Here is a 57,671-nt window from a genome sequence, read left to right as displayed (position 1 = left end):
AATAACATCATCGTAGGTAAAAGTTTTTGTCATATTGCGGGGTACGTTGGCTGAATTGCTTGCGCAAATTAATCAACGCGTAACGCATCCGACCCAATGCCGTATTAATACTCACACCTGTGGCGTCCGCAATTTCCTGAAAACTCATGTCCTCATAGTGGCGCATGATCAGAACCTGCTTCTGCACATCCGGTAGCCGTTGGATCATTTCCCTCAGCTGCTCGTGCGTTTCTTGACGAATCTGAATCGATTCCACGGAATCTTCCGAGAAATCCAGGGTATTAAATACACTGCTTCCATCTTCGAACACTACATTGGGGTAGCGTTTATCGCGTCTGAAATAATCAATGGCTAGGTTGTGTGCGATCCGTATAATCCATGGTAAAAACTTACCTTCGTCATTATATCTACCCGACTTAATTGTATCGACTGCCTTAATGAATGTATCCTGCAACAAATCTTCGGCTACATATTGGTCCTTGACAATCAGATAAATAGTCGTATAAATTCGTGACTTATGGCGCTGAACAAGCTTTTCAAAAGCTTTCTCATTACCACGAATATACAATGTTACCAACTCACTGTCGCTAACTTGGACTTTCTCCATTTTACTATTCGATTTAGTTAACGTAGAGCAGTTCGTCTATATTGTTTCTCCTTTCTGGATAAGTGTGAAAATAATGTTTTTATCGCTATTTTGAATTATATTAATCAAAGAAATAGATTTGGTAAATGATTTGCAAATGTTTGATCCGCTTTTTTTTAAAAATTATTTCTGATTAACAGATGTTAACAACTAATTACCAGTAGTGTAGAATTATTCCACAATCATTTTAACACTATACTTATTAAGACAAATAATTGAACTTATCGAATAATATACGATTTCACTCCTGATTTCAGATCATTTTTGAAGTAATCAAAATAAAAAATATAAATTGAATTTTTCCGGTTTCACCGGAGCCAGTAAGCTTTCAAGTATTATGAAATATAAGCATCTTTTTTTTGACCTTGATCACACGCTCTGGGATTTTGAACGTAACAGTTCCGAATCCTTAGAAGATATTTTTTACAAATCTGATTTAACAAGCCACGGTGTACCTTCCCTGGAGCTTTTTGTGCAGTCATTTTTGCGTATTAACACCGAGCTTTGGGATGCTTTTGACCGTGGCAAACTTCACCATTCCTATATACGTGCCAACCGGTTTAAAATGGTTTTTGAAGAACTGGGTGTTGCCTGCCCCGAAAATCATGAAGAAATAGGAGAAATTTATCTACAAACCCTTCCCGGGAAAAAGCACCTTTTGGAAGGTGCTTTGGAGTTACTGGATTATGTTTCGGCCAAAGGTTATAACCTGCATATTGTCACAAACGGCTTCAATGATATCCAGGCCAAAAAAATCACAAGCTCCGGGATCAGCAGTTATTTTGAAAATGTTGTCACTTTTGAAAATGCTAATGCGAAAAAACCTGACCCGAAGATTTTCGCGTATGCGCTGGAAGTTTCCAGCGCATCTCCGGAAGAAAGCATTATGATTGGCGATAACTGGGTTGCGGATATCCTGGGGGCAAAACAATTTGGCCTCGATACGGTTTATGTAAATCCCGCCGGCCTGAAATTTGAAGAAACACCCACCTATGACATCCGCCGGCTGGCCGAGTTAAAACTGATTTTCTAGCATTTTTCTATGCTCAATAGCTAAAAAGCAACGGGTTCAGTGCCCCATCCGCATTGGATCCCACTGTTTTTGAAGAAAGCCAGGTCTCCCAATCTGCCTGCTGATAGCTATTTCGAGGCTTCGTAATTTGCTGGTCTTGATCCATATAAATCATCGTCATCACTTTTCTTGGGCTACCCGAAACATTGGCTCCTGCACGGTGGAATAACCAGCCTGCGTGAAAACTGACCTCGCCGAGATCAAAAGGTGTTTCATTCACATTGAACTGTTTCAGCTGAGCCGTCATCAACGCCTCACTTTCGTCACTGATTTCCAGATCGCGTCCAATTTCAACCGTATGACTTTTTTCTGCAAAAGCCAGCGGCCCCATTTCCATAGACGTTTTTTGAAGCGGGATCCAGACCGTAACCGTTTTCACCGACGACAACGGCCAGTAAAACTGATCCGCATGCCATGGCGTTATTCCGCCTGAAGATTCTTTATAAAGTGCCTGGTCGTGGTATAATCTAACGCCCTGAACCTGCATTAAGTCTGTTGCAATTTTTGCCAGACGCTTAGAAAATACAAATTCTCTAGCCTCTTCATTTTCACACCACAAATTCATGATCTGTAAAAACGCACGCTCATAAGTCGTACGCTCTTCCATCGGCTTGGTGAGTTTGTTTAGTTTAAAAACAAGATCTGTAATGAGCTCCCCGTAATAACTTAAAACATCGGCGCTTAAAACATCTTTTAACTTAACATAGCCAAATTCATTATAAAACGTGATCGCTTCCGGCGTTAAATCATACGACTCAGCGAGTTCTTCTTCGAAATACTTTTTATTTAAAACAGTCATGGGCCAGTTCAGATTCTTTTTATTAAAAAAGCAAGTCCCTGCAAAAAACTACCCGATTTAATCTTCTTCGTAGAAATCAACTTTCTTTTCACGGAGAAAGTTTTTGATCACATCCACATGCACGCACTGACCCACATTGAGAAAGGGATAATTGGAAACCCGTTTGCGGCGCCCTTCGGTAATCACCTCCCTGTTGACCTGATCAAAACCCAGGTGGAGGTGTCTGGTGGCACTTTGCATGCCGTATATGAGACCGTTTCGGTCAAAAAGTGGCCCTCCGCTCTGGCCCCGTAAGCCGGGTGTACTCATTTCAATACTCACGGTACCATTACTTTCGCCGATGTGGCGGGTTATAATACCATCAATTGGAAAACTGGGGGTATTAACACGGCCTTCTTTGACCCACTCGATATCATTGGTAGCCTTGTTCAGCTGATAATTTGTGAATTCCGGAAAAGGATAGCCAAGGCGACAAAGATATCTCCCCTGCTTAATCTGCCTGCTGTCTTTCAAAAAATGAGCAAAACCCTGATACAATTTCACACCATAATCCCGAAAACGAACAATGGCCAAATCCTGGGTCGGATGTAAATGAATCGTTAAGCTTTTGTAGACATCAACACAGTTAATAAAATTCGAAAGCACACGGATCGGTGTTTCTGCATTGATCTTATACTTGGCTTCCAGAAACTGCCGCTGTGTTTCATAGCCGGGATCGCGCTCAAATCGCCGTAGCTCACCCTTAAATTTGAGATAATTTTCGTAGATCTGATTGGCGTGGAGAATTTGCCGGGCCACATGGCGACAGGTGACAGCAAAACCGTTTTCATTAACAAAAAACAACGTACCCGTACCCGGGATTATATCGGTTCCTCCGTAATAACGTGCAATAAAATGAATGGGACGGGTAAATTGATCTACCCTTTCAATGGCTTCAACAAACATACAAGTAGAATAAAAAGAGGAATTTACTGGCGCTGGATTGGAATAATCGCCTCTGTTTGATCCCAGCTTAATATCATATTGGTGCCGTTCGGCTGATCCTGAAAATATATTTTAAACAATTCTTCGACCTTGGGATTAATACGGATGGAAACATTGCTTTTGAGGAAATTCTGTCCGTCATTGTAGTTGGTACCCCATTGCCCTGTCTCGCTGTTTAAAATAACTGTCCAGGCTGATTGCCCCGGTATCGTCCACAAAGAATAGGAGCCAGGTTTAACCGGTTTTCCTGCAAAACTTATGCCTTCTCCAATTTTTATGACCGTGGCTTCATTCGCACCCGTCCTCCATACCTTACCATAAGGAACCAGCGCCTTATCCTGTTCCCGGCCAAAAACATACCTTCCCTTTTTTCCAGGCTGACTGTAATTCACATCGATATCAATCCCTTTTTCATGATACGATGCGACAGACGAAGGACTAAATGATTTGGTATACATGCGCAGTAAAATAAAACCAGCAAGCATAACGGCAATAACGATTGAAAGGATCAGGAGAGTTTTCTTCATAGGAGTTTAAGGGCAAACGATGCGATAAAAAGTATAACTTACCGACAAGCGAATATAATAGTAGGTATCTTTTTTAGAAGGATCTCCCTGCTCAAGCTGAACGGTAGATTTCGGATCTCCCCCTAAATTGTCGTAATAATCGCTAAATGTCTTGCGCGTACCATACTCAAGACCGATATTCCAGGGTCTGCGTATCTGATATTTGATACCTACGCCGTAGGGAATCACCAGTGAGCTTGTTTTATAGCTGTCCGTAACCACATCCGGCTTAAATTTCGAAATGCCCATCCCCCCGAAAACATAGGGAGTCCAGTTTAAAGCAAATCTTTTTTCCTGATAATCAAGGAAATTGTACTCAGCCACGGCGCTCGCCTCAGTGATCCTCGTACGAAAAGACATATTCCGTACTTTTTGAAAAGGGTCTTTGCTGTACTGGTCCGCAGCACCAATCAAACCGGCTGCAAGCTCTGCGCGAAGCGACAGTGCCTGATTGGGATTATATCTAAAGAACAGGCTTCCCGCCGGTTTGAAAAACCGGAATTTAAATGAAGGGGAGATATCTCCTTTGTAATTAAATACGCCCAGTCCGCCTCCTACTTCAATTTTTTGCGCCTGCACAATAGTCATTGCTGCTGTTACCACAGCAGTACAAATGAGCAATTTCCGAAGTAAAAAAACCAGTTTTAAATTTTTCAACGTATACAATTTATTTCAGGGGAGGGCATTTAACCTGCGACGGGATAATGTAATTGAGGTGTATCATACCGATTAAATAGGAATCATTCTGCGTAGGAGAATTCCCTCTTCCACTCCCCGCAGAACCATAATTTTGACCTTGCAATACTGCGAAGGGGTCCTCACCCGGTGATGCACCATAAATTGCCTGAACATACTCAGACAAACCAGGTCTGCGGTCCTTCCCCTTTCTCACCGCCAACGGCTCCTGAGATCTGTTAGCCATGCGCAGGGCCAAAGGATTATCTGCAAACGCAGCAGGGTCAGCATAATTCCCGGCCACATCATCCAGATAATCTGTGAAGGTAAAGCGAAAACCCAGCTCAGCTCCGATGTCAAATCGGTCATTAATTTTGTAACGCAACCCAAAACCAACTGGTATGGCCATCTGTATAAGGGAATATGGTTTTGCATAATTTGGTCTTCCCTGACCTTCGGTACCTAATGCCTGCAATTTTACCCAATCACCGCTTTCTGCATCCTTTGCCTTAGGATTATGCGCAACGGCTGCAATTCCGGCAAATAAATAAGTCCCAAACTGTGGGCGACGGTCATAACTTCTGTTATCCGGAGTTAACTTAAAAATCCCAATCAGCGCAAATTCCTTCAGATCATTGCGAAAACTCAGGTTTCTGGGAAACCGTAGGTTTGTAGGATCTTTCTCATTCATTTTAAAATCATCCCCGGCAATTCTGGCGTAGGTAAAAGAAGCACGCGCAGCCAACCGTGGTGTAAAATGCCTCGTATAATTTCCAGCCACACTCCATCGCATCATCCCAAATGTTGATTTGAGAGGAGTGCCCAAGCCACCCATGTCGCCGTAATAGTTTGCAGTACCAACCCCCAAACCCGCGGAAGAGTAGGGTATAAAAGTCCCCCTTTTTACCTGTGCCTCAGTGGTGTGATTTATTACCAACAAGCCCAGCACTATAAAAAATACCAGCTTTTTGCTTATCGGTCTCATTAGAAAATTTTTAATCATTTTAGATCAATTTTTTTGCAAAAATAGAATAGTTGTCGGTTTTCTTCAGGATATATCTCCATTTCAACGTATTTCTCATAATTTTATTTGTGTTGCATCGATAATTTAAATCATCATATTTTCCACTTTTCCCCAATTGATACTTTGGCAACTGATAAAAGTAACTTTCTTTCGTATTATATAAACGACATATCTTCTAAGAAACCGCAAAATTTAGTATTATTGTACAATTGAAATTAAGATCTTCTCCAGATGATTACCAGTAAAAACCTGCATTTCTCTTATTCTTCTCAAAAACAATTCAGCTTTCCCGATATAAGTTGTAGTGATAAAGAGGCCCTTCTTATTCTGGGACAATCCGGCCGTGGAAAAACGACTTTTTTACATTTGCTGGCGCTTTTACTACAACCCGATTCCGGAAATATTCATATTGCCGGGAAAGAATTATCAAGCCTGTCATCAGTAGAAAGAACGAATATCAGAGCAAAAAATTTGGGTATCATTTACCAGCGGGCCCATTTTGTCAGCGCTTTATCGGTTTTGGATAATATTTTATTATCAAGTTATCTGGCCGGCAACAAACAGGACAAGGAAAAGGCGGGTTATCTGGCCGAACAGCTGGGGTTTGCAGATCACCTTCACAAGAAAACTACACAGCTAAGTCAGGGTGAACAGCAGCGGGTGAGCATTGCCAGGGCGCTGATGAATAACCCAAATGTCATTTTAGCCGACGAGCCAACTTCCAGCCTGGATGATAACAATTGTCAGAAGGTAATTGAATTATTAAAAAAACAATCTTTTTCAATTGGTGCAAGTCTGGTGGTGGTAACCCACGACCAGCGCCTGAAGGATGAATTTCCTAACCAGGTATTTCTGTAATATCTGTCTGAATCCGACCCATTGGTTTACGTTGAGTAAACTTCAACTTATAAGCATTAAATCCTAATGAACCTTCTCAAAATCAGTTTAGCAAACCTTAAAGAGAAAAAATTAAATAGCTTCCTGAGTGCCATGCTGCTTACACTGGGCATCGGGATGATCTCTTTGCTCTTGCTTTTGAACAAACAACTGGACGAACAATTCCGCAGAAATATCAAAGGAATTGACATGGTTGTAGGTGCAAAGGGAAGTCCCCTGCAGCTCATTCTGTCCAGTATTTATCAGATCGATGCCCCAACGGGAAACGTTCCTTTATCTGAGGTAAATGCATTAAAACGCAATCCGTTTATCAAAAACGTTATCCCCTTGTCGATGGGTGACAATTATCATGGATTTCGGATCGTAGGCACCACGACGAAATACGTCGATCATTTTCAGGCGAAAATAGGACAGGGGAGCTTATTCGAGAAACCCATGGACGTGGTGCTCGGAAGCAAGGCCGCCAAAAATTCAGCGTTAAAAATCGGCGATACCTTTGCCAGTTCACATGGGCTGGATACCGACGGCGATGCACACCATGACAAAAAATATAAGGTTGTAGGGATTTTTGAACCCACAGGCGCTGTTGTCGATCAGCTGATACTAACAAATCTCGAAAGTGTCTGGGAAATTCATGCGCATGCCGAAGCGCCGGCAACCGGGGTCAAGGAAAATGATCCTGCCCACGAAGAAGATATGGCTGAGCCGCATCACGAAGATGAAAAACAGGTTACCAGCGCGCTGATACAGTTTAGAAACCCTATGGGACTCCTCACCATTCCCCGCCAGGTTAATGAAAATACATCTATGCAGGCTGCTTTGCCAAGTATCGAGATCAATAGACTATTTTCACTTCTGGGCGTCGGGATCGACACGTTACGGGCATTGGCGCTCGTGATTATTATCATTGCAGGTGTCAGTGTTTTTATTTCGCTCTACAATTCACTCAAAGAACGGAAGTACGAAATGGCGCTGATGCTCTCCATGGGTGCAACCCGAACAAAATTATTTCTGATGCTTTTAATGGAAGGTTTATTTCTGGCTGTTACGGGATATCTGGCGGGAATTATTTTAAGCCGGGTCGGCCTCTGGCTTTTCGGCAGGGCAGCGGAGCAGGATTTCCATTATTCGATCCGGGAGTTTACCGTACTGCCCGAAGAAATATATCTCCTGGCCGGTGCGTTGATGCTTGGATTGCTCGCCGCTGCCTTACCATCTTTGGGCATTTACCGCTTGAATATCTCGCGGACATTGGCAGAGGAATGATATTAATTGTAATTTTGTTATCCAACCTGAATCCTTTTTTGCACTAATCATAAAAACATTATGAAATCAGTACGTTTCATAGCGGCTTCCTTGCTTCTGACAACTTTGTTTGCTTTTAGTCCTTCAACCGTGCCTGTGAAACTGACATGGGAAACGTTGCGTGATGTTACTTTCAAGAAGAAATGGTACGCGGAAGAATCGATCTATATGCTGCATCCAACCTTCGGGCCGAGTATCCAGAAGCTAAAAAACCAGCCCGTAACCATTACCGGGTACATTCTGCCGGTCGATCTCGAGGCGAACTTGTACGTACTGTCGGCGTTCCCGTTCAGCGCATGTTTTTTCTGTGGAGGTGCTGGGCCTGAAACCGTTATGACCTTGAATTTCAAAAAGAATAACCGCAAGTTTAAAACGGATGAACGCCTGACTTTTCAGGGAACTTTGCAGCTCAATGCGGATGATATTTACAAAATGAATTATATCCTGGATGGTGCTGAAATTGTGGACTAACCAGAATTAAATGCCCAATAACCGCCAGATACCGGAGATAAAAAACAGAACCAATCCAACCGGTGTCAGCACTTTCCAGCCCAGATACATCAGCTGATCCACACGCAGACGTGGGAGCGTCCAACGCGCCCACATCTGGACTAAAATGCCGAGAACAGCTTTTCCGATCAACCAAAACGCACCGGAAAGGTATCCCAGGAAAGTTCCCGGTGCACCGCTGGTCCAGTCCGCCAGACGTAACGGGCCAATATTGGGAAAAGGTGTGTTCCAGCTGCCCAGAAAAAGAATCGCCCCAAGCAATGAAACCAGCAGCATCATCCCGTATTCCGATAGCATAAACAACGCCCATCTCATCCCTGAATATTCGGTGTGAAACCCGGCCACGAGCTCAGATTCCCCCTCCGGCAAATCAAATGGGGCGCGGTTGCATTCAGCAAGGGAGGCGATAAAAAAGACAACGTAGGCAATTATTAAAAATGGGTTCCGGATAATATTCCAGGATAAAAACCCACCTACGGCCGTCACGTCAATACCGAATCGTTTCATCCCAAACAGATAAACGGTATCGGCTGAATAAATCCCCTGCTGAAAACTTATCACCTGTAAATCAAGCGTTTGCGTCAACATCACGACACACAGTATCGACAATCCCAACGGAACTTCATAGGAAATAATTTGTGCAACGGCACGCATGGCACCATACAGCGCAAACTTATTGTTAGAACCCCACCCAGCCATCAATAGCCCAATGACGTCCACCGAAACGATCGTCAGCAAAAAGAAAACACCCACGGCAGCACCCGAACCACCCAGATCCGGCGCGAGGGGAACCACAGCAAAACCAGTAAAGACAGAGACAAAAATAACGATTGGCGCCATCAAAAACAGCCTTCTGTCGGCCGCCTTGGGCACAATATCTTCCTTTTGAAGGAGTTTAAACAAATCAGCAAATAACTGTAACAGACCCCATTTCCCTACTTCCATAGGCCCTAAACGGTCCTGAATAAAAGCAGAAACCTTACGTTCAAGATACACCCCGATCACGACAAAGCCGGGCACTAACAGGAGGAAGATGATTAGGGTTACAGGCATTAATTCAGTTGAAAATTGAAAACGACCGCCGCGCGGTTATGGTTCTGAGCACTGCAGATGACTTTCAGCAGGATTTTGGCTCACTACTGACAAAAGTAAGCAAAAAACTTACTCCTCATCATCCTTTTCGCCTTTATAACCGGAAGCTTGCAGCAGATTTCCAGCGTTATCATTTTTCATCAGCTGTGGCAGCGAAACCTCCGGGTTTTCTGCCATGTAACGGCTCACAATACGCCAGCCCAGCCAACGGCCAATTCCGCCCGGCACTTCATTGCCAATTTCAGTAGTAAAAGGACGCTCTCCGATAAATTTTTGCTTCTTCAGATCCATGTTTTCATATAGAAGTTTATTGGAAACGAAAAACGACCAGATATCCTGCTGGCTGTTATAAGTCCGTATCAAACTTTCCTCCGAATACCCCAGAATAAGGCTGTCAGGCGTATCCGGCATCACCTGTTTCACAAATTCATACCCTTTTCCATACCCAATCATATCCGCCAGCAATGTTCTGTCCGAAGCGTTGACGTGGTTATATTTATTTGACATGAAAAAGATGATGGACGGAACGATGTATTCCTTTTGATAACGTCTCAGCTGGTAACCATAAACATCCGGCCGAAAACGTGCTTTCGGCCCGCCAAAATAATCCAAGCCGATAACAATCAGTGAATCACTGATATACAAATCATTTCCGGAAAATCCTGTCACCATAAATTTTACTTCCGGTGCCTTAAAATCCGGATAGTATCTGGCGATCTGCTGAAAAGATTTTTTTAACGGATTGATAATGGAGGCGTTCCTATCCCCAATAATCAAGTCGAGCTGCATCTTGAACGCACGAAAATCCTTATTTTGCAGGATCTGGAAAAGATGCGCTGCCAGTTGCGGCTTTTCTACCGGCGCATCCGTAAAATACCAATCGGACAGATAGGAATGTTTATTCAAAAAACTTTGTACTTCCTGAGCGGATTTGCAGGCAAAAAGGGAGTCATCCAGATTTTCAGAAGAAACATGAACCTGAATTAAATCCGTATCAGAAGACGCTGCTTCTTTTTTCGAATCCGTTTTACAGGCGGATAAACCAAGTGCAAAAAAGCCAATAACAATTAACGTGCGTATATAAAACATCCGGCGGAAACGAATAATCATGATGGATAAAGATACAAAAATAGAAAAAAAAAGGATAAGCATTCTGGGTTGCGGCTGGCTCGGATTTCCCTTAGCTCAACGTTTGATCGGGGATGATATTTCATCGCAGGTGAAGGGGAGCACGACCTCAGCTGATAAAATAGAACAATTCAAGGCGGCAGGAATTGATGGATTTCTGTTCCATCTCAATCCGGAATTGTCGGGAGAGCCTACTCAGATAACCTCTTTTTTTGATACAGATGTTCTCGTCATTGCTATCCCGCCAAGACTTTCTAAAAACGAAGCCGATTTTCATCCCAGACAAATTCAATCTGTCGTTGACATTATAGAAACGTCACCGGTTAAGGAGATTATCTACGTCAGCTCCACCAGCATTTACCCGGATTTAAACAGAATTGTAACGGAGAATGATGTAAAAACCCCGGAGCAATCCGCTTCACCGGCGATGGTGGAGGCTGAAAATCTGTTGATCGCGCTGCGCGGTAAAAAAACTGTTTCAATTCTGCGGCATGGCGGATTATTGGGTTACAACCGCATTCCCGGAAAATATGTCAAAGGGCAAAAAGATTTAACCACGGGATCAATCCCTGTCAACTATATCCATCGGGACGATGCTGCCGGTATCATTGTCAAAATGATTAAAGAGGGGATTGTGAACGAAACATTCAACATTGTCGCCCCGCAACACCCGACCAGGCGTGAAATTTATGAAAAGTCATGCGTGCAATTTGGCTGGGAAGTCCCAACATTTGTTACACCTGAAATAACTCCCGCTTTTAAAACCATTTCAGCATCAAAGCTATCGTCATTTTATACCTATGACTTCAGGTTCCCGGATCCGCTGGAATTTCATTACGAAGCATAACAGCAAGGAAGCATAACAGCAAGAATGCCCGTGGGATTTCTCTCACGGGCATTCTTGTTATTTCTATTAGCATTTCTCTTCTTATTGCATTCCTAAAAGTTCGGTCAGTTTTGCTTCCAGGGCCGGACCACGCAGATTTTTAGCAATCACTTTTCCATCTTTGTCCAACAGATAGGTCGCCGGAATGGCACTTACACCATACGTTTGTGCTACGACCGAGTTCCAGAATTTAAGATCCGAACCATGCAGCCAGGTCAGGTTATCCTTTTTAATGGCGGCTTTCCAGGCATTCGCTTCTTTATCCAATGAAACACCATAAATAGAGAATCCTTTGTCTTTAAACTTGTCGTACATCCGCACGACATTTGGGTTTTCCTGACGACAAGGACCACACCAAGACGCCCAAAAATCAATAAGCACGAATTTCCCTCTTAAAGAAGAAAGCGTTACCGGTTTTCCTTCCGGATCATTCAACGTAAAATCAGGTGCTACATCACCGATTGAAATACCTTTGATGCGTTTAATCTGACCGATAAATGCTTCGGCAAGCTTTGGCTTAGGTTTTACATTTTCAAATTTCTGCACAACACCTTCCAGCAATGCAAGATCAACCTCTGGATTTAAAAAGTTATTGGCCGTAAAAATAGCCACCAGCGAAGTTCCCATTTCCGGAATCATTGCCTTTATTTTATCCAAATGTTCCGCTTCTGCTTTTTTATAGGCAACCTGTATTTCCTGAATCTTTTTGGTGTCTTTTTTAGCCTCTGCATTCGCATAAGCCTCGTTCCACACAGCGACTTTGGCACCCATGGTCTGATTCAGTTCCAGCAGTTTCGCGTAATATTCCATATTTTTGGAACCACTGATTTCCGCTTTTCCAGGATTGCCCTTACTGTCTTTATCAAAACCGTCCGCAACAAGGTTAAATGTTTCACCACCTTCAGAAAGCAAGACAATTTTCTGACGATCGGCTACATTCAGCATGTAAAAACTTCCGCCGTCCTTTTCTGTCGACTTAATAGAAAACGTCCCGTCCGCCGCCAGTTTGGCAGAATCCAGCTTCAGAGAAGTACCCGTCATCAGCGACTGGGAAAGAATCACTTTTTCTCCCGCAGAACCATTTTTTATTTTACCATTGATCGTAAAAGGTTTAGGAGAAATTTGTTCCTGCGCCATGGCAGACAAACCCGTTACAGCCAATCCTAAAATAAAAAAGCCAGTTTTAATGCATTTTTTCATAGTTGCTTCGCAAATATCTCCTAATTAAAAATTGGTTTAAAGTTTTTCCGCCAGCAGTTGGTTTACCATTTTAGGATCGGCAGCTCCATTGGATTTTTTCATAATTTCACCTACAAAAAGTCCAAGCAACCCTTTTTTCCCTTTACGGTAAGCAGCCACTTTATCCGGCATTGAGGCAATAACCTGATCTACCAACGTTTCCAGTTCATTTGTATTGCTATTCTGAATCCAGTTATTTGTGGTAGCGATCTCTTTAGGAGACCGTGTCGGCTCGTTTAATAAAATCGGGAATATTTTTTGTGTCGCAACCGAGTTGCTGATCACATTCGTTTCGGTAAGCTCGATCAATTCCGCCAATGTCTGCGCTGAAACCGGGAATGCTTCAATATTGCCGTCGTGGTCATTAACATACGACTTTACAGAACCCATCAGCCAGTTTGAGGCCGCTTTATAGGCCGAAGTTTTCGCACAGACATCTTCAAAATACTGCGCTATTTCCCGCGTATCCGTCAAAACCAGCGCATCATACACGGGAATACCGTATACTTTGGTAAACTTTTCACGCAGGGCCTGCGGCAGGGCAGGCATCGCCGCGGTGATCTGGCTTAACCACGCTTCCGAGATCACAACCGGGCTCAGATCCGGGTCCGGAAAATACCGGTAATCATTCATCGTTTCCTTTACACGCATCCCATAAGTCTGTCCACTTTCAACGTCGAACATTCTCGTTTCCTGCTGAATGGTTTCACCGGATTCCAGCATGGAAATTTGTCGGCGCGTTTCAAAAGTTATGGCCCGCATCATGTTTCTGATCGAGTTCATATTTTTGATTTCAACCTTGGTACCCAGTTTCGTTTCACCTTTTTTCCGAAGTGAAACGTTCACATCACAACGCAGCGAACCTTCTTCCATATTTCCATCGCTGATGTGCAGATAACGCACCAAACGACGGACTTCTGTTACAAATGCACCTGTTTCTTCGGCCGATCTCAGGTCTGGTTCCGATACCATTTCCACCAGTGGCGTACCTGCGCGGTTATAGTCCAGCTGGGTGTCCGTGTCACTTCCGTCATGAACCGATTTCCCCGCATCTTCTTCCAAATGGATGTGATGAAAGCGAATGAATTTTTCATACATTTTACCATCATGGCCCTTCACAGAGATCGTAACACCGCCATTTTCACAAATCGGCTTTTTATCCTGAGAAATCTGATATCCCTTTGGAAGATCCGGATAAAAATAATTTTTCCGGTCAAAAATGGTGCGTCTGCTGATGGAGCAGCCACAGGCCAGTCCCATGCGTACAGCATATTCCACCGCTTTTTTATTCAGTTTGGGCAACGTACCCGGCAAAGCCAGCGTCAGCGGCCCTATATTGGTATTTGGTTCAGCACCAAAACGATTGAGATCCTGAGCAAATAATTTCGACTCGGTTAATAATTGGCAATGCACTTCAAGGCCAATTACAGTTTCATAAGAGGCAATAAGTTCTTCGGTCACGTCCGATGGATTGATGATGCTTTCAGTCATATTGGTTACAAATTCTTCAGCAAAGATACAAAAACGGGTCGTCCAGCATATGAACGACCCGTTTTTTATATAATAAACTCCTTGATTTAAAACTTACAGCGAGTTGATCCAGGTGGCGATCACAACAATATCTGCCTTGGGAACATGCGCCATTGGTGCCATAGGAGGGTAACCAGGCCAGTGCTCTGGCTTCGGAGCGTGAACCAGTTCCACGATCTGATCTACCGAATATTTCTTTTTTGAAACCTCAGCATAAGCAGGTCCGATTACTTTGTCATAAGGATTATGACAAGCAAGACAGGCATGCTTATTAAGCAAAGCGGATACTTCGGCCGGTACTGCCTTACGTGCAGGTTTTGCAGCAGGTGCAGCAGCGGTAGAATCTGTTGCCGGTGCAGGTGCTGCTGTGTCGGTAGCAGGCTTAGCTTCCGTAGAAGATTGTACAGGAGTATTTCTTTTTTCAGCCTGAAGTACCGTAAGCGCAGTTTCCTCACGCGCCTTACTTCCGGAACCATAGAAGTTGTCATACTTAGCTTTATCCTCTTTGGAGGAACAGCCGATCCAAATTGATGCAGCTATGGCAATTATTGCCAGAGAAGTACATTTTTTAAGTGCCATTTTTTTAAACAAATTTAAAGTAATTCCGCCCGATTATCGATTTTCACCTCTAATCACTACACGAAGAAAGCAAGTTTGTGTTAGATTTTCCTACTGCCTGATATAAATCATAAAATTAGCAAAATTTAATATTGAATTTAAGTAACTGAATTATAGACTTTTATGCAATTTAACCAAACCACAAATTCTTCAAATTTATTATTTATCTAAATTTTATTTGAAATATGTTTTTTAAATAATATGAAATCTTCTTACTTTTGCAGTCCTATTTGTAAAACGATGTAAAGTAATGGCTAAGAAAGGTAATAGAGTACAGGTTATATTGGAATGCACCGAGCAAAAAGAATCAGGTGTACCAGGAATGTCACGTTACGTAACGACAAAAAATCGGAAGAATACGCCTAGCCGTATGGAATTGAGAAAATTCAATTCTTTCCTGAGACGTTATACTCTTCACAAAGAGATTAAGTAATTACTTTCCATGTTGATTAACCGCAAGGTTAATGATATGTCGTAATTACAATAGCATTTAATATTTACAATAACATATTAACTATATACAGACATGGCAAAGAAAGTAGTTGCTACCCTGAAAAAAGAAGGCGGTAAATCATTTGCCAAAGTGATTAAAGCCGTTAAGTCTCCAAAAACAGGAGCCTGGACCTTCAAAGAAGAAATGGTACCCGTAGAAGGTGTACAAAATGCTTTGAAAAACTAAGGTATAAACCCCTGATGTTTCCGAAGCTTTTAATATAGATTGCCCGAAAAGTCCCACGAGGGACTTTTTTGTTTTATTTTTGGGTTGTAAAACTATGCATGCGGTTGAAATATAACGCCTCGCGCATACTAACAATTCTCGATTTTAACCTATACATCTGACTATGAGTTTATTTGGGTTTTTTTCAAAAGAAAAAAAGGAGACTTTGGACAAAGGTCTTGAAAAAACCAAAGATAGTTTCTTCGGCAAATTATCCCGTGCTCTCGTTGGGAAAACCACGATTGACGAGGACGTGCTGGACGAACTGGAAGATATTCTTGTAAGCTCTGATGTAGGCGTTGAGACAACCGTAAAAATTATCAAGCGTATTGAAGCGCGTGTCGCGCGTGACAAATATGCAAATGCCAGTGAGCTTGACGTAATTCTGCGTGAAGAAATTGCTGCACTTTTAACCGAAAACAAATCGGTTGACGTAACAGACAGTTTTGAAACGGAACATTTGCCGAAGCCCTATGTCATCATGGTCGTGGGCGTTAATGGCGTTGGCAAAACAACGACGATCGGAAAACTGGCGCATCAGTTTCATACCAGAGGCCACAAAGTGGTTTTAGGGGCAGCAGATACTTTCAGAGCAGCAGCGGTTGAACAATTGAAACTTTGGGGCAAACGCGTGGATGTGCCTGTCATTGACCACGGTATGAACACAGATCCGTCTGCTGTTGCTTATGATGCGCTCAAACGCGGCATGGAAGTAAAGGCCGATGTGATCATTATCGATACCGCTGGCCGGCTTCACACGAAAGTGAATCTGATGAACGAGCTTTCGAAGATTAAGCGTGTGATGCAAAAAATTATCCCGGATGCTCCGCACGAGGTGCTTCTGGTGCTGGATGGCAGTACCGGACAAAACGCTGTTATCCAGGCCCGTGAATTTACAAAAGTTGCTGAAATCACTGCGCTTGCTATTACCAAACTCGATGGCACGGCCAAAGGCGGTGTGGTCATTGGTATTTCTGATGAGTTTAAAATTCCTATCAAATATATTGGGGTGGGAGAGAAAATGGAGGATTTGCAGGTTTTCGACCGCAGTGAATTCGTTGATTCTCTTTTCAAGAAAATCTGATTTTAACCATTCGTCCCGTTTAAAGCCGCTTCCTACATTTGCGGCTTTTTTCATAGGCAGCAAAGCCTTATTCTGAACTATCGTTCATTAAATGACGCTGTTGTTATGAACAAGACGGATTCATTGCTGCTTATATCTCGATTTAATTTACTGGCATCAGACCAAAAATATCAGAATCACCTATCAACCTGAGGAAAAAAATCGTTGAAATCGATTTCCCGGACAAAACTTATACCCTGCGAGATGGTGATATCAAGCATATTGAAATGATCACGAACGGGGCAAAAATGCAGTTTGGCTACTACATTTGTTCTCTTACCAATGAAGAGTCCTTTATTTTGACAGACCGCATGCCAGGAGCCCGGGCTATTCAGGAATACTTCAAAAAAATTCCGTTTAAGATGAGGCAAAAACGATTTCCTCTAATAAAATAGCATTATCAGTTAAATTTTCACGAACTTTGCACCCCGTTTGACCGTTCATTATCAACTACTTCACAGAATTTATTTCTGATTCCCGGTTGATTTCTGAAACACTATCCAATAAAAACTAACGGCTAAAAGCCGACGGCTGCTAGCTACATCCTATGAAAACCAAAGGAATACGTACCAATAAAGTCAATATCGTTACACTGGGCTGCTCAAAAAACCTGGTTGACTCAGAAGTTTTATATACCCAGTTAAAGGGTAACGGATTCGATGTAGCACACGAATCAAAAAAGGATAATTCCCAGATTGTTGTCATCAACACCTGCGGCTTTATCGACAATGCCAAAGAAGAATCCATCAACACAATCCTGCGTTACGCGGATGCAAAAGCAGCCGGTATTGTGGATAAAGTGTACGTGACGGGCTGTTTGTCGCACCGTTACAAAGACGAGCTTTCCGTAGAAATCCCAACCGTGGATGCATGGTTTGGCACCAATGAGCTTCCCCGTTTGCTCAAAACATTGAAGGCCGATTACAAACATGAGCTGGTTGGCGAGCGTTTGTTGACCACGCCTGCCCACTATGCTTATTTGAAAATTGCGGAAGGTTGCGACAGACCTTGCAGTTTTTGTGCTATTCCGATTATGCGGGGCGGACACGTTTCCCGTCCCATTGATGAATTGGTAAAAGAAGCAAAATCGCTCGCCAAGCGCGGCACGAAAGAACTTATTCTGATCGCTCAGGATCTGACTTATTACGGTCTGGATATTTATAAAAAAAGAAATTTATCCGATTTGATGGCTCAACTTTCCGATGTGGAAGGTATTGAGTGGATCAGGTTACAATATGCGTATCCGGCTGGTTTCCCGATGGACGTTCTGGATGTAATGCGTGAACGCAGCAATATCTGCAAGTATCTGGATATGCCTTTGCAATCAGGCTCATCGGAGATTTTGAAATCCATGCGCAGAGGTATCACACGTGAAAAAACCGAAGACCTCATCAACACCATTCGTGACAAAGTTCCTGGAATCGCTTTGCGTACGACACTGATTGTTGGCCATCCAGGAGAAACAGAGGCACTTTTTGACGAAACCTATGAGTTTGTTGAAAAAATGCGTTTCGACCGTTTGGGAGCTTTCCAATACTCTCATGAGGACAATACGCATTCCTTCTCGATGCCTGATGATATTCCGGCCGAGATCAAACAGGAACGTGCCGATGTGATCATGGAACTTCAGCAGGGCATTTCACATGAATTGAACCAGCAGAAAATCGGGAATACGTACAAAGTCCTTTTTGATCGCAAAGAAGGCGGACATTTCATTGGCCGTACTGAATTTGATTCACCGGAAGTGGATAACGAAGTGCTGATTCCGGCAAGTCAGTATGTTCGTCTGGGTGATTTTGCCAATGTCAAAATCAACGCCGCAGAAGAGTTTGATTTGTATGGAGATGTGGTGGAGTAACAAACGAATCACTCTTGTTCAAAAGATCCGGAATCAAATAATTGCTGTAAATGAGCTTGCAGGATTTTCTTGTCAGGTAATTTGGTCTGATAATCCGCCACCAAAGTAGGGGATAAAGTACGACCCAAAGCATATTCGACAACCGTTTCATCTTTGCTTTTACACAACAAAATACCAATACTGGGATTCTCACAGGACTTTTTCATATCTCTGTCAAGTGCTTCCAGATAAAAATTGAGCTGGCCAAGATGTTCGGGTGAAAATTCGACCACTTTTAGCTCAATGGCTATCAAACAGCTTAGTGAGCGATTGTAAAATAAAAGATCTATAAAGAAATCATGGTTCCCTACTTGTAACCGATACTCTTCTCCTAAAAAGGCGAAGTCTTTACCAAATTCAAGTAAAAATGTACGGATGTTTGTAGCAATCAGACTTTTCAAGTCCTTTTCAAGGTGAACTTCCGGTAAATCCAGAAATTCTAACACATAACTATCTCGAAAGATACTTCCGATATCTTGTGGCAAAACTCTCATCGTTGATGAGAGTTTTGCGTTTCCGAGCATCGTCCTCTCAAACAGAGCGCTGTTCATCTGTCGTTCCAGTTCACGGGAAGAGTATCTCTCTTTTACACAAAGTCTTATATAAAACTCCTTTTCTTCAATGGTTTTGGTTTTGGAAAAAATCATTAAATGATTTGTCCATGTAATTTCTCTCAGCACTGCTGAGAGTTTTGGATAATTGTGATAGGTTTCATAAAATTGTTTCATCCGCCATAAATTTTTATCCGAAAAACCCGGTCCGCTGAACTCGGTCATCTGAAGGTAATTTGCGAACTGAACGACAACCGATTTCCCCCAACCTTGTTTCTCGATCTGTTGGCTCAAATATTCCCCTATTTGCCAATACAAATTGACAAGTTCGGCATTTACTGATCGGGCAAGTTTGATTTTAGTTTCCTTGATTAATTGCCCAAGGTATTCAAAATGCACGCTATCAATTTCCATGAAGTGTGTGACTATTAAATTGTTCTAGGTAAAAAACGCACAACATAAAGACGTTTTTTTTACAATTCTGTCACTTTAAAAAAGGGCAGGGACTAAAAACTCTGCCAGGAATCAATAATCCAAACCATTTCACTTTTTTGGCTTAGAAATTAAAGTATCCTATTTTTGTACCTTCAAACAAAAGATTAAATTTTAATCCCCCATGTTGCAACGCATTCAATCCATTTTCTTAGCCATTACAGTAATCGGAATGGGCATTTTCGTATCATTTCCGGTTTGGGACAAAATATCTGTTGGTGGAGAGCAGAAAGCCTCACTTACTGCATTAAAATTAACACACCAGATTAACGCCGTACAATCGGAAGTTGACTCGGTGCTTTACCTTTTAATTCTGGCAATTTTGATCGCTGCAGTCGCTGCATTTGCAATTATCAAATACCGTAACCGTGTTTTACAATCCGCGCTGTGCGCTGTTAACTCGATTCTGATGAGTACCACACTGGGGTTGGTTATTTACCTTACATTTTACAAAACGGCCAAGTTGTTTGACCCCCAAACACCTGGTAATTATACCATTGGGTTTTACGGGCTTGTCGCTGCGATGTTGGCCAATGTGGTTGCAAACCGCTTTATCCGCAAGGACGAACGTACGGTACAACAATCAAACAGATTGCGATAGAGAAGAAATCCTGAGTTTTAGCGGGTATCAAGCACCCGCCGGAGAAAAATTTAAGGTTTGGAAGCGAAATTCATTTTCAGTTTCCAAACCTTTTTTTATACCAAACCTTCCCGCAATAAGTCGTGCAGGTGAACGAAGCCTTTTACAATTTTTCCTTCCACAACAACGACGTGCGTTATGCTTTTCGACTGCATGATTTCAAGCGCCGTCACGGCAAAATCTTCCGGATCAACGCAAATCGGCGAAGGCGTCATGATGTCACAAGCCCGCAGATGCAGCAATGCTTCACCGGAATGCTGATTAAGCATACGGCGTAAATCGCCGTCGGTGATAATACCTGCCATTTGCCCATCCGCATCGTTTACGGCTGTCACACCCAGCCTTTTGGAGGTAATTTCCATAATAATCTGCTTCAAAGAGGCATTCACATCGACAATCGGCAGCGTGTTGTTCGGATAAATATCACACACTTTCAAATAAAGTCTTTTTCCCAATGCGCCTCCCGGGTGGTAACGGGCGAAATCCTGCCGCGTAAAACCGCGTGCCTCCAACAAACAGATCGCCAGGGCGTCACCCAGGGCCATGGCTACGGTTGTGCTCGTTGTTGGCGCTAAATTATGTTTATCAGCTTCGTTTGGCGCATAAGCATTTAAAATAAATTGCGAATGCTGTGCCAGATAAGAATCCCGGTTGCTCACCATCGCGATGATGGGAACACCGGTACGTTTTAACAACGGGACCAGTACTTTTATTTCGGGTGTATCGCCGCTTTTTGAAAGCACCAAAACAACATCATTATTCTGAATCATGCCCAAATCGCCATGAATTGCATCCGCCGCATGCATAAACAACGCCGGGGTTCCCGTAGAATTCAGCGTTGCCACAATCTTCTGCCCCACGATTGCGCTCTTACCAATCCCTGAAACCACAACTCTGCCGCCTGAATTTAAAATTGCATATACGCACTTTTCAAATTCGTCATCAATCCTTTCAACAAGATTCTGTAAAGCAATAGCTTCCTGCAGTATCACATCTTTTGCGATGGACTGAATATTTTTTATTAATTTCAAATCTGAATTACAGTTTTATTGAGAACTAATTCCAATTATTAAGATCAAAGGCAAAGATAGAGAACTTTGGGATATCCATTTTGTTGACAAAGTATGGTAAAGCAGGTTGATAATGTCGTTTTAGACACATTAAAAGAAAGACTCAAAGAAATATTTGGTTACAGTCAGTTTCGGGGAGAGCAAGAGGTAATAATTCAAAATATCCTTTTAGGCAAAAATACCTTCGTAATTATGCCAACAGGAGCAGGAAAATCACTTTGCTACCAGTTACCGGCACTTGTGACCGACGGGATGACGATCGTGATATCGCCACTTATCGCCCTTATGAAAAATCAGGTCGATCAATTGACCGCATTTGGGATCAACGCGCAATTCCTTAATTCTACGCTTACCAAATCGGAGATGACCCGTGTAAAAAACGACGCGCTCGATGGTAGCCTTAAGTTACTTTATATAGCACCGGAATCGCTGACAAAAGACGAAAATCTGGAATTTCTGAAAAGAGTTAAAATTTCTTTTGTCGCGATCGATGAAGCGCACTGTATTTCGGAATGGGGTCACGATTTTCGCCCTGAATACCGCCGTATCTATGGCATTATAGAAAATATCGGAAATCTCCCGATCATTGCCCTTACGGCAACTGCTACGCCCAAAGTTCAGCAGGATATTCGTAAAAATCTGCAAATGGAGGAGGCCGAAACATTCAAGTCTTCCTTCAACCGCAAGAATCTTTACTACGAGATCCGTGCCAAAAAAGATACCAAGAAACAGCTTATCCGCTATGTCCGCAACAACAAGGGTAAGTCAGGTATCGTCTATTGCCTGAGCCGTAAAACCGTTGAGGAAATTGCTGAGCTGCTTTCTGTCAACGATGTAAAAGCACTTCCTTACCACGCCGGACTGGACAGCAATACCCGTATGGCCAACCAGGACGCATTTTTGAATGAAGAAGTGGACGTTATCGTTGCGACCATTGCCTTCGGGATGGGCATTGATAAGCCAGACGTACGTTTTGTAATTCACTACGATGTGCCAAAGTCACTGGAAGGATACTACCAGGAAACCGGCCGCGCGGGACGTGACGGACTGGAAGGTAACTGTCTGATGTTTTACAGCTATGATGATATTCAGAAGCTGGAAAAATTCAATAAGGACAAAACAGTTACCGAAAGGGATAATGCACGTCATTTACTGAACGAAATGGTGGCTTATTCCACGCTGGGTGTGTGCCGGAGAAGACAGCTGCTGAGCTATTTCGGAGAATATCTGGAGAAAGACTGTGGTTTCTGTGACAACTGTCTCAAACCAACCGAAAAGAGAAAAGTGCAGGAGGAAGTAGTCCTGGTACTTCGCGCTGTGCAGCTTACCGAGCAACGTTTTGACGGAGACCACATTACGGACCTGATCACGGCCACAGACAACCAGTATGTACGCAGTTACGAGCATGACAAACTGGACGTTTTCGGCAAAGGCCTGGAAATGAACGAATCCCGTGATTACTGGCTTTCGACAATCCGCCAATTGGTCATTTTAAATTATCTGGAAAAGGATATCGAAAACTACGGTATCATCAAGATCGGAGAAAAAGGCCTTAAATTTATCAACGATCCGTATCCTGTCACCCTATTCAAAGACCATAACTTCGATGAAGAAGAGGTAAAAGCAGAAGATGACGGCCAGGATTCCGGAAATGGCAACGGTAGTGCACACGCTTATGACGAAGCCCTTCTGGGGATGTTAAAGGCACTCCGGAAAAAAGTGGCTAAAGAAAAGGATTTACCGCCTTACGTAATTTTCCAGGATCCTTCACTGGAAGAAATGGCGACAACATATCCTACCACACAACAGGAAATGGCCCAGATCAACGGTGTTGGCATGGGTAAAGTGCAAAAATTCGGACGCCAGTTTATTGATCTCATCACCAGGTATGTGGATGAAAACGAGATCGAAACGGCGAAAGATGTTGTGATTAAGTCAACGGTTAATAAATCGAAGATTAAAATTTTTATCATTTCGCAGGTTGATAGAAAAGTAAGTCTTGATGAAATTGCCGACGTAAAAGATATGGCCCTGGGCGATATCATTGAAGAAGTCGAGCACATCTGTTACTCGGGAACCAAGTTAAATCTTGACTATTATATCAACCAGGTCATCGACCGGGAGAGACAGCAGGATATTTATGACTATTTCATGAGTGCTGAAACAGATAACATCGCAGCAGCATTAGACGAATTTTCCAATGATGATGTAAGTGAAGAGGAATTAAGACTAATGCGTATCAAGTTTTTATCGGAATTGGCAAACTAGTAATGGCTCAGGCAAGGATTTTGCCTGTTCGCTATATGGTTTACCAAAATTATTATTATCCAAGTTATGAATATACTTATATTGGGCTCAGGAGGCCGCGAACATGCTTTTGCCTGGAAAATTGCCCAAAGCCCTCTTTGTGACAGTTTGTTTGTAGCACCGGGAAACGCCGGTACAGCTGAGGTGGCAACAAACATTCCAATTTCTTATAATGATTTTGATGCGGTGGCCCAAGCCGTCCTTGAACATAACATTGAGCTTGTTATTGTTGGACCGGAAGAACCTTTGGTAAACGGGGTAGTTGATTATTTCGAAAGTCGCCCCGACCTGAGTAAAGTAAAGCTGATCGGCCCTAACAAAGCCGGTGCCCAGCTTGAAGGCAGCAAAGATTTCTCGAAGCAGTTTATGCAGAAATATGGCATTCCAACGGCGGCTTCAAGAACATTTACAGCAGAAACGCTGGAAACAGGCCTTGAATACCTTGAAACCCATTCTTTACCGATTGTTTTAAAAGCAGACGGGCTTGCAGCAGGTAAAGGGGTGATCATTGCCGAAAAACATAAGGAAGCGCAGGAGGCATTCACAGAAATGCTTGTTGACGGGAAATTTGGATCGGCAGGAAATAAAGTTGTTATTGAACAATTCTTAAAAGGAATAGAATTGTCGGTGTTTGTGCTTTGTGATGGAGAGAACTACAAAATCTTGCCTGAAGCGAAGGATTACAAGAGAATTGGTGAAAATGATACCGGGCTGAATACCGGTGGAATGGGCGCCGTTTCTCCCGTTGCATTCGCTGATGTCAATTTTTTAAGAAAAGTTGAAGAAAAAGTTGTGAAGCCAACACTTCACGGGTTAAAAAGCGAAGGAATTAAATATGTTGGATTCATATTCATCGGTTTGATGAATATCAAAGGCGAACCTTATGTCATTGAATACAATGTGCGTATGGGTGATCCGGAAACAGAAGTGGTTTTGCCACGTATCCAGTCCGACTTCCTGATACTGCTGGCCGCAACCGCCAAAGGTACCTTACAGGATATCGAGATGACTATTTCTCCGCAGGTCGCCGTCACTACTGTTTTGGTAGCGGGCGGATATCCGGGAGATTATGAAAAAGGGAAGGTAATTTCCGGAAAAGAAAAGGTTGAAGATGTGTTGCTGTTTCATGCAGGAACAACATTTAGTGCGAATACCGAAGTCGTTACGAATGGAGGCCGGGTGATGGTGTTAACAGGCGTTGCCAACTCACTCGAAAATGCCGTACATAAATCGCAGCGTGCTGCACAGGCAATTCAGTTTGAGGGAAAATATTTCAGACACGACATCGGTATGGATTTAATTCGTTATAACGCTTGATGAAGACGATTAACTATGGGATGTGGATCATGTGCATCCGGCGGATGCGGTACTAAAGAAGGATCGGCCGTCTCAGGATGTGGAAGCAATGGAACCTGTGGTACAGGTGGATGTAATAAAATGAACGTTTACGACTGGCTCAGCCACATGGATGTGCCTGCTAACCAGAAGTTTGACGTTGTAGAAGTAAAATTTAAAGGCGGACGCAAGGAATATTTCCGCAATATAAATCAACTGGATTTTGTCACCGGCGACTATGTCGTTTGTGAAATGGCATCAGGCCAGCATATTGGGACGGTGTCCCTGCAGGGCGAGCTTGTTCGCCTCCAGATGAAGCGTAAAGGCGTTGCAATCAGCGATGACATTCATGTCGTTTACCGGATTGCCAATGAAAAGGATTTGGATAAACATACGCAGGCAATGGCACGTGAAATGCCAACACTTTATCGTACACGGGAAATTATCCGTGAGATGAAACTGAATATGAAATTATCTGACGTTGAATTTCAGTCGGATAATACCAAAACGACCTTTTACTATTCGTCGGAAGAACGCGTTGATTTCCGGGAATTGATCAAATCCCTGGCGTCTGAATTTAAAGTACGGATTGAAATGAGGCAGATAAGCCTTCGTCAGGAAGCCAGCCGCTTGGGTGGGTTAGGCTCCTGTGGGCGTGAGTTATGCTGTTCAACCTGGCTTACCGACTTTAAAAATATTTCTACCTCAGCGGCACGTTATCAGAACCTTTCTCTGAATCCTGCAAAGCTTTCGGGCCAGTGCGGACGATTGAAATGCTGTCTGAACTACGAGCTTGAAACTTATATTGACGCGCTCCGGGACATTCCAACGATCGATGCGCCGCTTAAAACTAAAAAAGGAGTTGCCACGCTTCAGAAGACGGATATCTTCCGGAAGATCATGTGGTTCGGTTTCGAAAAAGATACAAACTGGTATCCGGTCGCAATCGATAAGGTTCTTGAAATTATCGAACTGAACAAGAAGGATGTTATCCCTGAATCGCTTGAAATCCTGACTCCCGAGCCTGAAAAGAAAGTGGAGAAAGGTGTTCAGTCGTTAAATAGTGATTTAGCCAATCTGGACAAAAAATATAGCGAAGAACAGAAAAAGAAGAAAAAGAAGAAAAGCAGGAACAATAAAAACCGTGGCCCCAAACCACAGCAATCCACAACACCTTCTTCTTCTACACCGCAATAAAAGAAAGAAAATAAGCTGCAAAAATGATATTTTGCAGCTTATTTTCTTTTGTTCCATATCCAATATTCCAAACACTTGAAAAATCACGTACTCCGTCTGGCTGAGCTCGCCAACAGGCCATCCAGGCGCATCATAGGACTGATGTCCGGCACATCGCTGGACGGACTCGATGTTGCTCTTTGTCATGTTCAGGGAAGCGGCCCGGAAACTGTTTTGACCGTTGAACATTTTGCGACAGTCCCTTTTACCGAAGATTTTCGGGACAATATCCGTGAGATCTTTGCAAAGAGACAAATTGACTTTCAGCATTTGTGTATCTTAAACCCACTGATCGGTATTGCGCATGGTAAAATGATTTTGGATTGTCTGAAGCAATGGAACATTCCGGCCGGAGAAATCGATCTGATCGCCAGCCATGGACAAACCGTTTTCCACGCCCCTAAAAAGCAGCACAACTTCTCTGACTTCCCTAATTCGACCCTGCAAATCGGAGATGGCGACCACATTGCCGTTACCACCAATATCATAACCATCAGTGATTTCCGGCAAAAACACATTGCTGCTGGCGGTGAAGGCGCTCCGCTGGCGGTTTATGGAGATTATTTTTTGTTTTCTAAAAAAGACGAAAACAGGATATTACTGAATATGGGAGGCATTGCCAACTTCACATTTCTTCCCGGTTCACTGGACCCTTCTGCCATTTTCACTACTGATACAGGGCCGGGAAATACGCTTATTGACGCATATACCCGACATTCCTTTGGGAAACCTTATGATGAAAACGGTGCCATCGCTGCCAGCGGACTGGTTAACGAAATCTTGCTGAACGCATTAAAAGCGCTTCCTTTTTTCGAAGCACCCTTCCCGAAAACCACAGGACCGGAAGTTTTCAATATCGATTTTGTCAATAAAGTAATCGCGGAGTATAACCTGCAAAATATCACGCCGCAAGACATTCTTGCCACCCTGACAAGGTTCAGTGCCGATACCATTGCAAGCGCCATGCTGCGGGTTATGAAGCCTGATGAAACGTACCAAATTTATGCGAGCGGCGGCGGGGCCCATAATCCTGTCCTGATGGCCTCAATCCGTGCGCAATTATCGAATTGCCAGGTCGGCCTTATTGACAAGCTTGGCGTATCAGGAGATGCCAAGGAAGCCGTGTTATTTGCAGTCCTGGCCAACGAAACTGTTGCCGGCGACGCTGTTGACTTCGGAGCCCGGGAAGGCGTGCCCAGCATCACCATGGGAAAAATTTCTTTTCCGGCATAAAAACGTTCAAATAAAAAGGATTGAAATCTCTTCAATGCAAGCATAATTGCGTTTCAACCCGTTTCTTTGTAAAAAAGAATCCAGTATCACATGTATGATATCATTGTTGTAGGCGGAGGCATTGTTGGCTTGGCCACCGCTCTTCGTATAAAAGAACAAAAACCTTCCCTAAAACTGCTGCTGCTTGAAAAAGAAAACGGCGTGGCAAAACATCAGACCGGGCATAACAGCGGCGTGATCCATTCCGGGCTTTATTACAAACCCGGCAGTCTTAAGGCCACCAATTGCATCCGGGGTTATGAAATGCTGCTCGATTTTTGCAAGCGGGAAGAAGTACCGTATGATCTTTGCGGAAAAATTGTGGTTGCCACCAAATCTGAGCAAATACCTTTATTAAAAAACCTGTACGACAGGGGCTTACAAAACGGTTTAACACAAAACCGGATGATCACGAAGGAAGAAATTCGTGAAAAAGAACCACATGTCAATGGTCTGGAAGGTATTTGGGTGCCTTATACCGGTATCATCGATTATAAAACAGTAAGTGAAAAATACGCAGAGAACCTTCAGAAACTAGACGGCGAGATCCGTTTCAGTGAGAAGGTGGTTAATATAAAAAGCCAGCAATCCCACAGCGAAGTCATAACGGCTTCGGGAAATGCTTACAGCACGCGTTTGGTTGTAAACTGTGCCGGGTTGTATTCTGATAAGGTGGCGCAGCTGACGCAGCCCGAAGAGGTTAAAGTAAGGATTATTCCTTTCCGCGGAGAGTATTACAAAATTCGCCCGGAAAAACATCATTTGGTAAAAAACCTTATCTATCCCGTTCCCGACCCTAATTTCCCTTTCCTGGGCGTGCATTTTACGCGCATGATCGAGGGAGGCGTTGAGGCAGGGCCGAATGCGGTTTTTGCATTTAAAAGAGAAGGTTATAAAAAAACAGATATTAATTTCCCTGAATTATTTGAAGCGCTGGCCTGGCCGGGATTCAGAAAGGTTGCCATGAAATACTGGCAGACGGGGATGGGGGAATATTACCGTTCTTTTTCCAAAGCTGCTTTCACAAAGGCTTTACAGGAACTGATTCCCGAAGTACAGAGCGAAGATTTGATACCGGGAGGAGCGGGTGTCCGTGCACAAGCCTGCGACTACGATGGCGGGTTACTGGATGATTTCTCCATCATCGAAAACAAAGGAGCCATTAACGTTTGCAATGCCCCTTCACCGGCAGCAACTTCTTCACTTTCCATAGGCCAAACGGTCTCTGAACGCGTGCTCGCAAGAATATAGAAGGTTGTCGGCCGTCAGCTGTCCGCAATCGACACTTAATTCTTATTCATAAAAAAGTCCTTACAATTCCAATTCGGATGTAAGGACTTTTTTTATTATTTCGGACTGTCCAGCCTAAAAGCTAAGTGCTAACAGCTAAAATGCTATTACTCATTCGCTATCTTGCTATTTTTCTTGCCATAGCCGAAATAAATGGCCAGACCAAGTCCAAGCCAGATCGCCAGACGGTACCAGCTTTCTATTGGCAGAGAGTACATCAGGTACAAACATACAACGATTCCCATAATGGGTACAAAAGGTACCAGCGGTGTGCGGAATGAACGCGGAAGTTCAGGACGTTTAATACGGAGCATCCAAACACCCACACAAACCAGACAGAATGCGAACAGCGTACCAATACTCACCATGTGCCCCAAGTCACTCACAGGCACAAATCCTGCAAACAAACTTACGAAAACCATGAAGAAAAGGTTGGTTTTCCATGGCGTACGGAATGTCGGGTGAACCGAACTAAAGAATTTAGGCAGCAAACCATCTTTGCTCATCGAGTAAAACACGCGGCTCTGCCCTAAAAGCATCACAAGCATTACAGAGGTATAGCCTGCAAGAATCGCAATGATCAAACCCGTCTGCAGGGTATCGTAACCTGTTTTCGCGAATGCGGTGGCAGCTGGTTTCGCATCATTGGCAAACTCCGTATATTTTACCAAACCCGTCATTACGTGTGCGAAAAGCACATAAAGTATCGTACAAACGACAAGTGAGCCAAGGATACCGATGGGCATACCTTTCTGCGGATTTTTGGCTTCCTGTGCTGCGGTAGAAACCGCGTCAAAACCGATAAATGCAAAGAATACAACCGCCGCACCGGTAGCAATACCAGACCAGCCAAAGTTTTCGTAGTTGCCTGTGTTGGCAGGAATATAAGGAACATAGTTCTGTGGATCGATATGGCTCCATCCCAGTGCGATAAATACAAGCACAACCGCCACTTTAACACATACCAGAATATTGTTCAAAAACGCTGAGCCCTGTGTACCTCTGATCAAAAACAATGACAACAGGCACACGATAAGAATCGCCGGCAAGTTGATGATACCATTGTCAATGATTGTTCCGTCACTTAATTTTACGACTTCAAAAGGAGAGCAAACCAATTGTGCAGGCAGGTGAATCCCAAATGAGCTTAAAAATTCAAGCAAATAACGTGACCAGCTGACGGATACTGTTGCGGCACCCAGAGCGTATTCCAAAACAAGGTCCCATCCGATGATCCAGGCAACAAATTCACCCATTGTAGCATAGGAATAGGTATAAGCGCTACCCGCAATAGGGATCATCGAGGCAAATTCAGCATAGCACAATCCCGCAAACCCACAACCCACAGCAGCCAAAATAAATGAAATGGTTACTGCAGGGCCGGCATGTTCCGCGGCTGCAATGCCTGTCAGGGAAAAAAGACCTGCGCCGATGATCGCTCCGATACCCAGGGCTACTAAACTGGTCGAACTAAGGGACCTCTTTAACTGATTTCCCTCCCCACTCGACTCGAGCATTAATTTCTCAATCGGCTTCTTTACCCAAAGTTGATTTGCCATATAGTATTTGTTATCGTAGTTATTTATATCAATATCTCATAAAACTAAAATAAAATTTGCTAAGTCCATCCTCGCTAAATAATAAAAGGGGGAAAGTAAAATACTTTCCCCCTTTTATTATTTAAACGTTTATGCTTTTGCTCCTTTTGTCTTAGCAGGCGCAGCCGCCGCCGTGTCAACCGTTGCAAGTGAGGCCTGCTTAATTTTTTCACGCTGTAAAAGGTCAACCACAATCGGTGCCGCTACGAACAGTGAAGAATAAGTACCTACAATTACACCAAGCAACATACAGAACGTAAAGCCACGGATTACTTCACCACCAAATATCATCAATACGATCAATACCAGCATTACGGAAATACCCGTTACCGCGGTACGGCTCAAAGTACTGTTCAAGGCATTATTAATAATGGTTGGAAGCGTTTCGTTTGTTGCTTTATCATCTTTCAGATACTCACGGATCCTGTCATAAATTACAACCGTGTCATTCATCGAGTAACCAATCATCGTCAAAATCGCTCCAATAAACGCCTGATCGATATCCAGTGAGAATGGCAGCCATCCGTTGAACAGCGAGAACACAGCCAAAAGGATGATCACGTCATGCGCAAGCGACACGACTGCACCATAACTGAACGCCAGACGTTTGAAACGTAAGAAAATGTAAACAAAGTTGGCGCCAAGTGCAAGAAGGATCGCATACAATGCATTGATCATGGTATCGTAAGCAATCGTTGGACCTACTTTATTGGAGCTTACAATTGCACCTTTGTTGTCTTTAACTTTTGAAATGCCTGCCATGATCTTCTGTTCCGCTTTCTGATCAGCATCAGGGGCGGTATCTTCAATCAGGTAGTCGGTCGTAATTTTCACCTGGTCAAATCCACCGAAAGTTTTCACTTCAGGTGAGCTACCCAGTTCATTGCTCATTATTTCACGTACTTCATCCGTTTCTACACTTTTTTCAAAACGAATTACATAAGAACGCCCTCCTTTGAAATCAATACCCAGACCAAATCCTTTGAAGATGAATGAACCAACGCCAATAGCCATGATCACAGAGGAAATAAGATAAAAACGACGGCGCTGCGATACAAAGTCAAAGGAGTTATCCTTGAACCAGTTTTTTGTCAGTCCAGAATAGAACTTATAAACTCTACCGTTTCTGATCTGGTATTCAAGGAACAATCTGGTAATGAAAATCGCCGTGAACAAAGAAGTGATCAAACCGATTACAAGTGTCGTTGCAAAACCAAGTACCAGACCTGAACCAAATGTGTACAGGATAATACCTGTTAAAAGTGTTGTAACGTTTGAGTCAATAATCGCCGTCATCGAATGTTTGAAACCTTCCGAAACCGCTTGCTTGAAAGGTTTTCCTTCGGCAATCTCAACTTTTATCCCCTCGTAAATCAGTACGTTCGCATCCACGGCCATACCAATCGTCAATACAATACCGGCAATACCTGAAAGTGTAAGTACAGCGCCAAGAGAAGCCATTATGCCTAAAAGAAGGAACAGGTTTAAAAGAAGGGTTAAGTCAGCAACAAAACCAGCACCGCTGTAATAAGCCACCATGAACACCAAAATCACAACCAAACCGATCAATGAAGACAATACACCGGCAGTAATCGCTTCTGAACCCAATGTAGAACCAACAATCGCTTCTTCAACAATGTGCGTAGGAGCAGGCAACTTACCCGCTTTCAGCACGTTTGACATATCTTTTGTTTCTTCAACGGTGAAGTTACCCGTGATGCTAGAGTTACCATTTGGAATTTCGCCCTGAACCGTAGGCGCCGTGTAAACAAGGTTATCGATAATAATCGCGATCGGGCGACCAATGCTGTTGGCAGTCAGTGTACGCCATTTACGCGCGCCTTCACCGTTCATACGCATCGTTACTTCCGGACGGCCACGGTCATCGTAGTCATGTGTTGCATCCACAATCACATCACCTTCCATAGCTGCCTGTCCGTTTTGTTTTTTGATGAAATACAAAGGAAGAATCAACTGGTTATTTTGACCGGCGGTTCCTTTGCGGTCCCACATGAAAACAAGATCAGCAGGGAACATCGCACGAACTTCCGGACGCTGGATGATTTCGTTGGCACGTGCCGTATCTTTAAGATAAACGCCCAATCCCTGTGGCATTGGAACAAAAAGGCTTGTCAAAGCAGCGCTTTGTGCAGCCAATGCAGAAGTATCAGATTTAGAAGAATCTCCTTTTTGTTCAAGCTTTGCAGCCAGACCGCTCAAACCTGAACTTTTTGTAGTATCTGTTGCAGCCGTGTCCTTGCTAACGGTTTTTGCACCTGACTTAAGTCTCGCATCTTCTTTTACCAAATAACCGCCCAACTGATCGATTGCCGGAGCCAATTCATTTGTCAAATAAACCTGTGCAAATTCAAGTTTCGCAGCACCTGAAAGCAGACGACGTACACGCTCCGGGTTATCCACCCCTGGAAGCTCAACCAAAACGCGGTTGGTACCTGGCAAACGCTGAATGTTCGGGTTGGTTACACCAAATTTATCAATACGAGCCTGTGTGATCTGAAATGCGCGGTCAATAGCACCGTCAATTTCAGTATTAAGCATTTTTACAACATCGCCGTCCGACGAAGTACTGTTGATTTTAGTACGGTTTGCACTTGTCGCAAAAACACTGGCCAAACTTGTATTTGGCGCAGCTTCTTTAAAAGCAGAAACAAAAATCTTTACGAATTTGCCGTTGTCTGCCTTCTTATCAGCTTCCGCGGCTTTAAGCGCCTTTTGGAAAGAAGCACTGCGAGCGTTTCCGCCAGCCATACCTTTCAGGATCTCAGCAGGAGAAACTTCCAGCACTACGTGCATACCGCCCTGAAGGTCAAGACCAAGGCTAAGCTCACGCTCCATAACTTCCTGCAAAGTTTGTCCCAGGTATACCTCCTCGCGCCATAGCGAATCGATGTAACGCTGTTTTTTCTTGTCATCTACTTTTCCAGATGCGTCCGTAGCATAGGTCACAGCTTTTCCTTTAATGCTGCGTGAAACGAACGTAAAAGAAAGGTAATAGGCACTAATAAGGACCAACGCAATGGTTAGCCCAATTATTCCATTCTTGTTAGTCATTGTTTTGTAAAAAATGTGAAATTTTCAAAAAAGATAAGGTCCGGGATGCGCAGTTCGGGACGCGTAGTCCGGTATACAAAATTTTCAGACACGAGAATATAAAAGTCTGCCGCACGGATAAAGCAGCATATCAACTTTCAATCTGCATGGTCAGCGGGGGATTGTCACGGGGCGTTGGTGACAATGTATCTGGCAAAAACTCTGCTGAAGCAGGAGAAAAGAAAATGAGACTCCTGAAAAGCGACTTCAACAATATGCTGTCTTTCAACAAATTGCCAGACTGGCTGCGGAGCAAAATAAAAATAATGGGAGAAATCAAACGAGATGGCCGGTGTAATAACCGCATCCAAGGAAAGCGCGCTTACCGTTGCCTGATTGTCGTCGGATGTGTCTGACGCTGCGTCCTGGGTTATACCCTTGCTGATCGTCTTGGCACCTTTTACGTATTTCTGAATCGTATCAGCATTATTTGACCACGACCGCGCTCCAGCTACCATCAAAAGCATGGCGGCTAGCAGTAAGCTGATTGTCTGGTTAATAACTTTACCTGTCTTCACGATTCGGGTTTTCATTTAAACCGCAAATTTTAAACCAAAATATTACAATCGCAAGTCCTTTGCCGTAATTATCTGAATTATCATTTTGGTAAACGGTAAATAATGAGAAGGATAAGTAAGCATTTACTTCAATCTGCCATATTTTCGCATGATTTGAAGCACTTTTTCCTTTGGCAATTCTTCCACAGTGCACCCTTGGGTACCTTCCGAAGTTTTAGCCATGAACAATGAATTTATAATGGCTTCATTCGTCGCCTCGATCGTCGCCATGAAAAGGGGAGAAACATAGTCGTTGTGCAAAAGCGTGACACTGGAGGTTCCCTGTGTCGTTTCGTGCGGTATCTGGTAGGCCGTTGAAAAAGCGATGACATAATCTCCACTGCCATTGGAAGCAATCCCCCCGGTTTCCGCCATGCCCATGATGGCACGTTTTGCCAGACGTTTCAGATTTCTTGCATCCAGCGGCGCATCGGTGGCGATAATCATCATGCACGATCCATCCGATGATTTATCGAGTGATTCCTTAAATGCGTATTTTCCCAGTTCTTCGCCAACGGGTACGCCGTTTACCTTTAAAATACCGCCAAAATTTGTCTGCGCTAATGCGCCGACGGTATACCCACCCAGTTTTTCGGGAAGTTTTCTCGAAGCTGTTCCAATACCCCCTTTGAAATTAAAACAAACTGTACCGGTTCCTGCACCCACATTTCCTTCCTCCACCGCACCCGTTTTCGCCTGGGTCAAAGCCTGCAACACATGCTCCTTTTTTACATGCCTGCCACGGATATCGTTCAGATAACCATCATTCGTTTCTCCCACAACCGGATTGACCGGACGAACGTTTTCGTTTCCCTTTTGATTAATCGTCCAATCGATCAACGCATCGGCAACCGTAGGGACACTCAAGGTATTGGTTAAAACAATGGGCGTTTCCAGCGTTCCCAATTCCTCCACTTGAGAATAACCAGCCAGTTTACCGAAACCATTTCCGATATAAATCGCTGCCGACACTTTCTGCTGAAAAAGATTGCCGTCCCGGGGAAGAATAGCCGTAACACCCGTCCGAATATCTTTGCCTTCTACCAGTGTTACCTGCCCTACCTTGACACCACGCACATCGGTTATGGCATTGAACTGGCCGGTTGGCATCACACCAATTTTGATTCCAAGTTCTCGCGGGCGTTTTTGTGCATGAACCTGTATGGTACAAGATAACAAAATAAGAAGGAGTGAATTTTTCATAAGATTAAATTTCAGGAAATTCCAAGATACAAAAAGAATAGAAAATCCCTTCTATTATCTCCAAAAGCCACATTACAAATAAAAACCGCCAGGACAATACGCCTGACGGTTTTAAAAAGAAGGTTTACGAATACCATTTTATGTTTCCATAATACGCTGGTCCGGCCGGCCTGTCAATCTTCCGGTCTTGCTTTCTTAGGATCAATAACCGTTTCCATCTTACTTACTGCCGATGCTCCAAAATACCCCAGCGCTTTTCTTCCTTTCGGGTCTGCGTTGGTTACGTTGGACTTAATGTTTGCGATAGGCGTAGCAAAAATCCCGCCGTTCCCACTCTGTTCAACAACCTGCTGCAAAAAGTAGAAGGCTTCATTGGTGATACTGTGCAACTCCACGCCTACACGATTACCCGCCTGATACAATGAATCATAGGTAATGGACCGTCTCAGCGGCTGAATAAATATCAAACCATCCGAAGGAGCTCCTGCGCCAAAAGCCGCGTCATAGGCAATGGAAATTTTTTCTGCCTTATCCACATTGGTTTTTCCGTTGATCACCTCTTTAATCCAGTAGGTATCACCCGTGCCGACAAAATCCCTCGCATAAAACTCAACGACGAATCCTTTTTGTTGTCCTTTATCTTTGTCCGGTTTAATGGGAAGTGTTTCGTGCGTATACACAACTGAATCGACTTTCGGTACGCGTTTGATCTCGGTTTTAGCCGAGTACACTTCCTGCTCGTGTTCTACTTGGAGGGTATATTTTCCACCAATGCGTCCCAAAGTATCGGTCGCCAGTTTCCCCCAGGTATATTTCCCGGTCCCCTCGCTGTCTGTAAAAGTGTATACTTTGCCAAGATTGTCAGTAACACGCACTTTTGCACCCAAAACAGGCTTGATCGGATTGGTATCAAAATAAGCGGAAGACCAGGTCAGTGTGACGGTTTGCGTTCCGGGCTGGTTGGTTATCCACCCGTCCACCACCAGTTGTGGTGGTCCGGTTTCTGTTTTCAGGTCAATAACATCTTCACAGCCCGACAATCCGATGATTACAAGCAATACGAATGACAATGAAAAAAAACGTGTTAAAGTATTTATATTTTGCTTTTTCATGGCTGATTAAAACTTAAAATTATAAGTAACAGACGGAATCAGACTGCCAATAACCGAGTAACGCACCGCTTCTGTTCTCAGCAGATTCTGCGCTTTATCGCTTGCACTTGGCTTATCCTCGTTCTGGCGTGTGTACACCGAGAATGCATTCCGGCGGTTATAAACATTGTAAATCGAGAATACCCATTCCCCTTCACCGATACCAAAAAGCTTTTTACGGGATTTAAGTGTTGCTGCAAGATCCAGCCGGTGGTATGCCGGGATACGGTTATTGTTCCGGGCATTGTTATAATTGTTCCCCAGAGAAAATCCGCCCCATCCGTACCCGTTTGTTGGAAAAGTAGCCGGTGTACCCGACGCGATTGTAAAGTTGGATGACAACGTCAGTCTTTTGTTCAACTCAAAAATAGCCACCGAGGTAAAGTTATGAGGCTTATCGAAACGGGCTGGGAACCAATCGTCGTTGTTGATACTCATTACCTGTCTTTCTGTTCTGGACAACGTGTAACTTACCCAACCCGTTAAACGGCCTTTGTTTTTCTTAAGGTAAAACTCGGCACCGTAAGCCCTACCTTTTCCGGTCAGCAAATCCCCTTCAACAAATGAATTCAGCAGCAGATCAGAACCTGTTACGTAGTCGATCTGGTTGTGCAGCTTTTTGTAATAAACCTCCACCGAAGCCTCATACATGTTGTCCTTGAAATTCTGGAACCAACCCAGCGCAACCTGATCCGCCAGCTCCGGTTTGATGTTGGAAGAACTCAGCGTCCAAACATCCAAAGGCGAACTCGCGGCCGTATTGGAAAGCAAATGCAGGTATTGCGACATCCGGTTGTAACTTACTTTCAAAGAAGTCCTCGAGTTCAGCCCAATATTGACTGCAAAACGCGGCTCCCAGTTTCCGTAGGTTTTGATCACATCGCCACTTTTATATTCTTTCCCTGGCAAAATAGGTTGTTTTCTGACACCGGCTGTCGTATCTCCGTAGGCATATTCAATACCAGGGCCAAGGCTGCGGTAATACGAATAACGGATACCGTATTGTAAAGAAATCTTGTCCGTTAACTTTTGCTCGTTGGCAATGTACAACGCTGATTCATCCGCGCGGCGTGTAGGCAGGTCAAGATTAAGCCCTTCGCCTTCCGACACGGCCGTAGCTTTGCCCGGGCGTGAATCATAATTGATATACTGCCCGCCAAAAGTAAGCTGGTTGTTTGGCGTGATGTAATAGGTAAAATCAGGTTTTATACTCTTACTGATAATCTTCGAATTCCATACAAACCGGTCTTTTGCATTTTTATCATTTTCGTTCTGTCCCAGGTTGTAATCGTAGTTACTGTAATAGGCAGTCAGGTTCATGAACAGTTTGTTGGAAAAAATGTGGTTCCAGCGCGCCGTTGCCGTTGCATTTCCCCACCCAAAACCAAAATCACCGCCACCGAAAACATCTTTACCGAAATAACCCGAGGCGTAAAACGTATCCTTATTACCCAAACGATAATTGACTTTCGCCGTCAGGTCGTAAAAATTAAATTTCGAATCTTTTAAATCTTTATTCAGGAAAGGTTTTGCAAGCACATCAATGTAAGAACGACGACCTGCCACAATAAATGATCCCTTTCCTTTTGCAAAAGGCTGCTCGTAGGTAAGACGGGAGAAAATGGAACCGATACCGCCGTTTATTTCACGTTTCTTGGCGTTTCCTTCCTTCATACGTACATCAAGAATGGAAGAAATCCGACCGCCGTACTGGGCAGGAATACCACCTTTAATCAGCTTGACGTCCTTCACCGCATCCGGATTAAAAACAGAGAAGAAACCAAATAAGTGAGAGGAGTTATAAACCGGCGCTTCATCCAGCAAAACCAGGTTTTGGGAAATATCCCCACCACGCACGTTGAAACCCGAAGCGCCTTCACCCACCGTGGTCACGCCAGGCAATAGCTGAATACTTCGGATCAAATCAACTTCACCCAAGAGTGCCGGCATCTTTTTGATCGTTTTCATTTCCACCTTATTGACCGACATTTCAATACTGCGGACGTTTTCATCTTCCTTTCGCGTCGAAATCGTTACCTCATTAAGGTTCTGGCTTTCGTCGGACATTTCGATATCAATCCGCTGATCTGAATTCAGCGTTAATGGTTTTTCAACCCTTTGATAACCCATATAGGTATAAACCAAAGTATAAGTACCGGCGGGCAGTGTCAGCGAAAAGAACCCGTAAGGATTAGTCGCCACGCCCGTTTCCGCTTCCCGGACATATACCGAAACACCGATCAAACCTTCACCATTAGAATGATCCTTCACATAACCGCTCACCGTGTGTTTGCTCTGCGCCGATGCCGACAAACTAAATAACACCAGCAAAAGCCCGAACCATTTTTTGTGTATTTTATTTTTCATGCTAATAATTTGGTAAATGATAAAAGGCAGGAAGCGCAAGTTTACAACCGGTATATAAAATTGAACTTTTCCTATTCCCATGACAACCGTCCCGGTGTTTACCCCCATATATCACTGAAGATAAAATTTAAGCGGGACTTAATTACACCACAAAACAAGTGATAATGAGATTAGTTTTAAACAAAAAAATGATAAACTAACGAAAATAGAGAGTGAATGGGCAAATATGTTATTTGTCCAGAAAAAGCAGAAGTAGTATTTTTTTTATGAAATTTTTTCAACGTCACCAGGATCGGGACATGCATCAAGAAGTTGCTTTGTCGTTTTCGACAGTAGGGGATGTATGAAATCGGGCGCAATTTCATGAAGGGGAGCGAGTACAAATCTCCGCTCGTGCAGGCGTGGATGCGGCACAGTCAGCCGGGCACTATCCAGAACCAGATTGCCGTAATACAGCATATCAATATCAATCACCCGCGCGCCCCATCTTTCGTAGCGGACACGGCCGAGCTCATGTTCAATGTCAAGGATTATGCGTAGTACTTCCTCAGGCATCAATTCCGTTGAAACCGACAATGCCTGATTCAAAAAAACAGGCTGGTCCAAAACACCCCAGGGAGCCGTTTCATAGACCGAAGAAGCCGACTGAATAAAACCGACCCGGGCTTCAATCATCGCTACGGCAGACCGCAGAATTTGCAGCCGCTCGCCAAGATTGGACCCTAAAAGAAGAAATACGTTTTGATTTTCGAAAAGGTTATCCATGCGAATTCTGACAAACAAGTTACCGGATTTGTAATTTCTTTACCTGATCGAATGAAATGCAGCCATTCCTGAAATCTGAAGAATCGACGAAAAAAAGGACTCCCCGAATAAGAGAAGTCCCTTTCCAATAAATTCGCAAATTTCTTAGAACGTAAGCGTTCCTTTATCGTAAGCCTTTTGGATTGTAGCCTCAATACCGTTCTTGTTGATTGTACGAAGAGCGGAAGTAGCTACTTTCAACGTAACCCATTCTCCCGTTGAAGGAAGGAAGAAACGCTTCTTTTGTAAATTCGGGAAGAATTTACGTTTTGTTTTATTGTTAGCGTGAGAAACATTATTTCCAACGCGTGTTCTTTTACCAGTAATTTGACAAACCTTAGCCATGACGATCAATTTTTCCAAATGAGGGTGCAAATATAGGAACTTATTATTTTAGTGCAAATAAAAATGAAAGATATTTGAAAAAGAATATGTTAGTACGTCATCCGGAAACCAACACCGTGCACATTATCAATGCGGATTACAGGGTCTGCGGACAGATATTTCCTCAATCTGGAAATAAAAACGTCTAAACTTCTGCCCATAAAATAATCGTCGTCACCCCAGATCGCTTTCAGCAATTCATCGCGTCGGATGACCTGATCCGGGCGTTCGGCAAGATATTTTAACACCTCGGCCTCCCGGAATGTGAGGCTCTGCAAACTGCCGTTGATCGATAACGTGAGCTTTTGAAAATCAAAACTGTAATGTCCGATTTCGTTTAATTTCGGCTGGGCAGAAATCGGCTTTTTAGAATTATTTCTTCTTAAAATAACTTCAATCCGAAGCATAAGCTCCTGAATGCTGAATGGTTTGGTGACATAATCTTCGGCGCCCAGTTCAAGACCCTTGATCTTATCTTCCTGCATCGCTCTCGCCGTCAGAAACAAAATAGGGACCTGCTTGTCCGACTTGCGGATATTTTCGGCCAGCGTAAATCCGTCCATTTTCGGGAGCATGACATCCAGCACACAAATATCGAAATGCTCCTTATTGATAAAATCAAGCGCCTCAACGCCGTCTTCGGCATGGACCACATCATAGTCATAAGTTTCCAGGTTATCTTTGGTCGCAAAGGCCAGGTTCGGGTCATCCTCGACGTATAAAATTTTCTTTTTCAACTTTTATCCGTGTTTTAGTAATAGGTAAGGTCTGCTTGATTATTTCTGCGGAATGGAGATCTTGAAAATACTTCCCCGGCCTAATACGCTGTCGAGTTCGAGGTGCCAGTGATGCGAACGGACAATCTGTTTGACATAACTAAGCCCGATTCCGGAGCCTTTCACGTTGTGCACATCACCGTAAGGAATCCGAAAAAACTTGTTAAAAACCTTCTTCTGATATTCCGGCGCAATACCCAAACCCTTGTCTTCGACACAAATAACAAGGCTGTTTCGCTTGTTAAAAGTCCTGACGAGCACTTCCGGCTTATCCGGAGAATATTTTATCGCATTATCGATCAGATTGGTGATCATGTTTCTTAAATGAAAAGGATCGGCGTCAATGCACGGCTGTGTCGCTTCAAACCGCAGATTAACCTTGCTCTCAAACGGCACCAAAAGCGATTCGATCAGCTGATGCACATCAATACTTTCCTTTTTTAAGGTCAAAGCATTTTGCTCGGCCTTAGCCATGGAAAGTACCATTTCCACCTGCGTCTGCAATCTTAAAATTTCCTCCTGGACAATATGCACGTATCGTTTATGACGCTCGGGCTGGGTGACAATGATATCAGAATTGAGCACATCTGCCGCAATACGGATGGTCGAAATCGGCGTTTGGAGTTCGTGTGTCATGTTATTGACAAAATTTCGCTGTACTTCTGACAAATGTTTCTGTTTTAAAATCACAAACAAAGCATAGGCAAAGAAGCCGACTGCCAAAAGCACCAGCATGGAGGACAATATCCAGCCTTTTAAATTGCCTACGATGTAAGCCGACTGCTGGGGAAACCGGACACCGAAATAGTAAGGATATTTATCCGTTTTAACCCAGTTATTCGTTTTTGCCTTTGCTTTATCGTTGGTTTTTGTGCTGAGCGACATCGCATAACGCATTTTGTTTGTCGTACAGTCATAAATACCAATTTCAAAATCCGTGATCAGATTATGTTTCTGAAAACTGTTTTTGATAAAATGTTCGAGCAAATCGGGTTGCGTGGTGGCGTTGGTGTTAACAAGAAAATACTCCGGAGAAAGCTGCTCCACTGGATTGGAAGTCTGCATAACCCCGTTGACCGACGCAAGCTCCTGCGCCACGTCCTGCAAAGCCACGTGAGCATTCTGATTAAATTGCCTGTGACGCAGATCAAGCGCTTGTTTTACCCAATAGATCTGGGTAATCACCACGCCAATAATCAGCAGCGCAGAAAAAAGTGTAAGCCAGCGAATGGAACGTCTCGGCATTGAAAAAAATATTTCTAAATAAAGTTAAGGAGCTGTTGGCAATTAGCTATATGCGATTAGCTCAGTAACAGAATGATTAATAGTTTATTATAAAAATCAATAATATAAACTAATTTTTCACTACTGCTTACCCTTAATAACGTAGGTTCCGCGACAAAAGTTATAGACCCGTTTCAGGGGGCTACCAACGAAATGCCTCGACAGCACAAAGACATTCGGATGTTTCGGTGCTTTTGTTCCAATAGGAACATTTCGTTGGTAGCAATGATTTACAGATCCCTTTGTAAATGGTAATCAAAAAGCGTTTCCATCGGCGATTTTAAAATCCGGCCGGCGATCAGCCCTTTCTCGGCCAGCACCGATTTTAAAATTTCCTGATAATAAAAAGCGATCGAACCGGTAAAATGAACCGGATATTTATCCACATCCTGATGTTTCAGAATATATTTTTCCGTAAAAAGCGTAAAGGCGTCACCCACCAGCTTATGGATAAAAGGATGGGTTATGTTTTTCGAAATAAAATGTGAAAAGGTTGCGAAATAACGGTTTGGGAAAGGTTGTCGGTATACTTTTTCCAAAACTGCCAGCCGGTTTGTTCCCGGATATTTTTCTTCAAATTGCTTATGCAGATCTTCAGGCAGCTCATTTTGCAAAAAATGAACGAGCAATGTTTTTCCCAAATAAGAACCGCTTCCTTCGTCCCCCAGCCAAAAACCCAGCGAGCCTATGGAATGAACGATATGCGTGCCATCGAAAAATGCGTTATTGGCACCCGTCCCCAAAATACAGGTAATACCCGGCTGGTGTCCACACAATCCTCTTGCCGCAGCCAGCATATCCGAAGCCACTTCAATAATTTCGGCAGATGGCAGGGCATCCACCAAAGCGTCATAAATCGGGCGGCTGGTAGCCTTATCCGCACAACCGGCCCCATAAAAAAAGACCTCGTCTACCGGAGTCGTTACATAAGGCAGAACCTCTTTTTCCAGAATAACGGTAATCTCTTCTTTCTTTTGGTAAAAAGGATTCAGCCCGCCGGAGTGAAAACGGAACGGCGATTTTCCCGGTCTCGCAACAATCCAGTCCGTCTTGGTAGAACCGCTGTCCGCAATTAAGTAAGTATTTTGTTTCAAACGATGATCATTAAAAAGGTTCTGATAATTTACCAATTACTTTAAAACGCTCGAAAACGCGCTCCGTATGCGGCGCATCGCCAAGCTCTTTGGTGAGGTCCTGGCCGGCCCAATGTTCGTAATGATGCCCGTTTCGCCATAATCTGGATGCAGTGACATCATAAATAAGTCCCTGGTAGGCACACCATATCTCTTCGCGATCCTGGCCATTTCGTAACGCAAGCTGGGACTTTGTATATTCCTTCATGCACTTAATTTTATTCCCTGCGCTGACGCGTTTGATAATTCTGGCCGGAATTTAAGACGATCATTCCAGAATATTTTGATAATAAGACTAAAAAATCTGAACTTGGCGTTTAATTAGAAAACCATTCTTGAAAAATCAGATGAAAATAAAGTATACTTTGCTTTGGAGCATGATGCTGGCGCTCACCCTTGTAGCAGCAGGTTGTAAAAAAGATAAGACAAAACCTGTTTCAGAGCGTATAGCGAAGACATGGACGGCAGAAACTGTAAAACATGGGACTGCAGTTGTTTATACAAGAGGAGGGGCAAGCAATGTTGAGGCGAGATATTCCAATTTCAAGCTGGCTTTATCAAGCGATGGCACGGCGACTTACACAGAATTTGATAAAAATACTTTTATTGGAAAATGGGCACTGGAAGGCGAAACAACCCTGGTGCTTTCCGGTCTGGCACCTGCGCCAAGCGGGACGAACGGTACAATCAAGTTTACCATTACTTCACTGGACGACAGCAAAGTAGTGCTGACGCGGGTAGATGCCAGTGCAAAAACAGGCAATACCATCAATCAATATAGCCTTTCCAATCCGTGAAAAATCTGCGGTTACAGACCGTTATGAACTTTTAAGGACAAAAATTTATTCCAATAGACGAAGCCATTTCCTGCGAGAGATGGCTTCGTCTATTTTAGCTAACTTTGCAACATGGCAGAATCAAGAACAGAAATCAGCAATTTAGGCGAATTCGGTCTTATTAAAAGACTTAACGAAGGACTAAAAAATAATTTACCGGAAAGTATCAAAGGCATCGGCGACGACTCAGCCGTTATAGATCTGGGAACCGAATTCGGGTTGTTATCCACAGATATTCTTTTGGAAGGTGTCCATTTTGACCTTTCGTTTTTCCCCTTAAAACATTTAGGTTACAAAGCAATCGCCATCAACGTATCGGACATTGCGGCTATGAATGGCATTCCGCGCCAGGTTACGATTGGTTTGGCACTGAGCAACCGCTTTTCCGTGGAAGCCGTGGAAGAACTTTATGAAGGCATGAAAGCAGCCTGTAAAGATTTCAACGTGGATCTTGTGGGTGGTGATACGTCTTCTTCCTTGTCGGGATTATTTATTTCTGTAAGCGTTTTCGGACGTGTCGCAAAAGACAGGATTACGTACAGAAATACGGCAAAAGCCAGTGATCTTTTATGCGTCAGCGGAGATTTGGGCGGCGCTTATATCGGTTTGCAGTTACTGGTTAGAGAAAAACAGGTTTTCCTGGCAGACCCGAACATGCAGCCTCAGCTTGATGGGAAAGAATATGTTATCCAAAGACAGTTACGTCCGGAAGCACGTATGGATGTAGTTTATGAGCTTGCGGGCGCAGGCTGCATTCCAACATCCATGATTGATCTTTCCGATGGATTAGCTTCTGATCTGTTACATCTTTGTTCACAATCCGGCGTTGGCGCGCTGGTATTCGAAGACAAGCTACCAATCGACGAACAGACCTATATGGGCGCTGTGGAGCTGAATATCGGACCAATAACGGCGGCTTTGAATGGCGGTGAAGATTATGAATTGTTATTCACAATTCCGCAAAGTGATTATGATAAAATTAAAAACAATCCAAAAATCAGTGTGATCGGATATATGACCGATAAAAAAGACGAAGTTTTACTCCATACAAAAGGAGACAACCGCGTTCCGATCACGGCACAGGGCTGGAATTGATTTGGAGCAACCGGTCCGACGGCTTTTTCGCCGTCGGACCGGTAATAAAAGCTACCTCCCGCGGTTATTTCCCCCAGTCAGCTACCAGTTTTTTAAACAAATCCTGCAACAAAAGCGTACGTTTGCCCACCTTCCCATCACCCACAGAATTATCTCCAATCTGAACAATCGGCATAACCCATTTTGTCGAACTTGTCGTAAAAGCTTCATCCGCTGTTTCCAGTTCAGCATAAGCGAGCGGCCGGACTTCAACATGGAAATGTTCCGCTGCCAGTTCCAGCACCACTTTACGCGTGATACCGTTCAGGATGTTACTATCCGATGTAATCAGCGTATCGCCCCGGAAAATGAAAAAATTACTTCGCGTCAGCTCACTCACCTCTCCGTCTTTGTGGAAAAGCAAATCCGCCGCACCTTGTTCTTTTAACGCATCAGCCATTAAAACCATATGAACGTAATTCGTGGTTTTAATTTCCGGTAAATCACGGACATAGGGATAAGGCAACACTTTAATACCCTTTAACAAACCGGCCGGATTGTCCTGGGGCAGCGCCTCCGTCCGGATCAGAAAATTTGGTTTTACCACATGCACACTGTCCGGCGCATAACCGCCTGTTAATACGAAACGGAAAGCCACCTCGGCTTCACCGGATAAAGCGTGCAGATCGGCCAGGATTTTGGCAGTTTCTTCCTGACTCACCGGCAACGGAAGCTTCAACAGTTTTGCGGAGTTTTCAAAACGCCGCCAGTAATCATCCCAGCGAAAAGGAATACCGTTGTAAGTCCGGAAATAATCAAACATGCCATAACCACGCAAAACACCAAGGTCGTTTGACTTGAAAACAGTTGAATCTAACGGAGAAATTTCTCCGTTGAAATAAAGATGAAAAGGCATCAGAAAGTTATTTTAGCCTGGAATGCTCGCAGTTGAACCAATAATTCTTCACTTGGACTGGTACCAATGCGGGCACTCACGGCACGAAACATATTAGCTACGGTCAAATATGACAATAATATTTTTTCAATTAATCCGTCAATCCAAATAAATCGGCCATTGCCCTGATTACGCTATTTTTTATTAATTAAATACAGGACATTTTTTCTCCCGTACAACATAAATAACCATTCATCCACTAACCTTTGAGTTTCTCGACAGGATTTAGCTATTTTGCGTACTTCTCTGAAAAAGAGAAAATCATGACCAAAAGAATTCTTTTCCCATACGTTTGAGAAACGTAGTAAATACCCACGAATGACAACAACAGAGCATCTGCTGCAGACCCTGCAAACTGAAATAGATCAAACTTCCTACGGCGAATCTCCTGCCGAACTTTACGAACCGATACGTTATATCATGGCTTTGGGCGGCAAACGTTTCCGCCCGCTTTTGACTTTACTGGCTGCATCGTTGCATACGGATGACTGGAAAAAAGCGCTAAAACCGGCCATTGCGGTTGAAGTTTTTCACAATTTCACCCTGATGCATGACGACATCATGGACCGTGCACCGCTTCGTCGCGGCAAACCCACCGTACATGAAAAGTGGAATGCCAATACAGCGATTTTATCCGGTGACGTGATGCTGATCCGTGCTTATGATTTTTTGATTGATACAAAAAAAGAAGATCTTAAACTGGTATTAAGCCGTTTTAACCAGACAGCCGCCGAAGTTTGCGAAGGCCAGCAGCTGGATATGAATTTCGAAACGCGCTGGAACGTGACGGAAGAAGAATATCTGGATATGATACGCCTTAAAACTTCCGTTCTGCTGGGCTTTGCACTGGAACTTGGCGGAATCATAGGCGGAGCATCGCCGGAAGCCACACGGCTCCTGTATGAGGCAGGAGAAAGCATGGGAATCGGTTTCCAATTGAAGGATGATTTGCTGGATGTGTACGGCGATCCTGCAAAATTCGGAAAACAGGTGGGCGGAGATATCATTGCTAACAAGAAAACGTTTTTACTGATAGAAGCCCTGGCCAAAGCGGAAGGGGATACCGCATCGGAATTGAACCGGTGGCTATCGGCTGAAAATTTTGACAAAGAAGAAAAGGTAACGGCGGTAAGGGGAATATATGATACGCTGGACATCCGGTCGTTAACCGAACATAAAATCAATGACTACTTTACCAAAGGCATCAGCTGTCTGGAAAGGTTACCGGTGGAAGAAGGCCGCAAAAAGCCGCTGCTTGAATTCGTTCACCAGTTGGTGCAGCGGGAACAGTAGCGCCTGCCCAAACTATAATACCGCCGATGGTCGGCTTTCACATTTAATTTATTAAAGCAAAAATCATGTCAATTACGCTCATACTCATTATAATAACCTCAGGGATCAGTTATTACGCGTTGCAAAACCCGCTCACGATGGATAAGCTGATCATGAACCCATACAAGGTTACGAAGCGGAATGAATATTACCGGTTTGTAACTTCAGGCTTTATTCATGCCGATTTCGGGCATTTGATATTCAATATGCTGACGTTGTGGTTTGTCGGAGAAGGGATCGAGCGGCTTTTCGCCATGCTTTTTGGCACGAACGGAGCGGCTTATTATTTGTTCCTGTACATGGTAGGGATCATTGTTTCGGATATCCCGACATTTTTGAAACACAAAACCAATTCAAATTATAACTCACTGGGGGCTTCGGGAGGTGTTTCGGCCGTTTTGTTTGCCGCTATTCTATACGCGCCTTTGATGGATATTTATCTGTATTTCTTCATCAAACTGAAGGCATTTATCTTCGGTGGGCTGTTTCTTGCTTATTCCATCTATGAAGGGCGCCGTGGCAGAAGTTATGTCAACCACAGCGCCCATATTTATGGTGCAGTATTCGGGATGGTATTTATGGCCGTTGTTTATCCTTCCGCCGTACCCGATTTTTTTGCACAGATCTTGTCGTGGCGGTTATTTTAATTCTGCCAGTACCGTGACACTACCGACGGTTTTGTCCTGAAGATTTACTTTAATTTCTGCATCCAGCGGAACATAAATATCAACGCGGGAGCCAAATTTGATGAAGCCCATTTCAGTGCTTTGTTCAACTTTGTCTCCCTCTTTTACGTACCAGCGGATACGGCGCGCAGCTGCACCGGCAATCTGGCGGAAAAGAATATCCACACCCGAATCCGTACGTGTCACAACCGTGGTGCGTTCATTTTCCGTACTTGATTTAGGATGCCAGGCCACCAGATATAATCCCGGATGATATTTAAAATATTTGATCACGCCGCTTACCGGGTTCCAGTTCACGTGCACATTGATCGGCGACATGAAAATGCTGATCTGACGTCTTGGTCCCTTGAAATATTCCGTTTCCACCACTTCTTCGATCACTACCACTTTTCCATCACAGGGCGCGATGATCTGGTTCAGACCTTTGGTCACAACCCGGGAAGGGACACGGAAAAACTGTACAATCAGGAAGAAAATAACAACGCTGGCAATCAGGGCAATTCTCGGGACCCAATATCCGTCCGGAAGAAGATAGCTGATACCTGCGTTAATTAAAATCAATATAACGGCGGCAACCGCCATGATGGTGTAACCTTCTTTATGAAGTTTCATGAAAGGGGAATTTCGTTCGCTTTTAGTCTTTGAAAATACAAATATCGTATAAATCTTGATTTTACGCCTATCAAAAAGCCTTGCCAATCTAATTTAGAGAGGCAAGGCTTCTGATTTTCAAGTCAAAATTTTATCATTCTCAAAACAGAATGAATATATTATTCTATCACGACACAGTCGCCGTTTTTCACTTCGTGTTCAACTTTTTTGTATTTCACATCACGTAAAACACGTCCGTCGCGGTATTGTACCGATACTTTCTGATTACGGTCTGCAATTTTATCCACTTTCACAGGATGCGATTTCGTCGATGATTCCATCTGACGCGCATATTCGCTTGGTCCGTCAAAATCTGTATCAAAATCTTCTTCACGGTTGGTGTGAAGCTCAGGTGCAGGCGTTGGACGTCTTACCGTTTGCTGCACAACCGGTGCCGGAGCCGCTTCTTCCTGCGGAATATCCGCCTTCATCAGGAAGGATATCATGTCAAAATTTACTTTGCTCAGGAATCGTTTGAACAACTCAACCGATTCGAATTTATAGATCAACAAAGGATCCTTTTGTTCGAACACGGCATTCTGAACCGATTGTTTCAAATCATCCATTTCACGAAGGTGCTCTTTCCATTCCTGATCGATCAGTGAAAGAACAATCGCTTTTTCCATTTCATGGGTAATCTCATGACCATTGTTTGCCAATGCTTTCTTAAGATTAACCACAATACCAGTCTGGCGGATACCATCGCTGAACGGAATCATAATCTCCGTGATCGTCGCGCCACGTTCCGAATAAATGGATTGCAAAATAGGTAATGCCTTCTCAGAGATTGCCTGATTTTTATCCTGATATTGTTTCTCGGCAGCTTCGTACAAACGCTGAGAACGTTCCTGCGGTTTCAGCGAAACGTAGTCATTTTCACTGAAAGGAAGTTCAATTCCCAGAGTTGTGATGGTTGCCAGGTCAAGTTCCGCGTAGGTTCCTGCGTTAGCAACCACTTCTTCACAAACGTCATAAAGCGTATTGGCAATATCAACAGCCAGACGATCTCCGAACAATGCGTTGCGGCGACGAGTATAAATGGCATCACGCTGGTAGTTCATCACGTCATCATATTCCAGAAGACGTTTACGCATACCAAAGTTGTTTTCTTCTACTTTTTTCTGGGCGCGTTCGATTGATTTGGTAATCATGCTGCTCTGGATCACTTCACCTTCTTCCAAGCCCATTTTATCCATAACCTTCGCCATACGGTCTGAACCGAAAAGACGCATCAGGTTATCTTCCAATGAAACAAAGAACTGAGAAGAACCCGTATCACCCTGACGACCGGCACGACCACGAAGCTGTCTGTCAACACGACGGCTTTCATGACGTTCTGTACCCACAATCGCCAAACCGCCTGCTGCTTTCGCTTCCGGGGTCAGTTTAATATCCGTACCACGACCCGCCATGTTGGTTGCGATCGTTACGGTTCCTGGCTTACCAGCTTCGGCAACAACTTCCGCTTCCTTCTGGTGTTGTTTCGCGTTCAAAACCTGGTGTGGTATTTTACGCAGGGTAAGCATACGGCTGATGATTTCCGAGTTTTCAACCGAAGTGGTACCAACCAGTACCGGGCGGCCCGCTTCAACCAACTCTACGATTTCATCCGTAACCGCATTATATTTTTCACGAACCGAACGATACACTTTGTCTTCCTGATCCTTACGCACCGCCGGCACGTTGGTAGGAATCGAAACTACGTCCAGTTTGTAGATTTCCCAGAATTCACCTGCTTCCGTCTCCGCTGTACCGGTCATACCGGCAAGCTTGTGGTACATACGGAAATAGTTCTGAAGGGTTACCGTCGCATAAGTCTGTGTGGCATCCTCCACGCGCACATTTTCTTTTGCCTCAATCGCCTGGTGAAGACCATCCGAATAACGACGGCCATCCATGATACGACCAGTCTGCTCATCAACGATCTTAACTTTTCCGTCCATCAGTACGTATTCCACATCTTTTTCAAAAAGTGTATACGCTTTCAAAAGCTGGTTAACAGTATGGATACGTGCCGTTTTTACAGAATAATCACGAATTAAAGCTTCCTTCTGCATCACACGCTCCTGCTCGCTCAACGACTGATCTTTTTCAATGACATCCAGATCAACGGCAATATCCGGAAGGATAAAGAAGTTTGTCTGTTCGGATTCGCCGGTCAGGAAGTCAATTCCTTTTTCGGTTAATTCGATGCTGTTATGTCTTTCGTCGATGGTGAAATAAAGCGGCGCATCAGCCTGAGGCATCAGTTTCTGGTTTTCTGCCAGATAAATCGATTCTGATTCCTGCATCAGCTGCTTGATACCCGATTCACTCAGATATTTGATCAAAGGCTTATACTTTGGCATCCCGCGATGCGCACGGAAAAGTGCCAGAGAACCTTCTTTTTTATCACCGGCAGCGATTTTCTTCTTGGCTTCGTTAAGAAGATCCATCGCCAGTTTTTTCTGTGCTTCAACGATTCTTGAAACACGGGGTTTAAGCTCAAGATATTCCTGCTCGTCACCACGGGGTACCGGTCCGCTGATGATCAATGGCGTACGCGCATCATCGATCAAAACGGAGTCAACCTCATCGACCATCGCGAAATGGTGTTTTCGTTGTACCAGTTCGTCCGGCGTCCGTGACATATTGTCACGCAGGTAGTCAAAACCGAATTCGTTATTTGTTCCGTAAGTAAGGTTCGCCTTGTAAGCGTCGCGGCGTGCCTGTGTGTTTGGCTGGTGGCGGTCGATACAATCAACGCTCATGCCGTGGAATTCAAAAAGAGGGGCATTCCATTCCGCATCACGTTTTGCAAGGTAATCATTCACCGTAACGATGTGAACGCCTAAACCTGCCAGGGCATTAAGAAACGCCGGCAAAGTAGCCACAAGCGTTTTTCCTTCCCCTGTTGCCATCTCAGAGATTTTCCCCTGGTGCAGTACCAAACCACCGATAAGCTGCACATCATAATGCTGCATATTCCATTTGATAGGCTGGCCAATTACGTCCCAGGTACTGTTCCAAACGGCTTTATCACCATGAATAGTAACATTTGTCTTCGTCGTTGCTATTTCACGGTCAAAGTAAGAAGCGTTCACTTCCAGACTTTCATTTTCTTTGAAACGACGCGCCGTATCCTTCACAATCGCAAAAGCTTTTGGAAGAATATCCAATAATATTACTTCAAGTTCTTTATTCCGGTCAAGCTCAAGGGTATCAATTTTTTTAAAGATCACCTCTTTCGTGTCGACATTCGGCTCGTCATTAGCTTCCTCCCGCAGGGTGGCAATCTGATCATCAATTGCTTTCAATCCTGCGGCTATATGTGCTTTCAGACCTTCTGACTGCGCTCTAAGTTCATCGTTAGACAAAGAAACCAGTTTCGCGTATTCCGCGTTGACCAAAGCAACGTAAGGAGTCAGATCCTTCAAATCGCGCTCGGATTTTGTGCCGAATAGCTTCGAAAATATTTTAAACATGATGGTATATGTATTGTGAATCGTTCAATTTATCTAAAAAATATCACGCCTGAATGCGTCAAAATGCCAGATTGTCAGCTACTCAGATCATTTTTCAAATGCAAATGTAATTTATTGCGGATAGTAATTACCAACAAATACAATAATCCTAAGGGTATTTTAATCTTTATTCCCTGGTTACATAACCTGTACGAGGATATTTGACCGTGTATTTGAGGTTCAGTTCCTTACTCTGGCCGGCTGGTAAAACGAGCGACCAAATCACTTCTCCGGTTGTGTCATCAACCTTCGCTTCCGGTGCAGACTTATCTGAAACTTCTACCTCCTTATTCTTCGACAGCGGGAACTGATCCTTCACGACAATCCTCACCGGGACCTTTTTCGTATTTCGAACCGTAATTTTATAGGCACGGTTTTCCGTGACATTGTTTCCAAAAAGCTGTTTCTTAGTAAACGTTTTAAGCTGCTCTCTTTGTACAATAACCGAGCGGTCCGGACCAAAAGAAAAACTTAAAGTATCTGCCGCAGATTCCACATCAAGCCTTGTTTTACCGACATAACTGTCTTCCAGAAACAAATTCACATCACCACTCAAAAGACTTAGGTTATTCCATGTGGGCAGATAAGCGTTCAGATATACATCCGGCTTGACCTTCGGAAAACTTATGTATTCATAATAGCTATCCGCCACATTTTCAGTTTTAATATCAACCGCATAGGTTTTCCCGTCAGACAGCAGGGTGTAAGCAACTGGAATTTCATAGGTAACGCTTGTAGCAGCTTCGCGTTCGCTGGTTTCGAGTTTCGTCACGCTTCCCCCTCTGATACTTATTTCAGCCTGGCTCATAGCCATTGATTTATGCTTTACCTGATCTCCATAGCCTACTACAACAGTTTCGTTTAACGCGCTTATCTCTGGCCTTAATAATACATCCATTCTACTTGACGTAATACCTCTCGTCTGCGTTTGATAACCAATAAAAGTAAAAGTCAGTACAGCTTGATTATTGGCCAGATTAGGCGGAATGGAAATCTGGTAAAATCCATTTGCATCTGTGACAGCACCTATATTTGTCCCTTTAATTAAAATCGATACACCGGCCAATGCATTATTTTCCTGGTCTTTAACAAAACCACTGACCTCAGATATCCCACCCACGACCGGCAGATTATCCTGAGATTGGTTTTTGTACATACTATAATCATTAGGAAACCCCCAATACCAGGTTTTAAGCTGCGGAATGATGGATCTGCCTCTCGGATTGGCTGTGGATAAGGTAAGTTTCACTTTTTTCCAGTCTTCACCGGAATATTGAAAAACACTGGCTTTATAATGAAGTACCAAGGGCCCAGAAAGATTCGTCGCCTTCGCATCATATACCGGATACCAACCTGCATCGGCAACATAATAGGTCAAATCCAGATCTGTTTGCGTGAGTTTTTTAACAGAAATCTGGATAGCCACTTCTGTCGTACCTTTTTGAGCTTCCGTCTGTAATGGTGTCAACTGCTCGCCAACACGTTTCAAATCTTCTTCCAGTTTTTTAATGTTGTTAACCGTTTTTAATTTTTCTGCCAAAATCTCCGTCAGCCTCTTTCTTTGGAAGTCAATCGCCTCTTTTAAGTCCAGCGTTTTAAGCGTCACATTGGCCCCGCCGATCTGCTGGTTTTTGACCAGCATTTCCTCTTCCTGTTTGTACACATTTTGCATCCCGCGCTCATAAGTCAGCTTGTCATGGATAAGATCGCGCTGGTCTTCCAGAAGTTTGATCGATTTTTGCCGTTCGCCTTCCTTATTATAGTTGCTTCTTGGTAAGACGGACAAGATCGTTAAATCTCCAACACCACTCAGCCGGACACTTTCTTTGTCAACCGAGCTTGATAAATTTTTAAAAACCAGTTCATGAAGTCCTTCTTCCAGAGCTATCGCCATACCCCGTGTTACCTCGGCGCCGTTGCGGTACAACGTTACCTGTTTTATTTTGCTGTCAATATCGTGCGTTTTCTGCGAGAATGCGTTTGTCGCCAGCAAAGCGGCAAACAATGTCAGGACACCTAATTTAATGCGAAACAATTTCATATGGCTGACCGATTGAGGATTTTGAAATATACAACAGGAGAAAAGGTTACATATTTTCTCCCGATTTCAACATTTTTTCAGCAAATATCAAAAAGCCTGACAAAACATTATTCCGGCTCGCATGTTCTTCATCAAAAAAAACCACTTTTCATGGCCCTAAACCATTCATACAGATTTATAGCAACTACTATGTATCACCTAGTACCTTTGAATCAACAATAACAAAGAAAACGAACATAGCCATGAACAACAATAGATTATTCCGCGACGTAAATAACAAAGTAATAGGTGGTGTAGCTGCCGGTTTGGCCAATTATCTACAAATTGATGTAACAATTATCCGGATACTTTTAGTGATGGGATTTTTCGTCCCGGTGCACTTCCCGGTCTTCATTTTTTACATTGTGATGTGGATTGCGATGCCAAAAGGAGTCAAAACCTCCAATCAAATACAAAGCTCAGCCATGCATTAACACCTTCATCAGCAAACTGTATTACCAGACCGCCGGGATAAAACTATTCCGGCGGTTTTTTGTTTTACTTATAATTATTAATTTTACGATAGTATGCAGGCATACTAATTTCTATCGCCTGATTCTGATCACCTGAAAGTACATTCCAAACTCAGTCATTGACTTAAAAAACCATATAATTCTATGAATGCATACATTGTTGCCGGTTATCGTACTGCGGTAGGAAAAGCATCTCGTGGCGGTTTTCGTTTTACCCGCCCGGATAATCTTGGCGCGGACGTGATCAAACATATTCTGAAAAAAATACCGCAGCTGGATCCGGTCCGTGTGGATGATGTGATTGTTGGAAATGCCGTTCCCGAAGCCGAACAAGGCATGCAGATGGGGCGCTATGTTGCTTTATTAGCTCTTCCGCAAAGTGTTTCAGGCATTACAATCAATCGCTATTGTGGCTCAGGGGTTGAAGCGATTGCCATGGCTTCCGCTAAAATCAACGCCGGAATGGCCGATTGCATCATTGCCGGTGGTACAGAATCCATGTCGCTGGTGCCAACGATGGGGTGGAAAACAGCATTGAATTATGAGATTGCGCAGAACCATCCGGATTATTATCTGAGCATGGGATTAACTGCCGAGCAGGTTTCCAAAGATTTCAACATCAGCCGCGAGAGACAGGATGAATTTTCTTTCCAGTCGCACCAAAAAGCGTTACGTGCGCAGAAAGAAGGCTGGTTTGAAAGCGGCATTGTCCCGATAAAGGTGCAGGAAACCTATTTCGATCCAATTTCCGGCAAGAAAAAAATAAAAGAAACTGTTGTTGATAAAGACGAAGGTCCACGGGCGGACACGACGCTTGAAGCCTTGAATAAACTGCGCCCGGTATTCGCTGCCGGTGGCTCTGTAACGGCCGGAAATTCTTCCCAGACATCAGACGGCGCTGCTTTTGTCCTGGTAATGTCTGAAAAGCTTGTGAATGAACTGGGCTTAAAACCAATAGCCCGCATGGTATCCTATGCCACAGCTGGTGTGGATCCGCGTATTATGGGCATAGGGCCGGTGGCTGCCATTCCCAAAGCGTTGAAACAGGCTGGACTGAATCTGGCAGATATAGAACAAATTGAATTAAACGAAGCATTTGCTGCCCAGGCCCTGGCGGTAATTCAGGAACTGGGTATCAATCCTGAGATTGTTAATCCGAATGGAGGCGCTATTGCCTTAGGTCACGCGCTGGGTTCTACCGGAGCCAGACTTTCCGTGCAGCTTTTCAATGAAATGGAACGCAGAAACCAGAAGTATGGCATGGTAACGGCCTGCGTCGGTGGCGGACAAGGCGTTGCCGGCATTTTCGAGCGCTTGCATTAGCATATATATTTTTTATTATCAGCACATTACAAATCTCCACTGAAGATAAGGCTATCTTCGGTGGAGATTTTTTCATGACCATTCAATAATAAAATCGTAATTTTTATTTGTCTCCAGGGAAGATTTGCTTGTCTTCCGTGGAGATTCTTTATTTTTGCTCATTAACTATACGCCGCTAATTCATGGATGTATCCATTATTATAATTAATTACCGAACACCACAGCTCATTATCAATTGTTTAAAATCCATTTATGAATTTACATCCGGTGTTAAGTTTGAAATTATAATTGTCGATAATGACCCTGAAAATGGAGGCGGGAATTTGGTACGTGCGGTTTATCCGGAGATAAAATGGATTGACATGTCGTACAACTCGGGGTTTGGAAGGGCAAATAACGCAGGAATAAAGGCAGCTGAAGGCCGTTACTTTTTAATCCTGAACGCCGACACACTCGTGACCGACAATGTTATCGGGCGCTGTATGGAAAGAATGGATGAGCGTCCGGATATTGCGGCGGCTGGTGCTTTGCAGCATTACGCGAATGGCACACCAATGCCGTTTTATAAGAGTTTTAACGAATTTCGTAAAACCTTTTTCATCTTACCACCCAGTGGTTTTGCTGACAAGATATTAAACAAATTATACCCTGAACCAAAATACAGCGATTCCGATCAGTATGATTGGCTCGTTGGCGCATTTGTATTTGTAAGAAAGGAAACCGTTGAAAAATCAGGCGGATTTGATGAGGACTTCTTTATGTACGGCGAGGATGTCGAATGGTCGGCCCGGATGGGAAAACAGGGTAAATTGTGCTATTTCAAAGACTGTACCTTCATACACCTTGAAAACGATAACCCTTTCCGCCGTACAAGCATTTCCTGGATCAACCGGTTCAGCGCGCAGATGCAGGTATCCAACATGTTGTGGGTTCGGAAACAATATGGTGTGGGTGCATATCTTTTGATGATCCTTCACTACCTCACCATGATCCCCGTAATATTTGTGTGGAAAATGGTCCTCAACGTCAAAAACAATGGAAGCCCTTTCAGTGATTTAAAAACTCAAGGCATTTTTACCCGTAAGACTGGGGTTTTACTGAATTATTTCTGGCCAACATTATTGGGCAAAAAGAATCTGTTTAAAATAAAATCCTCCGAAAATATAGACCTAATTAGCCAGTCATGAACGTTAGTAGCAGTCGTCGTAAAATTTTATTTTTCACACCCTATGCAACGCGCACAGGATCGGAAATGCTTATTTATTACATCCTTAAGTACCTGGACAGGAGTAAATTTGAAGCCGGACTCGTTTGTTTTGCCCATGGAGAACTACTCAATGACCTGCCTGCAGATATCCCCGTTTTTATGGCACCGGGGAAGTTCTCTTTAACCGATAAAATTGCTTTTCACCTGGGTTTCCATCCGACGACCAGGGCCATAAAAAAAATTTCCACCGCATTTAAAGCGGATCTTTGGTACATTAATAC

General features: G+C 43.7%; 53 protein-coding genes (2 of these 53 cut by a window edge). 23 read left to right on the top strand and 30 right to left on the bottom strand.

The features are described from left to right. On the bottom strand, positions 1–33 hold the 5' end (the start) of the coding sequence (locus RB622_RS10245) for a hypothetical protein (protein WP_308046454.1). It extends 219 nt beyond the left edge of the window; the window shows 33 of its 252 coding nt (coding positions 1–33); it begins with the start codon at positions 31–33; its stop codon lies beyond the left edge, outside the window. Next, positions 8–607, bottom strand: a complete 600-nt coding sequence (locus RB622_RS10240; RefSeq protein WP_090340234.1) for an RNA polymerase sigma factor — start codon at positions 605–607, stop codon at positions 8–10. Before RB622_RS10240 ends, RB622_RS10245 begins: the two co-directional genes overlap by 26 nt. A 376-nt stretch (positions 608–983) precedes the next feature. Here RB622_RS10240 and RB622_RS10235 point away from each other — a divergent pair, with 376 nt between their 5' ends. After that, positions 984–1,679 (top strand): YjjG family noncanonical pyrimidine nucleotidase, encoded by a 696-nt coding sequence (locus tag RB622_RS10235; RefSeq protein ID WP_308046453.1) that lies wholly within the window; start codon positions 984–986, stop codon positions 1,677–1,679. Between the two features lie 13 nt (positions 1,680–1,692). On the opposite strand, the gene RB622_RS10230 is transcribed toward RB622_RS10235, so the two are convergent. From RB622_RS10230 to RB622_RS10210, 5 genes are read right to left on the bottom strand one after another with little or no spacing between them, the layout of a single operon-like run. Continuing rightward, positions 1,693–2,517: a phytanoyl-CoA dioxygenase family protein gene (locus tag RB622_RS10230; RefSeq protein WP_308046452.1), complete on the bottom strand. Its 825-nt coding sequence runs from the start codon at positions 2,515–2,517 to the stop codon at positions 1,693–1,695. A gap of 57 nt (positions 2,518–2,574) precedes the next feature. Next, positions 2,575–3,462 (bottom strand): serine protease, encoded by an 888-nt coding sequence (locus RB622_RS10225; RefSeq protein ID WP_308046451.1) that lies wholly within the window; start codon positions 3,460–3,462, stop codon positions 2,575–2,577. A gap of 23 nt (positions 3,463–3,485) precedes the next feature. Further along, positions 3,486–4,028 carry a DUF2911 domain-containing protein gene (locus RB622_RS10220; protein ID WP_308046450.1) on the bottom strand — a complete coding sequence of 181 codons (543 nt, stop codon included), beginning with the start codon at positions 4,026–4,028 and terminating at the stop codon, positions 3,486–3,488. A 6-nt stretch (positions 4,029–4,034) separates the two neighbouring features. After that, positions 4,035–4,724, bottom strand: coding sequence for a DUF6089 family protein (locus RB622_RS10215; protein WP_308046449.1), 690 nt, complete (start codon positions 4,722–4,724; stop codon positions 4,035–4,037). A gap of 10 nt (positions 4,725–4,734) precedes the next feature. Next, positions 4,735–5,727: a DUF6089 family protein gene (locus tag RB622_RS10210; RefSeq protein ID WP_308046448.1), complete on the bottom strand. Its 993-nt coding sequence runs from the start codon at positions 5,725–5,727 to the stop codon at positions 4,735–4,737. 270 nt (positions 5,728–5,997) lie between these two features. On the opposite strand from RB622_RS10210, the gene RB622_RS10205 reads away from it, so the two are divergent. The 3 genes from RB622_RS10205 to RB622_RS10195 all read left to right on the top strand — a co-directional run bounded on the left by RB622_RS10205 (position 5,998) and on the right by RB622_RS10195 (position 8,439). Next, positions 5,998–6,624 (top strand): ATP-binding cassette domain-containing protein, encoded by a 627-nt coding sequence (locus RB622_RS10205; RefSeq protein WP_308046447.1) that lies wholly within the window; start codon positions 5,998–6,000, stop codon positions 6,622–6,624. A 66-nt stretch (positions 6,625–6,690) separates the two neighbouring features. Further along, positions 6,691–7,929, top strand: coding sequence for an FtsX-like permease family protein (locus tag RB622_RS10200; protein WP_308046446.1), 1,239 nt, complete (start codon positions 6,691–6,693; stop codon positions 7,927–7,929). Between the two features lie 60 nt (positions 7,930–7,989). Beyond that, on the top strand, positions 7,990–8,439 hold the full coding sequence (locus tag RB622_RS10195; RefSeq protein WP_308046445.1) for a DUF3299 domain-containing protein: 450 nt from the start codon (positions 7,990–7,992) through the stop codon (positions 8,437–8,439). 6 nt (positions 8,440–8,445) lie between these two features. On the opposite strand, the gene RB622_RS10190 is transcribed toward RB622_RS10195, so the two are convergent. Both RB622_RS10190 and RB622_RS10185 read right to left on the bottom strand, forming a co-directional pair. After that, the gene (locus RB622_RS10190; RefSeq protein ID WP_308046444.1) at positions 8,446–9,531 is read right to left on the bottom strand and encodes a complex I subunit 1 family protein; all 1,086 of its coding nucleotides are present in this window, start codon (positions 9,529–9,531) and stop codon (positions 8,446–8,448) included. 108 nt (positions 9,532–9,639) lie between these two features. Then, entirely contained in the window at positions 9,640–10,680 is a 1,041-nt protein-coding gene (locus RB622_RS10185; RefSeq protein ID WP_308046443.1) for a gliding motility protein, read from the bottom strand. Here RB622_RS10185 and RB622_RS10180 point away from each other — a divergent pair. Beyond that, positions 10,679–11,545, top strand: a complete 867-nt coding sequence (locus RB622_RS10180; protein WP_308046442.1) for an NAD-dependent dehydratase — start codon at positions 10,679–10,681, stop codon at positions 11,543–11,545. The two genes, RB622_RS10185 and RB622_RS10180, sit on opposite strands and share 2 nt — an antisense overlap. Before the next feature lie 81 nt (positions 11,546–11,626). On the opposite strand, the gene RB622_RS10175 is transcribed toward RB622_RS10180, so the two are convergent. The 3 genes from RB622_RS10175 to RB622_RS10165 all read right to left on the bottom strand — a co-directional run bounded on the left by RB622_RS10175 (position 11,627) and on the right by RB622_RS10165 (position 14,932). Further along, complete coding sequence (locus tag RB622_RS10175; protein ID WP_308046441.1) at positions 11,627–12,784, bottom strand: TlpA disulfide reductase family protein; 1,158 nt, start codon at positions 12,782–12,784, stop codon at positions 11,627–11,629. A gap of 36 nt (positions 12,785–12,820) precedes the next feature. After that, positions 12,821–14,314, bottom strand: a complete 1,494-nt coding sequence (gene gatB / locus RB622_RS10170) for an Asp-tRNA(Asn)/Glu-tRNA(Gln) amidotransferase subunit GatB (protein WP_308046440.1) — start codon at positions 14,312–14,314, stop codon at positions 12,821–12,823. A 93-nt stretch (positions 14,315–14,407) separates the two neighbouring features. Continuing rightward, positions 14,408–14,932 (bottom strand): hypothetical protein, encoded by a 525-nt coding sequence (locus tag RB622_RS10165; protein WP_308046439.1) that lies wholly within the window; start codon positions 14,930–14,932, stop codon positions 14,408–14,410. 289 nt (positions 14,933–15,221) lie between these two features. Between RB622_RS10165 and rpmG the strand changes: the two genes are divergently transcribed. The 4 genes from rpmG to rimO all read left to right on the top strand — a co-directional run bounded on the left by rpmG (position 15,222) and on the right by rimO (position 18,670). Next, positions 15,222–15,404, top strand: coding sequence for a 50S ribosomal protein L33 (gene rpmG, locus RB622_RS10160; RefSeq protein ID WP_308046438.1), 183 nt, complete (start codon positions 15,222–15,224; stop codon positions 15,402–15,404). A gap of 93 nt (positions 15,405–15,497) precedes the next feature. Next, a complete protein-coding gene (locus RB622_RS10155) occupies positions 15,498–15,650 on the top strand; it encodes a DUF4295 domain-containing protein (protein ID WP_254561607.1) in 153 nt (50 codons plus the stop codon). 163 nt (positions 15,651–15,813) lie between these two features. Next, complete coding sequence (ftsY, locus tag RB622_RS10150; RefSeq protein WP_308046437.1) at positions 15,814–16,773, top strand: signal recognition particle-docking protein FtsY; 960 nt, start codon at positions 15,814–15,816, stop codon at positions 16,771–16,773. Positions 16,774–17,359: 586 nt separating this feature from the next. Continuing rightward, positions 17,360–18,670 carry a 30S ribosomal protein S12 methylthiotransferase RimO gene (gene rimO / locus RB622_RS10145; RefSeq protein WP_308046436.1) on the top strand — a complete coding sequence of 437 codons (1,311 nt, stop codon included), beginning with the start codon at positions 17,360–17,362 and terminating at the stop codon, positions 18,668–18,670. 8 nt (positions 18,671–18,678) lie between these two features. Here rimO and RB622_RS10140 read toward each other — a convergent pair whose 3' ends face one another. Further along, complete coding sequence (locus RB622_RS10140) at positions 18,679–19,674, bottom strand: PDDEXK nuclease domain-containing protein (RefSeq protein WP_308046435.1); 996 nt, start codon at positions 19,672–19,674, stop codon at positions 18,679–18,681. Between the two features lie 202 nt (positions 19,675–19,876). Here RB622_RS10140 and RB622_RS10135 point away from each other — a divergent pair, with 202 nt between their 5' ends. Then, entirely contained in the window at positions 19,877–20,353 is a 477-nt protein-coding gene (locus RB622_RS10135; RefSeq protein ID WP_308046434.1) for a DUF4293 domain-containing protein, read from the top strand. Positions 20,354–20,448: 95 nt separating this feature from the next. Here RB622_RS10135 and RB622_RS10130 read toward each other — a convergent pair whose 3' ends face one another. Beyond that, on the bottom strand, positions 20,449–21,423 hold the full coding sequence (locus RB622_RS10130) for a KpsF/GutQ family sugar-phosphate isomerase (RefSeq protein ID WP_308046433.1): 975 nt from the start codon (positions 21,421–21,423) through the stop codon (positions 20,449–20,451). Positions 21,424–21,516: 93 nt separating this feature from the next. On the opposite strand from RB622_RS10130, the gene recQ reads away from it, so the two are divergent. The 5 genes from recQ (at position 21,517) to lhgO (ending at position 28,863) form a co-directional block, all read left to right on the top strand. Beyond that, the gene (gene recQ / locus RB622_RS10125; RefSeq protein WP_308046432.1) at positions 21,517–23,730 is read left to right on the top strand and encodes a DNA helicase RecQ; all 2,214 of its coding nucleotides are present in this window, start codon (positions 21,517–21,519) and stop codon (positions 23,728–23,730) included. 66 nt (positions 23,731–23,796) lie between these two features. Continuing rightward, a complete protein-coding gene (purD, locus tag RB622_RS10120) occupies positions 23,797–25,086 on the top strand; it encodes a phosphoribosylamine--glycine ligase (protein ID WP_308046431.1) in 1,290 nt (429 codons plus the stop codon). A 15-nt stretch (positions 25,087–25,101) separates the two neighbouring features. After that, positions 25,102–26,301, top strand: a complete 1,200-nt coding sequence (locus RB622_RS10115; protein WP_308046430.1) for a regulatory iron-sulfur-containing complex subunit RicT — start codon at positions 25,102–25,104, stop codon at positions 26,299–26,301. A 75-nt stretch (positions 26,302–26,376) separates the two neighbouring features. Beyond that, on the top strand, positions 26,377–27,573 hold the full coding sequence (locus tag RB622_RS10110; RefSeq protein ID WP_308046429.1) for an anhydro-N-acetylmuramic acid kinase: 1,197 nt from the start codon (positions 26,377–26,379) through the stop codon (positions 27,571–27,573). Between the two features lie 90 nt (positions 27,574–27,663). Further along, the gene (gene lhgO / locus RB622_RS10105; RefSeq protein WP_308046428.1) at positions 27,664–28,863 is read left to right on the top strand and encodes an L-2-hydroxyglutarate oxidase; all 1,200 of its coding nucleotides are present in this window, start codon (positions 27,664–27,666) and stop codon (positions 28,861–28,863) included. Between the two features lie 146 nt (positions 28,864–29,009). Here the strand turns inward: lhgO and RB622_RS10100 are convergent, their stop codons facing one another. The 12 genes from RB622_RS10100 to RB622_RS10045 form a co-directional block, all read right to left on the bottom strand. Beyond that, a complete protein-coding gene (locus tag RB622_RS10100) occupies positions 29,010–30,461 on the bottom strand; it encodes an amino acid permease (RefSeq protein ID WP_308046427.1) in 1,452 nt (483 codons plus the stop codon). A 129-nt stretch (positions 30,462–30,590) separates the two neighbouring features. Beyond that, positions 30,591–33,572 (bottom strand): protein translocase subunit SecDF, encoded by a 2,982-nt coding sequence (secDF, locus tag RB622_RS10095; protein WP_308046426.1) that lies wholly within the window; start codon positions 33,570–33,572, stop codon positions 30,591–30,593. A gap of 164 nt (positions 33,573–33,736) precedes the next feature. Continuing rightward, positions 33,737–34,144: a hypothetical protein gene (locus RB622_RS10090; protein ID WP_308046425.1), complete on the bottom strand. Its 408-nt coding sequence runs from the start codon at positions 34,142–34,144 to the stop codon at positions 33,737–33,739. Positions 34,145–34,252: 108 nt separating this feature from the next. Beyond that, positions 34,253–35,371: a P1 family peptidase gene (locus RB622_RS10085; RefSeq protein ID WP_308046424.1), complete on the bottom strand. Its 1,119-nt coding sequence runs from the start codon at positions 35,369–35,371 to the stop codon at positions 34,253–34,255. Between the two features lie 173 nt (positions 35,372–35,544). Next, positions 35,545–36,483, bottom strand: coding sequence for a DUF4249 domain-containing protein (locus RB622_RS10080; protein WP_308046423.1), 939 nt, complete (start codon positions 36,481–36,483; stop codon positions 35,545–35,547). A gap of 6 nt (positions 36,484–36,489) precedes the next feature. Next, the gene (locus RB622_RS10075) at positions 36,490–38,889 is read right to left on the bottom strand and encodes a TonB-dependent receptor (protein ID WP_308046422.1); all 2,400 of its coding nucleotides are present in this window, start codon (positions 38,887–38,889) and stop codon (positions 36,490–36,492) included. 264 nt (positions 38,890–39,153) lie between these two features. Continuing rightward, a complete protein-coding gene (gene folK / locus RB622_RS10070; RefSeq protein WP_308046421.1) occupies positions 39,154–39,654 on the bottom strand; it encodes a 2-amino-4-hydroxy-6-hydroxymethyldihydropteridine diphosphokinase in 501 nt (166 codons plus the stop codon). A 144-nt stretch (positions 39,655–39,798) separates the two neighbouring features. After that, positions 39,799–40,038 (bottom strand): 50S ribosomal protein L28, encoded by a 240-nt coding sequence (gene rpmB / locus RB622_RS10065; protein ID WP_026632020.1) that lies wholly within the window; start codon positions 40,036–40,038, stop codon positions 39,799–39,801. 89 nt (positions 40,039–40,127) lie between these two features. Beyond that, a complete protein-coding gene (locus tag RB622_RS10060) occupies positions 40,128–40,814 on the bottom strand; it encodes a response regulator transcription factor (protein ID WP_308046420.1) in 687 nt (228 codons plus the stop codon). Positions 40,815–40,853: 39 nt separating this feature from the next. Then, positions 40,854–42,098: a HAMP domain-containing sensor histidine kinase gene (locus RB622_RS10055; protein ID WP_308046419.1), complete on the bottom strand. Its 1,245-nt coding sequence runs from the start codon at positions 42,096–42,098 to the stop codon at positions 40,854–40,856. A gap of 269 nt (positions 42,099–42,367) precedes the next feature. Then, on the bottom strand, positions 42,368–43,231 hold the full coding sequence (locus tag RB622_RS10050) for an N-acetylglucosamine kinase (RefSeq protein WP_308046418.1): 864 nt from the start codon (positions 43,229–43,231) through the stop codon (positions 42,368–42,370). A gap of 10 nt (positions 43,232–43,241) precedes the next feature. After that, positions 43,242–43,478, bottom strand: a complete 237-nt coding sequence (locus RB622_RS10045; RefSeq protein ID WP_254561585.1) for a cytochrome b5 domain-containing protein — start codon at positions 43,476–43,478, stop codon at positions 43,242–43,244. Positions 43,479–43,617: 139 nt separating this feature from the next. On the opposite strand from RB622_RS10045, the gene RB622_RS10040 reads away from it, so the two are divergent. Beyond that, positions 43,618–44,067: a hypothetical protein gene (locus tag RB622_RS10040; RefSeq protein WP_308046417.1), complete on the top strand. Its 450-nt coding sequence runs from the start codon at positions 43,618–43,620 to the stop codon at positions 44,065–44,067. 111 nt (positions 44,068–44,178) lie between these two features. Continuing rightward, positions 44,179–45,201 carry a thiamine-phosphate kinase gene (thiL, locus tag RB622_RS10035; RefSeq protein ID WP_308046416.1) on the top strand — a complete coding sequence of 341 codons (1,023 nt, stop codon included), beginning with the start codon at positions 44,179–44,181 and terminating at the stop codon, positions 45,199–45,201. Positions 45,202–45,265: 64 nt separating this feature from the next. Here the strand turns inward: thiL and RB622_RS10030 are convergent, their stop codons facing one another. Next, positions 45,266–46,096, bottom strand: coding sequence for an aminotransferase class IV (locus tag RB622_RS10030; protein ID WP_308046415.1), 831 nt, complete (start codon positions 46,094–46,096; stop codon positions 45,266–45,268). 357 nt (positions 46,097–46,453) lie between these two features. On the opposite strand from RB622_RS10030, the gene RB622_RS10025 reads away from it, so the two are divergent. Together RB622_RS10025 and RB622_RS10020 are read left to right on the top strand one after the other, a co-directional pair. Next, on the top strand, positions 46,454–47,428 hold the full coding sequence (locus RB622_RS10025; RefSeq protein WP_308046414.1) for a polyprenyl synthetase family protein: 975 nt from the start codon (positions 46,454–46,456) through the stop codon (positions 47,426–47,428). A gap of 65 nt (positions 47,429–47,493) precedes the next feature. Further along, positions 47,494–48,114 (top strand): rhomboid family intramembrane serine protease, encoded by a 621-nt coding sequence (locus RB622_RS10020; protein ID WP_308046413.1) that lies wholly within the window; start codon positions 47,494–47,496, stop codon positions 48,112–48,114. Here RB622_RS10020 and RB622_RS10015 read toward each other — a convergent pair. The 3 genes from RB622_RS10015 to RB622_RS10005 form a co-directional block, all read right to left on the bottom strand. Then, entirely contained in the window at positions 48,106–48,765 is a 660-nt protein-coding gene (locus tag RB622_RS10015; protein ID WP_308046412.1) for a phosphatidylserine decarboxylase family protein, read from the bottom strand. The genes RB622_RS10020 and RB622_RS10015 overlap by 9 nt on opposite strands. Before the next feature lie 158 nt (positions 48,766–48,923). After that, positions 48,924–52,268 carry a preprotein translocase subunit SecA gene (secA, locus tag RB622_RS10010; RefSeq protein ID WP_308046411.1) on the bottom strand — a complete coding sequence of 1,115 codons (3,345 nt, stop codon included), beginning with the start codon at positions 52,266–52,268 and terminating at the stop codon, positions 48,924–48,926. A gap of 166 nt (positions 52,269–52,434) precedes the next feature. Next, positions 52,435–54,348 (bottom strand): mucoidy inhibitor MuiA family protein, encoded by a 1,914-nt coding sequence (locus RB622_RS10005; RefSeq protein WP_308046410.1) that lies wholly within the window; start codon positions 54,346–54,348, stop codon positions 52,435–52,437. Between the two features lie 242 nt (positions 54,349–54,590). Between RB622_RS10005 and RB622_RS10000 the strand changes: the two genes are divergently transcribed. The 4 genes from RB622_RS10000 to RB622_RS09985 all read left to right on the top strand — a co-directional run. After that, positions 54,591–54,821, top strand: coding sequence for a PspC domain-containing protein (locus tag RB622_RS10000; protein ID WP_308046409.1), 231 nt, complete (start codon positions 54,591–54,593; stop codon positions 54,819–54,821). A 183-nt stretch (positions 54,822–55,004) separates the two neighbouring features. Continuing rightward, positions 55,005–56,183: an acetyl-CoA C-acyltransferase gene (locus RB622_RS09995; RefSeq protein ID WP_308046408.1), complete on the top strand. Its 1,179-nt coding sequence runs from the start codon at positions 55,005–55,007 to the stop codon at positions 56,181–56,183. Between the two features lie 182 nt (positions 56,184–56,365). After that, positions 56,366–57,370: a glycosyltransferase family 2 protein gene (locus RB622_RS09990; protein ID WP_308046407.1), complete on the top strand. Its 1,005-nt coding sequence runs from the start codon at positions 56,366–56,368 to the stop codon at positions 57,368–57,370. Continuing rightward, positions 57,367–57,671, top strand: the 5' portion of a protein-coding gene (locus RB622_RS09985; protein ID WP_308046406.1) for a glycosyltransferase. Its footprint extends 814 nt past the window's final position; the window shows 305 of its 1,119 coding nt (coding positions 1–305); the start codon lies at positions 57,367–57,369; its stop codon lies off the right edge, out of view. The genes RB622_RS09990 and RB622_RS09985 overlap by 4 nt, the downstream gene beginning before the upstream one ends.

It is taken from the genome of Dyadobacter sp. LHD-138, assembly GCF_030929615.1.
Classification (GTDB): Bacteria; Bacteroidota; Bacteroidia; order Cytophagales; family Spirosomataceae; genus Dyadobacter.
The sequence above is the reverse complement of the archived record's forward strand: the minus strand, read 5'-3'. Positions and strand labels throughout refer to the sequence as shown.

Excerpts from the sequence above, each read along its gene's own strand:
- RB622_RS09990 (WP_308046407.1), top strand. The coding sequence starts at position 56,366 with ATGGATGTATCCATTATTATAATTAATTACCGAACACCACAGCTCATT.
- RB622_RS10135 (WP_308046434.1), top strand. The coding sequence starts at position 19,877 with ATGTTGCAACGCATTCAATCCATTTTCTTAGCCATTACAGTAATCGGA.
- RB622_RS10190 (WP_308046444.1), bottom strand. The coding sequence starts at position 9,531 with ATGCCTGTAACCCTAATCATCTTCCTCCTGTTAGTGCCCGGCTTTGTC.
- ftsY (WP_308046437.1), top strand. The coding sequence starts at position 15,814 with ATGAGTTTATTTGGGTTTTTTTCAAAAGAAAAAAAGGAGACTTTGGAC.
- RB622_RS10225 (WP_308046451.1), bottom strand. The coding sequence starts at position 3,462 with ATGTTTGTTGAAGCCATTGAAAGGGTAGATCAATTTACCCGTCCCATT.
- RB622_RS10030 (WP_308046415.1), bottom strand. The coding sequence starts at position 46,096 with ATGCCTTTTCATCTTTATTTCAACGGAGAAATTTCTCCGTTAGATTCA.
- rimO (WP_308046436.1), top strand. The coding sequence starts at position 17,360 with ATGAAAACCAAAGGAATACGTACCAATAAAGTCAATATCGTTACACTG.
- RB622_RS10210 (WP_308046448.1), bottom strand. The coding sequence starts at position 5,727 with ATGAGACCGATAAGCAAAAAGCTGGTATTTTTTATAGTGCTGGGCTTG.
- RB622_RS10000 (WP_308046409.1), top strand. The coding sequence starts at position 54,591 with ATGAACAACAATAGATTATTCCGCGACGTAAATAACAAAGTAATAGGT.
- RB622_RS10040 (WP_308046417.1), top strand. The coding sequence starts at position 43,618 with ATGAAAATAAAGTATACTTTGCTTTGGAGCATGATGCTGGCGCTCACC.
- RB622_RS10195 (WP_308046445.1), top strand. The coding sequence starts at position 7,990 with ATGAAATCAGTACGTTTCATAGCGGCTTCCTTGCTTCTGACAACTTTG.
- RB622_RS10230 (WP_308046452.1), bottom strand. The coding sequence starts at position 2,517 with ATGACTGTTTTAAATAAAAAGTATTTCGAAGAAGAACTCGCTGAGTCG.
- RB622_RS09995 (WP_308046408.1), top strand. The coding sequence starts at position 55,005 with ATGAATGCATACATTGTTGCCGGTTATCGTACTGCGGTAGGAAAAGCA.
- RB622_RS10240 (WP_090340234.1), bottom strand. The coding sequence starts at position 607 with ATGGAGAAAGTCCAAGTTAGCGACAGTGAGTTGGTAACATTGTATATT.
- rpmG (WP_308046438.1), top strand. The coding sequence starts at position 15,222 with ATGGCTAAGAAAGGTAATAGAGTACAGGTTATATTGGAATGCACCGAG.
- folK (WP_308046421.1), bottom strand. The coding sequence starts at position 39,654 with ATGGATAACCTTTTCGAAAATCAAAACGTATTTCTTCTTTTAGGGTCC.
- RB622_RS10175 (WP_308046441.1), bottom strand. The coding sequence starts at position 12,784 with ATGAAAAAATGCATTAAAACTGGCTTTTTTATTTTAGGATTGGCTGTA.
- RB622_RS10080 (WP_308046423.1), bottom strand. The coding sequence starts at position 36,483 with ATGAAAAAGCAAAATATAAATACTTTAACACGTTTTTTTTCATTGTCA.
- RB622_RS10045 (WP_254561585.1), bottom strand. The coding sequence starts at position 43,478 with ATGAAGGAATATACAAAGTCCCAGCTTGCGTTACGAAATGGCCAGGAT.
- RB622_RS10055 (WP_308046419.1), bottom strand. The coding sequence starts at position 42,098 with ATGCCGAGACGTTCCATTCGCTGGCTTACACTTTTTTCTGCGCTGCTG.
- secDF (WP_308046426.1), bottom strand. The coding sequence starts at position 33,572 with ATGACTAACAAGAATGGAATAATTGGGCTAACCATTGCGTTGGTCCTT.
- RB622_RS10180 (WP_308046442.1), top strand. The coding sequence starts at position 10,679 with ATGATGGATAAAGATACAAAAATAGAAAAAAAAAGGATAAGCATTCTG.
- RB622_RS10020 (WP_308046413.1), top strand. The coding sequence starts at position 47,494 with ATGTCAATTACGCTCATACTCATTATAATAACCTCAGGGATCAGTTAT.
- thiL (WP_308046416.1), top strand. The coding sequence starts at position 44,179 with ATGGCAGAATCAAGAACAGAAATCAGCAATTTAGGCGAATTCGGTCTT.
- RB622_RS10185 (WP_308046443.1), bottom strand. The coding sequence starts at position 10,680 with ATGATTATTCGTTTCCGCCGGATGTTTTATATACGCACGTTAATTGTT.
- RB622_RS10085 (WP_308046424.1), bottom strand. The coding sequence starts at position 35,371 with ATGAAAAATTCACTCCTTCTTATTTTGTTATCTTGTACCATACAGGTT.
- recQ (WP_308046432.1), top strand. The coding sequence starts at position 21,517 with ATGGTAAAGCAGGTTGATAATGTCGTTTTAGACACATTAAAAGAAAGA.
- lhgO (WP_308046428.1), top strand. The coding sequence starts at position 27,664 with ATGTATGATATCATTGTTGTAGGCGGAGGCATTGTTGGCTTGGCCACC.
- rpmB (WP_026632020.1), bottom strand. The coding sequence starts at position 40,038 with ATGGCTAAGGTTTGTCAAATTACTGGTAAAAGAACACGCGTTGGAAAT.
- RB622_RS10200 (WP_308046446.1), top strand. The coding sequence starts at position 6,691 with ATGAACCTTCTCAAAATCAGTTTAGCAAACCTTAAAGAGAAAAAATTA.
- RB622_RS10235 (WP_308046453.1), top strand. The coding sequence starts at position 984 with ATGAAATATAAGCATCTTTTTTTTGACCTTGATCACACGCTCTGGGAT.
- RB622_RS10100 (WP_308046427.1), bottom strand. The coding sequence starts at position 30,461 with ATGGCAAATCAACTTTGGGTAAAGAAGCCGATTGAGAAATTAATGCTC.
- RB622_RS10075 (WP_308046422.1), bottom strand. The coding sequence starts at position 38,889 with ATGAAAAATAAAATACACAAAAAATGGTTCGGGCTTTTGCTGGTGTTA.
- RB622_RS10155 (WP_254561607.1), top strand. The coding sequence starts at position 15,498 with ATGGCAAAGAAAGTAGTTGCTACCCTGAAAAAAGAAGGCGGTAAATCA.
- RB622_RS10205 (WP_308046447.1), top strand. The coding sequence starts at position 5,998 with ATGATTACCAGTAAAAACCTGCATTTCTCTTATTCTTCTCAAAAACAA.
- RB622_RS10220 (WP_308046450.1), bottom strand. The coding sequence starts at position 4,028 with ATGAAGAAAACTCTCCTGATCCTTTCAATCGTTATTGCCGTTATGCTT.
- purD (WP_308046431.1), top strand. The coding sequence starts at position 23,797 with ATGAATATACTTATATTGGGCTCAGGAGGCCGCGAACATGCTTTTGCC.
- gatB (WP_308046440.1), bottom strand. The coding sequence starts at position 14,314 with ATGACTGAAAGCATCATCAATCCATCGGACGTGACCGAAGAACTTATT.
- RB622_RS10115 (WP_308046430.1), top strand. The coding sequence starts at position 25,102 with ATGGGATGTGGATCATGTGCATCCGGCGGATGCGGTACTAAAGAAGGA.
- RB622_RS10005 (WP_308046410.1), bottom strand. The coding sequence starts at position 54,348 with ATGAAATTGTTTCGCATTAAATTAGGTGTCCTGACATTGTTTGCCGCT.
- RB622_RS10140 (WP_308046435.1), bottom strand. The coding sequence starts at position 19,674 with ATGGAAATTGATAGCGTGCATTTTGAATACCTTGGGCAATTAATCAAG.
- RB622_RS10025 (WP_308046414.1), top strand. The coding sequence starts at position 46,454 with ATGACAACAACAGAGCATCTGCTGCAGACCCTGCAAACTGAAATAGAT.
- secA (WP_308046411.1), bottom strand. The coding sequence starts at position 52,268 with ATGTTTAAAATATTTTCGAAGCTATTCGGCACAAAATCCGAGCGCGAT.
- RB622_RS10015 (WP_308046412.1), bottom strand. The coding sequence starts at position 48,765 with ATGAAACTTCATAAAGAAGGTTACACCATCATGGCGGTTGCCGCCGTT.
- RB622_RS10090 (WP_308046425.1), bottom strand. The coding sequence starts at position 34,144 with ATGAAAACCCGAATCGTGAAGACAGGTAAAGTTATTAACCAGACAATC.
- RB622_RS10165 (WP_308046439.1), bottom strand. The coding sequence starts at position 14,932 with ATGGCACTTAAAAAATGTACTTCTCTGGCAATAATTGCCATAGCTGCA.